This window comes from Labilithrix sp., from assembly GCA_019637155.1.
GTDB lineage: Bacteria > Myxococcota_A > Polyangia > Polyangiales > Polyangiaceae > Labilithrix.
Genome location: JAHBWE010000020.1, coordinates 115,344 through 171,879, shown reverse-complemented (window position 1 = coordinate 171,879; position 56,536 = coordinate 115,344). Strand labels below are relative to the sequence as shown.

At 71.2% G+C, this 56,536-nt stretch carries 52 protein-coding genes and 1 pseudogene (2 of these 53 only partly in view); 17 read left to right on the top strand and 36 right to left on the bottom strand.

Going from position 1 to position 56,536, the window contains the following annotated elements; translation table 11 throughout:
* Nucleotides 1–603, top strand: the 3' portion of a protein-coding gene (locus KF837_36115; GenBank protein MBX3232807.1) for a LysR family transcriptional regulator. 306 nt of this gene lie to the left of the window's left edge; the window shows 603 of its 909 coding nt (coding positions 307–909); the start codon falls outside the window, past its left edge; it ends in the stop codon at nt 601–603.
* A gap of 3 nt (nt 604–606) precedes the next feature.
* Here the strand turns inward: KF837_36115 and KF837_36110 are convergent, their stop codons facing one another.
* The 4 genes from KF837_36110 to KF837_36095 are packed head-to-tail and all read right to left on the bottom strand — an operon-like array spanning nt 607 to nt 3,612.
* On the bottom strand, nt 607–1,557 hold the full coding sequence (locus tag KF837_36110) for a hypothetical protein (protein MBX3232806.1): 951 nt from the start codon (nt 1,555–1,557) through the stop codon (nt 607–609).
* A gap of 6 nt (nt 1,558–1,563) precedes the next feature.
* Complete coding sequence (locus tag KF837_36105; protein ID MBX3232805.1) at nt 1,564–2,490, bottom strand: hypothetical protein; 927 nt, start codon at nt 2,488–2,490, stop codon at nt 1,564–1,566.
* On the bottom strand, nt 2,487–3,056 hold the full coding sequence (locus KF837_36100) for a hypothetical protein (protein ID MBX3232804.1): 570 nt from the start codon (nt 3,054–3,056) through the stop codon (nt 2,487–2,489). Before KF837_36100 ends, KF837_36105 begins: the two co-directional genes overlap by 4 nt.
* Nucleotides 3,057–3,075: 19 nt before the next feature.
* Nucleotides 3,076–3,612, bottom strand: a complete 537-nt coding sequence (locus KF837_36095; protein ID MBX3232803.1) for a hypothetical protein — start codon at nt 3,610–3,612, stop codon at nt 3,076–3,078.
* An 83-nt stretch (nt 3,613–3,695) separates the two neighbouring features.
* Here KF837_36095 and KF837_36090 point away from each other — a divergent pair, with 83 nt between their 5' ends.
* Nucleotides 3,696–4,949 (top strand): ester cyclase, encoded by a 1,254-nt coding sequence (locus KF837_36090; protein MBX3232802.1) that lies wholly within the window; start codon nt 3,696–3,698, stop codon nt 4,947–4,949.
* A 450-nt stretch (nt 4,950–5,399) separates the two neighbouring features.
* Here the strand turns inward: KF837_36090 and KF837_36085 are convergent, their stop codons facing one another.
* Nucleotides 5,400–5,975, bottom strand: a complete 576-nt coding sequence (locus KF837_36085) for a transposase (protein MBX3232801.1) — start codon at nt 5,973–5,975, stop codon at nt 5,400–5,402.
* Between the two features lie 609 nt (nt 5,976–6,584).
* On the opposite strand from KF837_36085, the gene KF837_36080 reads away from it, so the two are divergent.
* From KF837_36080 to KF837_36065, 4 genes are all read left to right on the top strand, one after another.
* Nucleotides 6,585–7,790 (top strand): hypothetical protein, encoded by a 1,206-nt coding sequence (locus tag KF837_36080; GenBank protein ID MBX3232800.1) that lies wholly within the window; start codon nt 6,585–6,587, stop codon nt 7,788–7,790.
* 9 nt (nt 7,791–7,799) lie between these two features.
* On the top strand, nt 7,800–8,432 hold the full coding sequence (locus tag KF837_36075; GenBank protein MBX3232799.1) for a CoA pyrophosphatase: 633 nt from the start codon (nt 7,800–7,802) through the stop codon (nt 8,430–8,432).
* Between the two features lie 122 nt (nt 8,433–8,554).
* Nucleotides 8,555–10,069 carry an ABC-F family ATP-binding cassette domain-containing protein gene (locus KF837_36070; protein MBX3232798.1) on the top strand — a complete coding sequence of 505 codons (1,515 nt, stop codon included), beginning with the start codon at nt 8,555–8,557 and terminating at the stop codon, nt 10,067–10,069.
* 243 nt (nt 10,070–10,312) lie between these two features.
* Nucleotides 10,313–11,179 carry an alkaline phosphatase family protein gene (locus KF837_36065; protein ID MBX3232797.1) on the top strand — a complete coding sequence of 289 codons (867 nt, stop codon included), beginning with the start codon at nt 10,313–10,315 and terminating at the stop codon, nt 11,177–11,179.
* A gap of 3 nt (nt 11,180–11,182) precedes the next feature.
* Here KF837_36065 and msrA read toward each other — a convergent pair whose 3' ends face one another.
* The 5 genes and pseudogenes from msrA to KF837_36040 all read right to left on the bottom strand — a co-directional run bounded on the left by msrA (nt 11,183) and on the right by KF837_36040 (nt 16,291).
* Nucleotides 11,183–11,743 carry a peptide-methionine (S)-S-oxide reductase MsrA gene (msrA, locus tag KF837_36060; protein ID MBX3232796.1) on the bottom strand — a complete coding sequence of 187 codons (561 nt, stop codon included), beginning with the start codon at nt 11,741–11,743 and terminating at the stop codon, nt 11,183–11,185.
* A gap of 335 nt (nt 11,744–12,078) precedes the next feature.
* Nucleotides 12,079–12,702 (bottom strand): annotated as a pseudogene (locus KF837_36055) (glutathione S-transferase family protein).
* Nucleotides 12,699–13,502 (bottom strand): hypothetical protein, encoded by an 804-nt coding sequence (locus KF837_36050; protein ID MBX3232795.1) that lies wholly within the window; start codon nt 13,500–13,502, stop codon nt 12,699–12,701. Before KF837_36050 ends, KF837_36055 begins: the two are co-directional and overlap by 4 nt.
* An 11-nt stretch (nt 13,503–13,513) precedes the next feature.
* Entirely contained in the window at nt 13,514–14,383 is an 870-nt protein-coding gene (locus KF837_36045) for a prolipoprotein diacylglyceryl transferase (GenBank protein ID MBX3232794.1), read from the bottom strand.
* Nucleotides 14,384–14,413: 30 nt separating this feature from the next.
* Entirely contained in the window at nt 14,414–16,291 is a 1,878-nt protein-coding gene (locus KF837_36040) for a serine/threonine protein kinase (GenBank protein ID MBX3232793.1), read from the bottom strand.
* Between the two features lie 209 nt (nt 16,292–16,500).
* On the opposite strand from KF837_36040, the gene KF837_36035 reads away from it, so the two are divergent.
* Nucleotides 16,501–16,995 (top strand): hypothetical protein, encoded by a 495-nt coding sequence (locus tag KF837_36035; GenBank protein ID MBX3232792.1) that lies wholly within the window; start codon nt 16,501–16,503, stop codon nt 16,993–16,995.
* 145 nt (nt 16,996–17,140) lie between these two features.
* On the opposite strand, the gene KF837_36030 is transcribed toward KF837_36035, so the two are convergent.
* From KF837_36030 to otsB, 3 genes are read right to left on the bottom strand one after another with little or no spacing between them, the layout of a single operon-like run.
* Nucleotides 17,141–17,572: a hypothetical protein gene (locus tag KF837_36030; protein ID MBX3232791.1), complete on the bottom strand. Its 432-nt coding sequence runs from the start codon at nt 17,570–17,572 to the stop codon at nt 17,141–17,143.
* A 22-nt stretch (nt 17,573–17,594) separates the two neighbouring features.
* Entirely contained in the window at nt 17,595–18,380 is a 786-nt protein-coding gene (locus KF837_36025) for a hypothetical protein (protein MBX3232790.1), read from the bottom strand.
* 38 nt (nt 18,381–18,418) lie between these two features.
* On the bottom strand, nt 18,419–20,668 hold the full coding sequence (gene otsB / locus KF837_36020) for a trehalose-phosphatase (GenBank protein MBX3232789.1): 2,250 nt from the start codon (nt 20,666–20,668) through the stop codon (nt 18,419–18,421).
* Nucleotides 20,669–20,741: 73 nt separating this feature from the next.
* Here otsB and KF837_36015 point away from each other — a divergent pair, with 73 nt between their 5' ends.
* A complete protein-coding gene (locus KF837_36015) occupies nt 20,742–21,659 on the top strand; it encodes an alpha/beta hydrolase (protein ID MBX3232788.1) in 918 nt (305 codons plus the stop codon).
* A gap of 56 nt (nt 21,660–21,715) precedes the next feature.
* Here the strand turns inward: KF837_36015 and KF837_36010 are convergent, their stop codons facing one another.
* Nucleotides 21,716–22,060, bottom strand: a complete 345-nt coding sequence (locus tag KF837_36010; GenBank protein ID MBX3232787.1) for a hypothetical protein — start codon at nt 22,058–22,060, stop codon at nt 21,716–21,718.
* Between the two features lie 150 nt (nt 22,061–22,210).
* On the opposite strand from KF837_36010, the gene KF837_36005 reads away from it, so the two are divergent.
* The 3 genes from KF837_36005 to KF837_35995 all read left to right on the top strand — a co-directional run bounded on the left by KF837_36005 (nt 22,211) and on the right by KF837_35995 (nt 24,222).
* Nucleotides 22,211–23,044: a BON domain-containing protein gene (locus tag KF837_36005; GenBank protein MBX3232786.1), complete on the top strand. Its 834-nt coding sequence runs from the start codon at nt 22,211–22,213 to the stop codon at nt 23,042–23,044.
* Nucleotides 23,045–23,084: 40 nt separating this feature from the next.
* Nucleotides 23,085–23,276, top strand: a complete 192-nt coding sequence (locus KF837_36000) for a hypothetical protein (protein ID MBX3232785.1) — start codon at nt 23,085–23,087, stop codon at nt 23,274–23,276.
* Nucleotides 23,277–23,502: 226 nt separating this feature from the next.
* The gene (locus tag KF837_35995; protein MBX3232784.1) at nt 23,503–24,222 is read left to right on the top strand and encodes a hypothetical protein; all 720 of its coding nucleotides are present in this window, start codon (nt 23,503–23,505) and stop codon (nt 24,220–24,222) included.
* A 2-nt stretch (nt 24,223–24,224) separates the two neighbouring features.
* Here KF837_35995 and KF837_35990 read toward each other — a convergent pair whose 3' ends face one another.
* From KF837_35990 to KF837_35975, 4 genes are all read right to left on the bottom strand, one after another.
* The gene (locus KF837_35990; GenBank protein ID MBX3232783.1) at nt 24,225–25,586 is read right to left on the bottom strand and encodes a hypothetical protein; all 1,362 of its coding nucleotides are present in this window, start codon (nt 25,584–25,586) and stop codon (nt 24,225–24,227) included.
* Nucleotides 25,587–25,627: 41 nt separating this feature from the next.
* A complete protein-coding gene (locus tag KF837_35985) occupies nt 25,628–25,924 on the bottom strand; it encodes a hypothetical protein (protein MBX3232782.1) in 297 nt (98 codons plus the stop codon).
* A gap of 92 nt (nt 25,925–26,016) precedes the next feature.
* Nucleotides 26,017–27,459: an insulinase family protein gene (locus tag KF837_35980; protein MBX3232781.1), complete on the bottom strand. Its 1,443-nt coding sequence runs from the start codon at nt 27,457–27,459 to the stop codon at nt 26,017–26,019.
* Between the two features lie 236 nt (nt 27,460–27,695).
* Complete coding sequence (locus KF837_35975; GenBank protein ID MBX3232780.1) at nt 27,696–29,090, bottom strand: insulinase family protein; 1,395 nt, start codon at nt 29,088–29,090, stop codon at nt 27,696–27,698.
* Between the two features lie 51 nt (nt 29,091–29,141).
* On the opposite strand from KF837_35975, the gene KF837_35970 reads away from it, so the two are divergent.
* Both KF837_35970 and KF837_35965 read left to right on the top strand, forming a co-directional pair.
* On the top strand, nt 29,142–30,491 hold the full coding sequence (locus KF837_35970) for a serine/threonine protein kinase (protein MBX3232779.1): 1,350 nt from the start codon (nt 29,142–29,144) through the stop codon (nt 30,489–30,491).
* A 32-nt stretch (nt 30,492–30,523) separates the two neighbouring features.
* Nucleotides 30,524–31,195 carry a hypothetical protein gene (locus tag KF837_35965; protein MBX3232778.1) on the top strand — a complete coding sequence of 224 codons (672 nt, stop codon included), beginning with the start codon at nt 30,524–30,526 and terminating at the stop codon, nt 31,193–31,195.
* Between the two features lie 8 nt (nt 31,196–31,203).
* Here the strand turns inward: KF837_35965 and KF837_35960 are convergent, their stop codons facing one another.
* Nucleotides 31,204–32,406, bottom strand: a complete 1,203-nt coding sequence (locus tag KF837_35960) for a hypothetical protein (GenBank protein ID MBX3232777.1) — start codon at nt 32,404–32,406, stop codon at nt 31,204–31,206.
* A gap of 89 nt (nt 32,407–32,495) precedes the next feature.
* Between KF837_35960 and KF837_35955 the strand changes: the two genes are divergently transcribed.
* The gene (locus KF837_35955; GenBank protein MBX3232776.1) at nt 32,496–35,072 is read left to right on the top strand and encodes a response regulator; all 2,577 of its coding nucleotides are present in this window, start codon (nt 32,496–32,498) and stop codon (nt 35,070–35,072) included.
* Nucleotides 35,073–35,220: 148 nt separating this feature from the next.
* Here the strand turns inward: KF837_35955 and KF837_35950 are convergent, their stop codons facing one another.
* A complete protein-coding gene (locus tag KF837_35950; protein MBX3232775.1) occupies nt 35,221–35,433 on the bottom strand; it encodes a hypothetical protein in 213 nt (70 codons plus the stop codon).
* A 434-nt stretch (nt 35,434–35,867) separates the two neighbouring features.
* Here KF837_35950 and KF837_35945 point away from each other — a divergent pair, with 434 nt between their 5' ends.
* Nucleotides 35,868–36,224 carry a response regulator gene (locus KF837_35945; protein ID MBX3232774.1) on the top strand — a complete coding sequence of 119 codons (357 nt, stop codon included), beginning with the start codon at nt 35,868–35,870 and terminating at the stop codon, nt 36,222–36,224.
* Nucleotides 36,225–36,226: 2 nt separating this feature from the next.
* Here the strand turns inward: KF837_35945 and KF837_35940 are convergent, their stop codons facing one another.
* The 10 genes from KF837_35940 to KF837_35895 form a co-directional block, all read right to left on the bottom strand.
* Nucleotides 36,227–36,556 (bottom strand): helix-turn-helix transcriptional regulator, encoded by a 330-nt coding sequence (locus KF837_35940; GenBank protein MBX3232773.1) that lies wholly within the window; start codon nt 36,554–36,556, stop codon nt 36,227–36,229.
* Nucleotides 36,557–36,711: 155 nt separating this feature from the next.
* Nucleotides 36,712–39,162, bottom strand: coding sequence for a serine/threonine protein kinase (locus KF837_35935; GenBank protein ID MBX3232772.1), 2,451 nt, complete (start codon nt 39,160–39,162; stop codon nt 36,712–36,714).
* Between the two features lie 177 nt (nt 39,163–39,339).
* Entirely contained in the window at nt 39,340–41,940 is a 2,601-nt protein-coding gene (locus KF837_35930; GenBank protein ID MBX3232771.1) for a S9 family peptidase, read from the bottom strand.
* 57 nt (nt 41,941–41,997) lie between these two features.
* Nucleotides 41,998–43,611, bottom strand: a complete 1,614-nt coding sequence (locus KF837_35925) for a hypothetical protein (protein MBX3232770.1) — start codon at nt 43,609–43,611, stop codon at nt 41,998–42,000.
* A 1-nt stretch (nt 43,612) separates the two neighbouring features.
* A complete protein-coding gene (locus KF837_35920) occupies nt 43,613–44,980 on the bottom strand; it encodes a serine/threonine protein kinase (protein ID MBX3232769.1) in 1,368 nt (455 codons plus the stop codon).
* Between the two features lie 3 nt (nt 44,981–44,983).
* Entirely contained in the window at nt 44,984–45,775 is a 792-nt protein-coding gene (locus KF837_35915; GenBank protein MBX3232768.1) for a hypothetical protein, read from the bottom strand.
* Nucleotides 45,776–45,801: 26 nt separating this feature from the next.
* The gene (locus KF837_35910) at nt 45,802–47,481 is read right to left on the bottom strand and encodes a serine/threonine protein kinase (protein MBX3232767.1); all 1,680 of its coding nucleotides are present in this window, start codon (nt 47,479–47,481) and stop codon (nt 45,802–45,804) included.
* Between the two features lie 21 nt (nt 47,482–47,502).
* The gene (locus tag KF837_35905; protein MBX3232766.1) at nt 47,503–48,669 is read right to left on the bottom strand and encodes a hypothetical protein; all 1,167 of its coding nucleotides are present in this window, start codon (nt 48,667–48,669) and stop codon (nt 47,503–47,505) included.
* 14 nt (nt 48,670–48,683) lie between these two features.
* A complete protein-coding gene (locus KF837_35900; GenBank protein ID MBX3232765.1) occupies nt 48,684–49,844 on the bottom strand; it encodes a hypothetical protein in 1,161 nt (386 codons plus the stop codon).
* An 18-nt stretch (nt 49,845–49,862) separates the two neighbouring features.
* Nucleotides 49,863–50,942 carry a serine/threonine protein kinase gene (locus KF837_35895; protein ID MBX3232764.1) on the bottom strand — a complete coding sequence of 360 codons (1,080 nt, stop codon included), beginning with the start codon at nt 50,940–50,942 and terminating at the stop codon, nt 49,863–49,865.
* Nucleotides 50,943–51,020: 78 nt separating this feature from the next.
* Here KF837_35895 and KF837_35890 point away from each other — a divergent pair, with 78 nt between their 5' ends.
* Nucleotides 51,021–51,545 (top strand): YkgJ family cysteine cluster protein, encoded by a 525-nt coding sequence (locus tag KF837_35890; GenBank protein MBX3232763.1) that lies wholly within the window; start codon nt 51,021–51,023, stop codon nt 51,543–51,545.
* A 7-nt stretch (nt 51,546–51,552) separates the two neighbouring features.
* Here the strand turns inward: KF837_35890 and KF837_35885 are convergent, their stop codons facing one another.
* A complete protein-coding gene (locus KF837_35885; protein MBX3232762.1) occupies nt 51,553–52,248 on the bottom strand; it encodes a hypothetical protein in 696 nt (231 codons plus the stop codon).
* Between the two features lie 31 nt (nt 52,249–52,279).
* Between KF837_35885 and KF837_35880 the strand changes: the two genes are divergently transcribed.
* Nucleotides 52,280–52,774 carry a hypothetical protein gene (locus KF837_35880; protein ID MBX3232761.1) on the top strand — a complete coding sequence of 165 codons (495 nt, stop codon included), beginning with the start codon at nt 52,280–52,282 and terminating at the stop codon, nt 52,772–52,774.
* 21 nt (nt 52,775–52,795) lie between these two features.
* Here KF837_35880 and KF837_35875 read toward each other — a convergent pair whose 3' ends face one another.
* The 5 genes from KF837_35875 to KF837_35855 all read right to left on the bottom strand — a co-directional run.
* On the bottom strand, nt 52,796–54,184 hold the full coding sequence (locus tag KF837_35875; GenBank protein MBX3232760.1) for an aldehyde dehydrogenase family protein: 1,389 nt from the start codon (nt 54,182–54,184) through the stop codon (nt 52,796–52,798).
* A gap of 51 nt (nt 54,185–54,235) precedes the next feature.
* Nucleotides 54,236–54,421, bottom strand: coding sequence for a hypothetical protein (locus KF837_35870; protein MBX3232759.1), 186 nt, complete (start codon nt 54,419–54,421; stop codon nt 54,236–54,238).
* The gene (locus KF837_35865) at nt 54,418–54,606 is read right to left on the bottom strand and encodes a hypothetical protein (protein ID MBX3232758.1); all 189 of its coding nucleotides are present in this window, start codon (nt 54,604–54,606) and stop codon (nt 54,418–54,420) included. The genes KF837_35870 and KF837_35865 overlap by 4 nt, the downstream gene beginning before the upstream one ends.
* A gap of 68 nt (nt 54,607–54,674) precedes the next feature.
* Nucleotides 54,675–55,355, bottom strand: a complete 681-nt coding sequence (locus KF837_35860) for a hypothetical protein (protein ID MBX3232757.1) — start codon at nt 55,353–55,355, stop codon at nt 54,675–54,677.
* A 22-nt stretch (nt 55,356–55,377) separates the two neighbouring features.
* Nucleotides 55,378–56,536 carry the 3' portion of a hypothetical protein gene (locus KF837_35855; GenBank protein ID MBX3232756.1) on the bottom strand. The gene runs 188 nt beyond the window's last position, so the window shows 1,159 of its 1,347 coding nt (coding positions 189–1,347); its start codon lies beyond the right edge, outside the window; it ends in the stop codon at nt 55,378–55,380.

Below are 56,536 nucleotides of genomic sequence, written 5' to 3'. Positions count from 1 at the left end.
TTCGGCGCGATCGTCCTCGCGGAGCTCGTCTCCCGCTTCGTCGCGCGTCATCCGGCGGTCGAGGTGGAGGTCCACGCGACCAACGCGGTGGTCGACTTGATCGAGGGCGGCTTCGACCTCGGGCTTCGTTTCTCGCCGCGGCGCCGTCTCGGCGATTCGTCGCTCGTCGCGCGGCGCGTGGGCACGCTCCATACGCTGCTCGTCGCGTCGCCGAAGTACCTCGGCCGGCGCGGCGCTCCACGATCGCCGCGCGACCTCGGCGCCCACGACTGGGTCACGTACACCGGCGCCGAGTCGATCGTCCTCGAGACGCCGCGGACGGCGCGGCGGTTGGCGGCCCACGGTCGGATCCGTTGCGACGACATGTTCTTCGCCCGAGCGGCCGCGCTCGCGGGCGCGGGGCTGGCGAGCTTGCCCTCCTTCCTCATCGAGCCCGACATCGCCGCCGGAACGCTCGTCCGCCTGCTCCCCAAGTGGCAAGTCCCGAGCGGCGTCGTGTGGCTCGTCCATCCCGCGTCGCGGAACCTCCCCCCGAAGCTGACCGCCTTTCGCGATTTCGTGATCGAGGCGCTCTCACCGACCGCCGGCGCGCTCGTTCGGTGAGCGTCACCGGATCTCGATCGCGACCGCGGCGACGTTCTCGAGGGTGTGGCCCGGGAAGGCGACCTTGCCGCGCTCGACGAGGGTGGGGGCCGCGTCGACGCCGTGGGTGAGGACCGTCTTCGTGACGTCCGCGTCTTCGAAGCTCGACATGCCGTGCGTGAGGAGGAGGAAGACGTCGCCGCGCTCGAGGTCCTTCGTCACCACGTCGAGGTGGTGCGGGTCGCCCGGCATCCCGAGGATCCGGACGACGAGGCTCGGCGGGAGCTGCGCGAGGTGCTCGGGCGTGACGTCCGGGTGATGATGGAGGACCTCGTTGTAGAGCGTGTGCGCGTGCGTCAACGCCTCGAGGCGGCCGCGGCGCACGAGGAGCGCGCGGCCGTCGCCGACATGCGCGATCGTCGCCTTGCCGGCGGCGAAGATGGCGGCGGTCACGCACGCGCCCTCGCCGTGATGGAAGCCGCCGCGCTCCTCCGCGAGGCGCTGGATGTCCTTGCCGGCGCGGCGGAGGACGGCGGCGGGGAGATCGAGGAGGCGCGCGAGCTCCGCTTCGAGCACCGCCTGATCGCCGAGCGCGTCGGGGCGGCGATCGTGGAGCAGCTTCTTCACGCGGGCGCGGAGCTCGGCGCGATCGCCGATCGGGAGGCTCGAGAAGGGGCGGACGCGCGCGCCTGCGTCGGCGCCGTGCTCGGCGCGCCACCACACCTCCGCGAGGTCGTCGAGCATCGAGCTCGTGCGCTCGCGGAACGTGCTCGCGGCGAGGTCGGCGATGCGGTCCGCGATCGGCCGGCCGGAGCGCGCGCTGCCTACGCCCCGCGCGACGAGCGCGAAGGTGGCGGCGTCGTCGCGCAGATAGAGGACGCGTTGCTCGTCGTGTGCGCGACGCGGGCCTTCGTGCTGCGCGAACGCGCCGCGCGTCACGACCGGCTCGATCGACGGGAAGCGATCGGACATCATCGGTCGTCAGAAGGTGAAGGAGAGGCTCGGCGCGGCGGCCTTCTTGTTGCCCTTCCAGCTCGTGAACCCGATCGCGATGACGCCGGTCGTGATCGCGGCGAGCGCGGTGAACGCGAGGGCGACGTTCGCGGCGGACTGGCTGCTCCGCCCCGAGTCGCTCAGGTCCGCGCACTCCGGCGTGCTCGCGCGCGCGCATCCCTTGCTCTCGAAGTCGCCGTGCGTGCTCGAGGTCTGCACCATCAAGACGGCGGTGAGGCCCGCGAGCGCGAGGGTGACGCCGCCGGCGGCATAGACGACGACGGGCGAGACGCCGCCGCTCTCCTTGCTCGTCTTCACGGGCCGCGCGTCCTCGGTCGCGGTGGAGAGAGGTCGCGTGACGAGCGGCTGGTTCGCCTTCGTAGCCGCGACCTCCACCGTTTGGTCGGCGACGACGTCGACGACCTTCGTCTGCGCCGCGCCGCCGTCGACCTGGATGCTGACCGTGCGCTGGCCGATGCCGGTCCACGTGACGCGATCGACCGGCGCGGGGCTGTCGTCGATCTTGGCGTTGCAGGTCGAGCTCTTCGGACACGCGATGCGGATCTTGCCGGCGCGCGCGTTGAACTTGATGTGCGCGGCGGTGATGCTCGAGGCGAGGCCGGGCGGCGCGGGCTCGCGCTTGCTGCGCTCGAGGAGCTCGGCGCCGAGCGCGACGTCGTCGGCGTCGATCGCCGCGTCGAGCGCGGCCTGCAGCGCGGCGGCGGAGGGGGCGTATTCGTCGGCGCGCGCGAACTCCTCCGCCGCGCGCTGCATCTCGCCGTGCTTGTATGCGTCGAGCCCGCGGTCGTAGGCCTCCTTCGCGCGCTCGCGCTCCGCCGCGTCGCCTTCGGCGGCGGCGGCGGTGCCGGTCGCGAGGAGCGCCGCGAAGAGGGCGCCGGCGGCGCTGCGCGTCACTCTTCGGCGCACTTCTGGCCCAGCGCGCATCTCATGTCGCAGTCCTTCTTGCACTTGTTCGTGCAGGTCGCGCCGAGCGCGCACGTTCCCTTGCAGTCGTTGTCGTCGGAGCAGCTCGACGTCGTGCACGTCGAGCCGCCTTCGCAGGTGAAGTTGCACTCCGCCTCGCCCTTGCACTCGATCGTGCAGTTCGATCCGAGCCCGCACGTGAGCTTGCACTTGGACTCGTCGGTGCACGTGAGCTTGCACGTTTGGCCGAAGCCGCACGAAAACTCGCACGACGCCTTGTCCTTGCAGCGGCACTCGGCGCCGCAGGTGCCGTTCGGCGTGGTCGGTCCGCCCGCGTCGGTGGTCGGCCGCGGCGCGGCGGCGTCGCCGGGGGCGGGGCCGTCGCCGGGGGCGGGGCCGTCGCCGGAGCTCGAGGTGGACGATGACGTCGTCGGCGTGCGCGGCGCGTTCGAGGTCCCGCCGTCCCCCGTCGCGGCGACGTTCCAGTCGTACGAGCATCCGAAGAGGAGCCCGACGCCGCCGGTGACGATCAGCGTCACGAACCGACCGGTGTGCACCTGCGAAGCATAGCAGCTTTCACTGCTTCTTCAGGTTGCAGGGCGTGGGTACGCCGTTGACCGCGGCGCAGTTCACGTCGCACCGCGCGCCGCAGCGATCGGTGCAGTCCGCGCCGAGCGCGCACGTGCCGGTGCACCTCGGCGCGTCGTCGCAGCGCGACGTGCACTCCGAGCCGGCCTCGCACGCGAAGTTGCAGGTCGCCTTGTCCTTGCACGTGACCTCGCACGTCGACCCGAGCGGACAGGTGAACTTGCAGACGCTGTCGTCCTCGCACGTGATCTTGCACGTTCGGCGGAACGCGCACGTGAAGTCGCAGCTCTGGCCTGCCTTGCACGTGCACTCGTTCCCGCAGTTGCCGGTCCCGCCGTCGACGGTGGGCGCCGGCGGGACCGCGCCCGACGACGTGGCGCTCGCGTCGCCGGGCGACGACGGCGCCGGCGCGCCCGGCGGAGGTGACGTCGACGTTCCTCCGTCCGCGGGCGTCGAGGCGACGTTCCAGTCGTACGAGCAAGCGACCGCGCAGAGCGTCGACATCACGGCGAAGCGGCGAGGCACGGAGGAAAGATAGCAGCGCGCGTCGCGCCTCAGGAGTGGTAGGGGTTGGGAGGTCGGGGCGGGGTCCTCGACGGGAGGCTTCCATGCGTCGGATCGGTTTTGCGTTCGCTCTCATCGCCGCTCTCACCCCCGCTGTCTATGCGTGCGGAGGTGAAGAGCCGCCGCCCGCCGCGCCGCCTCCGCCCGCGCCGCCGCCTCCGCCGCCGCCCGCCACCACGCCGCCGCCCGAGCCGCCCCCGCCGCCGAAGTCGATGGCGGAGATGCAGAAGGAGGCGATCGCGGATGCGCTCAAGGGTCTGAACGGTCAGGACCCGAAGAAGTTCGCCGCGGTCTACGCCGACAACGGCGTCATCAGCGTCGCGGGCCTCAACGAGGTGAACGGCCGCGCCGCGGTCGAGCAGAACATGACGGAGTGGTTCGAGACCTTCAAGGACGTGAAGCTCGGCTTCTCGCGCGTCTGGGTGAAGGGCGAGACGCTGGTCCTCGAGTGGGTCATCAACGGCAAGCACCACGGCGAGCTCTTCGGCGTGAAGGGCACGGAGCAGCAGATTGGCCATTACGGCCTCTCGGTCGTGACGATGAACAGCGAAGGCAAGGTCGCGAGCGAGCACCGCTACGGCGAGCTCGGCACGGTGATGACGCAGATCGGCGGCGCGGGCGCGAAGGCGAAGCCGCGTCCGATCCCGGCCATCCCGGCGGCGCCGGAGACGATCATGTCGACGTCGACGCCGGACGAGGAAAAGAACGCGGAGGTCGCGAAGAACGTCCTCGGCGCGCTCGAGGCGGGCAAGAAGGAGGCGGACTTCACGGGCCTCCTCGCGGACGACGTGGAGCAGGACGGTCTTTTCCACCTCGAGATGTCGAAGGGCAAGGACGGCGCGAAGAAGTTCCACAAGAGCTTCACGACCGCGTTCCCGGACGCGAAGTTCGAGGTACAGAAGACGATCGCGGTCGCCGATTACGCGATCGTGGAGTCGGTCCTGAAGGGCACGCACAAGGGCGCGCTCGGCACCATCCAGCCGACGAAGAGGCCGATCGCGCTCCACCTCGTCGACATCTTCAAGATCAAGGACGGCAAGGTCGCGAAGGCGTGGACGTACCAAAACAGCCTCGAGATGCAGCAGCAGCTCGGCCTCTTCAACGTCGCCACCGCCGGCACGGTCCCGGCTTCACAGAAGCCCGCCGCGACGCCGGCGTCCGCCCCGCCGAAGCCCGCCACCGGCGGCGGAGGCGGCACGGGCGGCGGCACCGGAGGGGGAGGCGGCGGCGGCAAAGACACCGGCGGCGGCGGCGGCAAGGGCACCGGCGGTGGCGGCGGCGGTGGCGGCAAGAAGTAGCGCGCGCCCGACGCTCGCTCGTCACGAGGAGCACGTCGTAGCGCCCGGCGCTGGAGCGACACCGTTGCTCGTCGCGAGCCCGCGGCCCGACGCGCGCACGTCGCAGCGCGGACGCGCACGCAGCAAAGCACGTTGCAGCGCCCGGGCGCGCACATAGCAGCGCTGGTAGCGAGCACGTTGCAGCGCGGACGTGCCGCTAGCGAGCACATCGCGCGCGGACGCGCCGGTAGCACGTCGCAGTGCGGACGTGCCGATAGCGAGCACATCGCCGTGCCGGCGCATTGTGCTTGTTGCTTGTCGCGAGGAGCACGTCGTAGAGCACCGGCGTTCGTTGCACCATGCTCGTCGCGAGGAAGCCATGGCGCTGATAGCGAGCACGCCTTACCGCACTATTGTTGGAGCGAGGCGTGGGCCGTCGTCGAGCTTCGGCTCTAGCGAATACGCGCGGGATTAGTCGGGGAGGCGCGGTAGCTCGTCGAAGCGGATGTGGCCGGGGGTGGCGCGGCGCCAGCCGTGGGCGGCGAGCCATGTCGTTGGCTCGTGGAGGGGTGGGGCGCCGGGCCAGCGGGCGCGGGAACGCTCGACGAGCCGTTGCGGCGGGGCTGCGTTCGGAGCCCAGCCGGTGAACCAGGGGGCGGAGCTCTTGTCGTCGAGAAAGGAGAAGAATGCTGCGCGGAAGTCGCGTCGGCCGATGACGTGCTTTCGCGCGTTGAACAGGATGTAGACGAGCGCGTTGCGGACCTCCGTCGGCGTCGTGAGCGGGCGACGGTGATGACGCTCGCGAAACAGGCTCCCGCAGCGACCGGAGACGCGATTCACCGCGAACGCGATGCGCGAGAACAGGAGCTTCATTCCGCGTGCGAGCTCCTGCTTGTCGGCGCCCTCCACCATCAGGTGCAGGTGATCCTCCTGGATCGAGTACTGCACGACCTTCACCCCACGCTTCACCGCGCTCGCGATCTGCTCGACGATCGCCTCCGCCACGCGCTGCGAGCGAAAGCTGGGCGCGAGACGCACACGCTTCATCGACACGTGGACGGGGAACCGCTCCCGATGCTCCGGACGCGCCACGTGCGGAAGCATCCCCACACGCTCCGGTCGCGGTCGCCGGCCCAGCCGCGGCGCGTTCGACGGCCGCGGTGGACGCCGGTTCCGTTCCCCCACGCCATCGAGCTCGAGCTGCGCAGGCACAGGCGCAAGATGCGCTGAGCGTTTCGTCATTTGAATTCAGCATAGCAATAAATACGCGTGGATCAACCGGTCCGGGTGCAGATTTCGATCGTCTTGGGTGGGGAAAAACTGTGGACTGCCTCGGAATGCGTCGAAGGGACGCCCCGGAACCGGCGGCAACAGAGAGAGGAGACAGAGCGGATGCTTCGGTGCCCGGTGCCGGTGCGTCGATGAGTGGCCGGAAGTCGTGGGGGCGGAGAGATGGAGCATGTTGTTTGGCGCTGGTGCGTTCGAGGAGCGGCCGGAGGTCGGTGCGAGGCGGTACGGGATGGAGCGTGATGCGACTGGCGGGGGGCGGCTGGTCGCGGCGGGATGGTGAATTCGGCGCGAGGTGGGCGGGAGGCGGCGGGCTGTTTTGTTGACAATCTGGCGGGGTCGGCGCACAAGCGGAGGCGGAGCTGCGTCGTGAGCGATCTCAAGACTTTCGTGTTCGCTGCGGCGGTGCTCTCTGCGCTCGGGGGCGGCGCGTTCGCGTGCGGGGACGAAGAAGCGACCGTGCGGCCGCGGCTCGACGGGGGCGGCATCGACGAGCTCGACGGCGCGCCGAACGACGAAGGCGGGCCCGGGACCGGCGCGCTCGCGTGCGGCGCGGCGTTGCCGGAGACGTTCGAGAGCGTGGGGTTCGCGACCAACGCGGCGGTCGAGCTCGCGCTCGGGCAGCGCGTGCGCGAGCTCGACGCGGCGATGGCCGCGACCGAAGGGACCAGCACCGCGGTCGAGACCGCGGCCAACCTCGGCGCCATCTTCAACGCCGGGGCGCCGAGCCTTCGCACCGTCGCGACGACCTTCACGCAGACCACCGTCGACGGGTACCTCACCGCCTTCGGCGCGGCGGGCGGCAAGACGTGGGAGCCGACCGACGCCGAGGCGGACGGCGGCGCCGCGACCGGCGGCAAGTACGGGCAGCTCTTCTACGAGTCGCCCGTCGGCGTCGACCTCCGCGCCGCGATCGGCAAGGCGCTCCTCGGCGGCGCGCTCTACAACCACGTGCTCGGGTTGGTCGCGGCGCCCGTGAGCGCCGACGCCACCGTCGACCGTCTCGTCGCCGCGTTCGGAGCGAGCCCCGCGCTCGCGAACCGGACGGACCTCGACGCCGGCGTCGACGGCGACCGGCTCCTCGCCGAGCTCGCGTCGAAGCGGGACGACAAGTCGCTCCCCGCGCCCGGCATCTACCGGCGCATGCGCACCGCGATCCTCACGATGAAGGGCGGGCTCGTCGACGCGACGAAATGCCGGGCCGACATCGACGGCGCGGTCGCGACCTTCCTCCTCGAATGGGAGCGCGCGACGTACGCGAGCGCGATCTACTCGCTCGCCGCGGCGGGCGTCGCGGCGGCGACGGCGGATCCGACGAAGGGGCCCGTCGCGCTGCATGCCTACGGCGACGCGCTCGGCCTCATCCAGAGCTTCAAGGGGCTGCCCGCCGACAAGCGGCGGATCACCGACGCGCAGATCGACGCGCTCCTCACGAAGATCGGCGCCGATACGCCGTACAGGCTCGTGACCTCGCCCGGCACCCGTGTCCTCGCGCTCGGCGAGGCGATCAACGACATCGCGCTCTACGAAGGCTTCGACGCCGCCGCGGTCGAGGCCTTCAGGAAGAGCTTCTGACCTCGCGACATGCGGCTCGACGCAGTCCTCGCCAGGCTGATCGGCGCGAGCGTCGAGCGCGGGATCGATCACGGGATCGAGACGAGCGAGGAGCCGCGCGCCGCCGTCGCCGCCATCCTCCGCGAGCTGCCGGGGCAGCAGGGCGCGGAGCTCTTCTTCATCCGTCGCGCCGAGCAGACCGGCGATCCGTGGTCCGGTCACGTCGCGTTCCCGGGCGGACGGCGCGACCCCGACGACGCGAGCCTCCTCGAGACCGCGATCCGAGAGACGCGCGAAGAGGTCGGCATCTCGCTCGATACGTCGGACGTCGTCGCGCGGCTGCCCGACGTGCCCGCCTTCACCCGATCGAAGAAGGGACGCCTCGTCGTCTCCGTCTTCGTGTTCGCCGTGCGCGCCGACGTCGCGGTCGTGCCGAACGTCGAGGTCGCCGCGACGTTGTGGGTCCCGCTCGCGACGCTCATGGCCGGGGTCGGTCAATCGACCTTCGAGCTCGAGTACGACGGCAGGAAATACGACCTCCCGTTCCTCTACCTCGAGCCAGGAAAACCGGGAAAGCCGGGACAGCCGGGAGAGCCGGGCCAACACCGGCTCTGGGGCATGACGTATGGAATGCTGATCGCCCTCCTCGACGCGGTGAAATGACGTGTTAAGGTGAACGGGCGCCGGTAATCCCGGCGTTCTCATGCGCTCCTGATCCCCGTCTCGAAGCCCTTTGCCGAGAACGCGCGCGCCGCAGAGCCGCGCCCAATCAGGAGTCCATCAACATGTCCGTGCTGGAAGCACGTGGCATCGGCGTCGCGTTCGCGGCGGCGTTGCCCGTATTCGAAGGCGCGACGTTCGTGCTCGAGCCAGGCTTCTACGGCCTCGTCGGCGCGAACGGCGCAGGGAAGACCACGCTCTTGCGCGTCCTCGGCGCGCTCGCGCCGAGCGAGGGCAGCGTGCTCCTCCGTCCACCCGACGCGACCGTCGTCGTGTGCGAGCAAGAGGTGCACGCGCCGAACGCCGACGTCGTCGCGCTCGCGTCCGAGCCGACGGGCCTCGCGGCCGAGCTGCGCGGGCGGCTCGAGCTCGATCCGGACGCGCTCGCGCGATGGGCGACGCTTTCGCCCGGCGAGCGGAAGCGATGGCAGATCGGCGCCGCGCTCGCGCGTGAGCCGGACGTGCTCTTCCTCGACGAGCCGACCAACCACCTCGACGCCGACGCGCGCCGGCGTCTCCTCGGCGCGCTGCGGCGCTTCCGCGGGATCGGCGTCGTCGTCTCGCACGATCGCGAGGTGCTCGAGCTCTTGCCGCGCGCGATCCTCCGCGTCCACGCCGGCGCCGTCACGCTCTACGAAGGCACCTACTCCGCGGCGCGCGCGCAGTGGGAGGACGCGCGCGCCGAGCGCGAAGCGGCGCACGCGCGTGCGAAGGCGGAGGTGCGTAGCGTCGAGCGCCGCCTCGACGCTGCGCGGCGCACGCAGGTGTCGGCGGAGCGCTCCACCCACGCGCGCTCGCGGATGAAGGACCCGCGCGATCACGACGCGAAGAGCATGGGGCGCAAGGTCGTCGCGGGGTGGGCGGAGGCGCGCGCCGGGCGCACGGTGATGACCACCCGCGCCGAGCTCGAGCGCGCCCGCGCCGACGTCCCCACCATCGAGCGCGACCGTACGCTCGGTGGAAAGGTGTTCGCCGCCTACGAGCGCGCGCCGAGCCCGATCCTGTTCCATCTCGAGGCGGAGGAGGTGTGCGCGCGCGAAAGCGACCATGTCGTCCTTCGCGACGTGCGCGTCGACGTCGGACGCGAAGAGCGCGTCCGCATCGCAGGCCCCAACGGCGCGGGGAAGACGACCCTCCTCGAGGCGCTCCTCGCGACGAAGTCGACGAAGTCGCCCGCTCACGCCGCGAAGATCCTCCACTTGCCGCAAGAGCTCGAGCCCGCGGCCGTCGCCGCACACCTTGCGCGTCTGCGCGAATGCAGCGCCGAGGAGCGCGGTCGCGTCCTGTCGGTGTTCGCCGCGCTCGGCAGCGATCCCGAGCGCGTCCTCGGTCGCCACGGCGCTCTTTCGCCGGGAGAAGCACGAAAGATCGCGCTCGCGCTCGCGCTCGGCCTCCACGCCTGGGCGCTCGTGCTCGATGAACCTACGAATCACCTCGACCTCCCCACCATCGAGCGGCTCGAGTCCGCGCTCACGTCGTTTCCCGGTTGTGTCGTCCTCGTGACGCACGACGACGCGTTCGCGGCTCGCGTCACGACGAGGCAGCTCGTCGTCGGTCACGGCTCTTGCATCTCTACGTAGCGTTCGCCGCGCCTTCACGATAACGCAACAAACAACATGTAGTGTGCACTCATGATTCTCGGACTGAGCAGTAGGGCGGTCCTCGGAATTCTCGCCATCCTCGCGACCGGCTGCGCCGATCGGGGGCCGACGACGCCCCGTCGCGAAACGGACACGTACCGGCCACCGGTCGCGTACGACGCCAACGCGGTTGACGGGGGCGCAAGACTCGCAGGGTCGGCCGTCATCGTGACGATCGACGGGGTGCGATGGCAGGAAGTCCATGAGGGCACGGACCCGCATCGCTGGCGGTCGGCACCCATCGACGCGCGTACGCTGACGCCGAACCTACATGCGCTCGGCGAGCGCGCGGGCGCCTTCATCGGCGCGCCCGGCTACGGCACCATCGCGGCGACGGGGCCGAACTACATCTCGCAGCCCGGCTACGAGGAGATCCTCACCGGCCGCTTCTCCGGCTGCGATAGCAACCACTGTCCGCGCACCGTCCTCCCGACGCTGCTCGACGAGGCGCGGGCGGCGGGCGCGAAGGTCGCCGTGTTCGCGTCGTGGGAGCGCATCGATCTCGCGTCGACGGCGAGCCCGGGGGCCTTCTTCGTGTCGGCGGGACGACACGGCGACGACACGATCGCGCCATGGCCCGGCGTCGGCGACTACCGGCCCGACCGCATCACGAGCGAGGTCGCGCTCGCGTACTACGCGAAGGAGCGGCCCGACGTGTTCTACCTGAGCCTCGGCGATCCCGACGAGCACGCCCACCACGGCGACTACTCCGGCTACGTGAACGCGCTCCGCCGCGCGGACGAGACGCTGGGGCGGCTCCTCGAGCTCGTCGACGAGAACACGCACGTCGTCGTCACCGCCGATCACGGGCGCGCCGACTCGTTCGCCGATCACGGCTCGATGCCGGAGGCCGCTCGCGTCTGGATGGCCGCGTCGGGCCCGCGCTTCCTCGCGCGCGGCGCCGTCACGTCTCCGCACCCGCGGCGCCTCGCCGACATCGCCCCGACCCTCCGTGTCGTGCTCGGGCTCCCGTCCGACGTCTCGACCCGCTCCGGCGCCCCGATCGAGGAGCTCTTCGGCGAGGGCTGGCTCGCGAGCCACACGCCGTAGCGATCAGCAGGCGACGCCGGTGCCGCCGAGCCCGCAGTAACCGTCCGGGTTCTTGTGGAGGTACTGCTGGTGGTAGTCCTCCGCGTAGTAGAACTCGGGCGCGTCTTCGATCTCGGTCGTGATCTTCCCGTAGCCGGCCTCGCGGAGCTTCGCCTCGTACGCCGCCTTCGAGGCCTCCGCCTGCGCGCGCTGCTCGGCGTCGTAGACGTAGACGCCGGAGCGGTACTGCGTGCCGTGGTCGTTGCCTTGCCGCATCCCCTGGGTGGGATCGTGGCTCTCCCAGAAGACCTTGAGCAGATCGCCGTAGCTCACCTTGGTCGGGTCGAACACGACGCGGACGACCTCGGCGTGGCCGGTCCGGCCGGAGCAGACCTCGCGGTAGGTGGGGTTCGGCGTGGAGCCGGCGGCATAACCCACTTGCGTGGAGACGACGCCCGGCACGGTCCAGAATTTTCGCTCCGCTCCCCAGAAGCAGCCGAGGCCGAACATGGCCGTCTTCGTGCCTTCCGGGAAAGACGTCATGCTCGTGCCGAGGACCGCGTGCGTTCCCTTCGTGGACATCATGATGACCTTTCTACGCTGCAGACCCGCAAGGAGTATCGCTCGTAAAATTCCGATTTGCCGCGGTCCTGCGCCGCGCGGTGATCGGGATTCGCCTTCCACGCCGCGATGGCCTCGAGCGACTCCCAATAAGAGACCGTAATGCCGAATCCGTCGGCGCCGCGGGCGGCCTCGACGCCGAGGAAGCCCGGCTGTTCCTTCGCGAGCTCGACCATCCGGTTCGCGACTTCGGAATATCCTTTTGCGTCCGGGCGGAGCTGGCTGCTGAACACGACCGCGAAGACGTGCTGCGCGCTCCGCGGATCCGGCGGCGCGACCGGCGCCGTGCGCGCCCGCACCTCCGCGCGCGCGGCCTCCTCCCACTCCTTCATCGCCGGGAGCGCGAGCATCGTCTCGTACCAGGCGCGCGCCGCGGGCGGCACGATCGGGACGCCCCAGCTGCGGAAGCGGAAGACGACCGGCGCGAACATCGCGTCCGCGATCGAGAAGCGGCCGAACAGGAACGGGCCCGCGGCGCCGAAGCGCGTCCGGCAGTCCTCCCAGATCGCCTGCACGCGGTCGACGTCGGCGCGCGTCTCGGCCGAGAGCGTCTCCTTCGGCGCGCGCGAGACGACGTCCATGTAGAGGTCCTTCCGCATGCTCGCGAAGCCGGCGTGCATCTCGCACGACACCGCGCGCGCGACCGCCCGCGCCGCGACGTCGTCGGGCCACAGCTTCGCCTCGGGGTGGAGCTCCGCGACGTACTCGCAGATCGCGAGCGACTCGGAGAGGACGAGATCGCCGTGGCGCAGCGCGGGGACGCGTCCCGACGGCGAGAGGTCGACGATCGCGTCGCGCCAGCCCGGCGTCGCGAAGAGCATGACGTGCTCCTCGAACGGAACGCCGGCCTGACGGAGCGCGAGCCACGGCCGCAGCGACCACGAAGAGAGGTTCTTGTCGCCGAGGACGAGGCGGAGCGTCACTCGCCGATCCGGAACTGCGCCCCGAAGCCGAACCCGATGATGTCGAGGCCGACCTCGTCGATCGCGGGCGCGAAGACCTGGAACTTGAGGTCCAACATCTGCAATGCCTGGTAGCCGAGGCCGAAGCCGGCGAGCAGGTTCACGTCGTGATCGCCGAACGGTCCGCCGGGATCGATGATGCGGATCGCCGCCATCGGTCCGAGCCAGAGCTTCTCCGACGTCTGGAACCAGAAGTAGCCCGGCATCGTCACGCCGTTGAACGCGCCGCCGCTCCGGGAGATGACCGGGATGTACGCGCCCGTGTCGATGCGGAGGAAGTCCGAGGCGTGGAAGGCGAGCGGGACGCCGAACATCATGCCGAAGCGCGTCCCGCTCTCGACCGGGAGGAACACGCGCCCGTCGAGGCCGACCTCGGCGATGCTGCCGCTGTACGCGACCCAGCGGACGCGGAGCTCGGGGTTCGCGAACGTGTCGCTGCCCGTGCCGTAGGTCTCCGTCCAGAGCGTGCGGCCGTAGCCGTCGGCGCCGGTGAAGCGGCCGTCGTCGCCGAAGCGGATGCCGGTGCGGAGCCCGAGCTCGAGGTTGTCGGTCACGCCGAGCGCACCTTCGAGGTTCAAGCCCGCGCCGGTGATGCTCGGGGTGAGGTTGGTGTCGGTGTGGCCGACGCCGAGGCCGACGTCGCCGGCGAAGACGAGGCGATGGAGCGTCATCGGACGATCGACCCAGCGCTCGGCCGCGTCGCTCGAGCGCGGGGCGAAGAGACCGGCCGCGATGACGGCAGCGAGGAGGAGGCGACGCATGGGGCCGAACCCTAGGACGTCGCCTTCGCCGGTTCAATCGCGCCCGTTCTGCGCCGGCGAACCAGGAGCACGATCGCGAGGACGACGATGCCGATCGAGAAATATTGCGCGAAGGTGAGGCCGCCCTGGCGCGCCTCCCCGCTGGGGCCCTCCGACGCACGGAGGAAATCGAGGATGAAGCGGACCGGGCCGTACACGAGCGACGCGATGATCGTGTAGTTGCCCATCGGGACCGGCTTGTTCCACATCCGCGCGAACGCCAGCGCGAGCGGGCCGAGCACGAGCACCTCGAGGAGCCCGAGGTCGTAGCGGAGGTCGGACGCGCCGGTGACGAGGTGGACGGGACCGAAGACGTGGTGGACGCCGTCGCTCGCGTCGCGCGGGAAGCCGACCGCGAAGAGCGAGCCGAGCGTGCCGGGGACCGCGGACGCGCCGACGTGATCGTGGATGAGCGCGCACCCGACGCGGCCGAACGCGAAGGGGATCGGCCACGTCGCGAGGACGACCTCGGTGAGCGGGAGGAGCGCGTGCGGCGTCTCGCGCTTCGTGAGCTTCCAGCCGCGGAGGTCGTAGCGCGTCCAGAAGAAGCCGCCCAGGAACGCGCCGGCGATCGCGCCGGTGGAGCTGAAGCCTTGCAGCGCGGAGACGCCCTGCTCGAGGTGGTCCAGCCGATAGAAGAGGACGTCGACGAGCCACGCGAAGAACCAGCCGAACACGCCGAGCAAGATGAAGCACACGCGGAAGTCCCCGCGGTCGTAGCCACGCTTCACCGCGAAGCGCATCATCGCCCACTCGCCGACGAAGAACGCGATCGCGACCATGATCCCGTAAGGATGGAACGGTGCCAGCTTGCTGTCGTCGATGCCGATGAACGGGATCACGCCCCCGCGTTTATCACATCGCGGCGCGGATCACTTCGCCGCGCGGGACTCGACCGCGCGGATGGCGTCGTCGAGCTCGTCGTCCTTGCGCAGGCACGACCAGCAGTCCTTCGCGCGGAAGAGGCCGCAGCCCGTCTTCTCGCGCAGCGGGCGGAGGAGCGGCAGGCACCGCGCGTCGCCGCTCTCGTGCGCGCGCCGGAGGAGGTCCCGCACGCGCGCGCAGTCTCGTCCGGCCGCCTTCAGCTCGAGGTAGATCGCCGCCGCCGGCGACGCGCGGCGGCGCACGTCGGCCTTCGCGAGCGCCTTCACCGCGCGGCTCCGCGGCGGCTTCATCGTCGCGAGCGTGATGAGGCCGTCGACCCCGCGCGCGCCGAGGGCGCCTTCGAGGAGCGCGTAGGCCTCCTCTACCGTCTCGGTGTTCAGCGCGGCGGCGACGACGCCCTTCTCGATCTCGTCGTCGACCGCGGCGGGATCGAGCTTCTTCACGACCGCGAGCATGTCGGCGTGCCGCCCCGCGGCGGCGAGGGCGCGCGCGAGCTCGGCCTGCACCGCCGCGTCGTCGGGGTACTCCTTCGCGAGCGTCTCCAGCGCGCCGGCGCCCGCCGCCCTCGCGTTCGTGATCTGCACCGCGGTGGCGTGCGTCGGACGCGGCGGCGGCGCTTCGACGCCGGCCTCGCGCGCGGCGGCGGTGGGCTTTCCGTCGTGCGACGCGAGCGACACGATGACGACGGCGACGAACGCGACGATGAAGAAGGGCGCGCCGAGCACCGCGTACGCGAGCGGCCGCGGCAGCTCGTCGAGCGGCCCGAGCTTGACCCCCGGGATCAGGCTCTTTCGCGGCGCCGCGTGCATCGTCTTCGCTTGCTGCGCGAGGGACGAGACGTCCGACTCGCTCGCGAGCCCGTACTCGGTCTTCGCGAGCGCGTCGGTGTTCTTCCAGCCGCTCGGAGGCGCGGGCGGCGCGGGCGGCGTGGGATCGGACGTGCGATCGACGAACCTCCCCGACGCGAGGTGCGGGAGCGTCAGGTTGGAGGCCGCCGCCGCTGCTTCGATCTCGGCGCGCACCGTCGCCGCGTCGCCGGGCCGGTCCGCCGCGACCTTCGCGAGCAGCCGCATCACGAGCGCTTCGATCGGCTCGGGGACGAAGACGTTCGGCACGCGCTCGCGCATCCGCGGGACCGGCGCGACGATGTGCATGCTCAGGATCGCCGTGCGCTCCGCGGCGTCGAACGGGATCTTCCCGGTGAGCATCTCGTAGAGCATGACGCCGAGGGAGTAGAGGTCCGCGGGCGGGCCGGCCGGATCGCCGGCCGCTTGCTCCGGTGACATGTACTCGGGCGTGCCGAGGATCGTGCCGTAGCGCGTGACGATCTGCTTGCCGTCCTTCGACGACGCCTCGAGCTTCGCGATCCCGAAGTCGAGCACCTTCACGAAGTCGGGATCGCCGTCCTTCGTGACGAGCATGATGTTGTCCGGCTTGAGGTCGCGATGGACGATGCCGGCCTCGTGCGCCTTCTCGAGGCCGAGCGTGATCTGGCGGGCGACGTGGAGCGCGCGCTCGGGCGCGAACGGACCGTCCTCCATCGCGTGGCGGAGGCTCTTGCCCTCGATGTACTCGAGGACGAGGAAGAAGGAGCCGTCGCTCGCCTGCCCGAAGTCGGTCGCGGCGGCGACGTTGGGATGGTCCACGCGCGCGGCCGCCTGCGCCTCGCGGCGGAAGCGCCCGAGGATCTCTTCGTCCTCGCTCAGGTCGTGATGCAACAGCTTCAGCGCAACGCGCTTGCGCATCATCATGTGCTCGGCGAGGAAGACCGCGCCCATGCCGCCCTCGCCGAGGAGCTTCGTGAGCCGGTAGCGGTCCGCGACCACGCTGCCGACGAGGCTGAGGCTCGCCGAGGACGCTTCCATCGCGCTCGAAGAAGGCTACGCGACCAAGCGAGCGCGAGCAATGCACGCCGGCGATCTCAACCGCTCGGAATTACGCTGAAATCAGAGTGTCTGAAAATATCCTACACGTAGGCATTGACGAGCATGCCTACACGGTGAGATATGGGCGCCAACAAACCCGACGCGTGCTCGCACAGCGTCATCGATCCCGCACTTCCGCGAGGTATCCCATGTCGATCAAGTCTGCTTCCGCCCTTGTCCTTCTCTCTCTCGGTCTCTTCGCCGGTGGCTGCGCTGCCCCGGCGACCGAGCACGCCGCCACGAGCGACGACGCGTTCGAGACCGACCTGAAGAACGACTTCCAGAGCGGCGAGTTCAAGCTCTACGCCGATCCCGAGACCGAGCCGCTCCCCGAGTGCGACGTCCACACCCGCCTCGTCCTCCGCTCGAAGGGCGGCCGGCCCGTCGCCGAGATGCGCGACCTCGTCGCCGGCTTCTGCGAGATCTACGTCGAGCCGAACGCGCGTGAGTTCGCGCTCGAGTACGAGATGGACCGCTGCGGCTCGATGACGTTGAGCGGCGAGGCGATGGTGCGCGGCCAGAAGCGCCACATCGCGATCACCGACCACCGCCAGCGCCTCTGCTACGACCACCAGCCGTCGATGCTCGTCGTCGACGAGTACGACGCGCTCGGCAACGTCACGACCCGCTTCGCGGGCCGCTGATCACGACCGTGGAGTAAGCGATCGCCACGCGCCCGTCGGCGGCGTGGCGATCGAACGCCTCCGCGCGCATGTCGGCGTTCGGCTCGACCGCGAAGACGCGCGCCGGCGCGCGCGGTGAAGCGATCGGTCGGATCGGCGGTCACGATCACGATCGCTCGAAGACGATCGGGATGTTGAGGTCCTCGTCGCGGGCGAAGGGACGCGCCGGGAAGCGCCACCGCTTCACCTCGGACTCGACGCAGCGGTTCAGGGCGGGGTATTCGCTCTTCGCGGACTGGTCGAGCACGCCGCCGCTCGCGTCGACCGTCACCGCGATCGTCACGTTCGCGATCGCGATCTCGCGGCGCTGGACGAAGCAGCGCTCGCGCAGGTCGACGCGGTGGTGCGCGACGACGGCGAGGATTTCCTCGTTCGTGATCGTGCGGGCCGGCGGGTCGTGCGCGCGGAAGAACTGGACGACGGTGCCGGCGACGAAGAGCCCGGCGAGCGTGAGGAGGATCAGCCGGTCGCGCTTCGTGTCCGGGAGGAACCAGACGCGTCGCTCCGGCGGCGCGGCGTCGCGGTACGGGTTTCCCACCCGATCAGGATCGCACGCTTCGTCAGCGGCGCAAGCGACCGCAGGCCGGGGCGTCGACGACGACGGTGATGCCCTGGTTGCTCGGCACCAGCGAGTTCAGCGTGCGCGTGCGCGCGGGCTCGCCGGTGAAGATGTCGACGTGCTCGCCCTGCACGCGCGAGCCGCGGTCCTCCACCACGAAGCAGCCGTCGCTCCCCTCGACGCCGTCGAGCTCGGGGATGTAGAGGACGGTGCCCATCGGGAGGACGTGCGTGTCGGCGGCGACGCTGCGCAGCGGCGTGATCGGCGTCCCCGCGGCGCCGCGGCCCCACGGGAACTGCGATCGGTCGAGCGCGTCGAAGCAGATCTTCTGGCTCGTGCGCGGGCACACCTCGGCGCAGGCGCAGTCGCGCTTCGCGAAGCTCACGGTGCCGCCGGCGGCGAGCGCGCCGGAGCCCTGCACGCACGCCGCCTCGTAGAAGGTGCGCGGCACCTGCGCGATCGGCTGGCACTTCGCGTTCATCAGCGAGATGGGCGGGCCGGAGAACTCCTTCTCGCTCGGGAAGTCGTAGTACGTGTTGCGGAACGTCCCGAGCACGCGCCCGCCGCCGCCGGTCTTGTCGTTCGTCGGCGCTCCGCTCTCGCCCGCGCCGGCGGGGCGGTCGCCGATCGTGCGCGACGCCGCGCGTGTGCTGGGAGCCCCGCCGCCGCTCGAGCCGAAGTTGCGCCCGCCCTCCTCCGGCGCGATCGGCTCCTTCATCCAGGCCGAGCCGCTGCCCCAGCTGCACGCGCTGGTCATGAGAAAGAGCGCAAAGAACACCCGGCGCATCGCCAACGAGCGTACCCGTTGATCGCCGCGCTAGGAAATTAGCGGCAGGAGGCGAGGGCGGCGAGGAAGCCCTCCGCCCACTGCACCGCGTTCGAGCGCTGCACGGTGGCGAGGAGCTTTCCGTGGCGGGTCTTCCGCTCGTCGAGCTGCATGCGGAGCGCGCGGTCGAGATCGCGCGCCATGCCTTCGAGGTAGTAGGGGTTCGTCAGCACCGCGTCCTGCATCTCGACCGCCGCGCCGGCGAAGCGCGAGAGCATGAGGACGCCCGGGTTCTCGGGGTCCTGCGCCGCGACGTACTCCTTCGCGACGAGGTTCATGCCGTCGCGGAGCGGCGTGACGTAGCCGACCGCGGCGGCGCGGTAGAGCTGCGCGAGCTGCGGCTTCGCGTAGGAGCGATAGAGGTAGCGGACCGGGACCCACGCCGCCTCGCCGTACTCGCCGTTGAGGCGGCCGACGATCGCCTCGATCGTCGCGCGCTGCTCCGCGTAGAGCGGGACGTCGGCGCGGGACGGGACCGACACCTGGACGAGGGAGACGTTGCCGCGCCACTCGGGGAACATCTCGAGGAGCTTCCCGAACCCGAGGAGGCGCTCGGGGATCCCCTTCGTGTAGTCGAGGCGATCGACGCCGAGCACGAGCTTCGAGTCGCCGAGCACGCGCATGAGCCCGTCGATCTCCTCGACCACGGCCGGCTCCGGCGTCTCCTGGAAGGCGTCGGGGATGATCCCGATCGGCATCGCCGCCACTTGCGTCTCGCGGTTCCGATGGCGCACCACCGCGTCGGACACCTGCGCGGAGAGGAGCCCGCTCACGCACGCCATGAAGTTCGTGACGTCCTTCGGCGTGTGGAAGCCGAGGAGGTCGAAGTCGAGGAGCGCGTCGAGGAGCTGCGCCGCCCACGGCAGCATCGACAGCATGTCGAGCGACGGAAACGGGATATGGAGGAAATGCCCCATCGGCCCGACGTGGCCGCGCTGGCGCATGACCTGCGCGAAGAGCATGAGGTGATAGTCGTGCGCCCAGATCTTCGCCGTCTTGCTCGTCAGCGGCGCGGCGACGTCGGCGAAGGCCTCGTGCACGTCGCGGTACGACTCCCAACCCGCGTCTTCGATCGCGACGCGCGAGGGGAAAGAGTGGAATAGCGGCCAGAGCGTGCCGTTGCAGAATCCCGAATAGTAATCGCGATATTGCTTCTCGGTATAATCGACCCACGCGAGCTGGACCGGGCCTTCGTTCTCGTCCGAGGTGCCGCCCGTCGTCGGCTCCGTGGTCGCGACCGTCTTACCGCTCCAGCCGAGCCACATCGCGCGCCGCTCGCGGAGGGCGGGCTCGAGCGCGGAGACGAGGCCGCCGACGTTCTTCTTCCGCGCGGCGGGGTCGTCGCCCTCGATCGGGCTGAAGTCGGGGAGGCGGTTCGACACGACGAGGAGGTCGCGCGACACGCCGCTGGCCGGCGGCGCGGGCTGCTCGATCTGGCGCGGCAGCACGAGCGGGAGCGGCGTCTCGCCCGCGCGTACGCCGCGGATCCATTGGAGCACCGCCCGCACCTCGTCGGCGTCGTCGAGCTCCCAGCGCGCGGCGGTGCGCCGGCGCTCGGCGGTGCGGACGACGACGGACTCGTCGTTCGCGTCGACCGCGCGGAACATGTGCTCGTCGGTGACGTCGTCGCCGAGGGTGAGGAGGCGCGTCCCGGCGCCCGCGATCCCGCGGATCCACGGCACGGCGGAGGACTTCTTCACCGAGGCAGGGCGGATCTCGACGACGAGCACGCCCTCGAGCCGCTCGAAGGAGGGGTGCTTCGCGACGAAGGCGTCGATGATGCCGTACGCCTCGACGAGGAGCTCGCCGCGGCGGCCGCGCGGGACCTGGCGGTAGTGGATCGCGACCGTGGTCTGCTTCCGCTCGAGCAGCGCGCCGGGGTTCTTGCGCGCGAGGGCCTCGAGGCGGAACGCGAGGTCTTCGAGCGGCGCGGGGTCGATCGAGCCGACGTTGTCCCACGCGCCCATGCCGCGGCGGGACGCGCCGTGCTCGGCGACGAGGAAGACCTCGGCGCGGGTGAAGAAGGTCTCGAGCCACGCGCGGGGGCGGCCGCTCACGATCGCCATCGTGACGCCGGGGAGGAGGGCGAGGCTGGTGACGAGATCGATCGCCGCGTCGTCGGGGCGGGCCTCGTCCGGTGTGCGCGCGAAGGGGACGAGCGTTCCGTCGAGGTCGCAGAGGATGCCGAGCGGCGTGTGACGCGCGAGCGCGAGCCAGTGCTCGGTGCGGGCGCGGCTATCGGTCGACATCCGACGATCGATAACACGGCTACGTCGCGGGACGGTGGGACAGCTCGCCGCGATCCGTGCTCGAATCGCGCGCATGCTTCCGGAGAGAGGGCCGTGGGAGCACCCGTACTACGCGATCCCCGACGCGCGCGTCGATCTGCGCTTCCGTGACGAGGAGGGGAACGAGCGAAACGTCGCGATCCGCCACAAAACGCTGGGGGAGGGGCGGCCGCTCGTGCTCGTGCACGGGCTGATGACCTCGTCGTATTCGTGGCGCTACGTGCTCGAGCCGCTCGCGAAGCGCTACCGCGTGCTCGCGCCCGACCTCGTCGGCAGCGGCGCGAGCGACAAGCCGCTCGATCTCCGCTACTCGGTCGCGAACGTCGCGCGCTTCGTCGCCGCCTACGTCCGCGCGGTCGCTCCGGACGAGCCGGTCTACCTCGTCGGCAACTCGCTCGGCGGGCTCTACTGCCTGCGCGCGCTCCTCGACGCGGAGAACGCGTCGCTCGCGCGGCGCTTCGTCATCATGCACTCGCCGGGCTACCCGCTCGTGCGCACGAAGCTGTCGTCGGTGCTCTTCCGGACGCCGGGCCTCGGCGCCGCGGCGCGCGCCGTCATCGCGGCGGTCGCCCACCGCTGGCCGGCGACCTTCGTCGCCAAGAACGTGCATTATGCACGAAGTGACATGATGAGCGTCGAGGAGACGAAGGAGTACGGCCGCATCTTCGCGACGCGGGCGGAGGCGAGCGTGTTCGCGAAGATCCTCGACGAGAGCCTCACCGCGAAGGAGCACGCCGCGATCGTGGCGCGCCTGCGGGGCTGGACGCCGCCGTGCCCGATCGAGCTCCTCTACGCGACGAACGACGTGATGGTGCCTCCGTCGTTCGGCCCGCGCTACGCCGCGGACATCCCGAGCGCCAAGCTCGTCTGGATGGCGGACGCATCGCACTTCCTGCACGTCGACGCCCCGGAGCGGACAGTGGCGGAGCTGCTCGCGTTCGACGCCGAGTGATCTCAACGTCGGGGCTTCGCCCCGACCCTCACCCCAGACACCGCTGGGGGCTCGCGTTATTTCTTCATGTCGGCGTTGCAGGTGCCGGCGCCGCAGGCGGCGGAGCCTTTGGGGGGCTTGGCGGGTGCGGGGGCTGCGTTCTTTTGATGGTCGACGGGTGTTGGCTTCGCGGTTTCGGTCGCGGCGATGGCGGGGGTGGAGCTCGCCGAAGGCGGAGGAGGCGCGGGCGCGGCGGTGGTGGGCTCTGCGGTGGTGGGCTCCGCGGTCGCGATCGCGGATGCGGTCGCGGAGGCGGGCTCTGCGGTTGCTTTGGCGGCTTCGTCTTTCTTTGCGCAGCCGGTGCCGAGCGCGAGAGCGGTGAGGGCAGCGAGGATCGCGTCGTACGAGAGCGGCTTCGGCATGAGCTCATCGTATACGCGGGTGGCGCGAGGACGATCTTTCGTGGCGAAACGGCACCCGCCGCGGAAGCCCGAGCAGGAGGTTTCCGCGCGAGCGCGCGAGGGGGAGGGGCATGTGGGTTGCAGCCGGGACGAGCAAGAGAGGAGAGCGAGATGCGATACCGGCGCGACGACGGGGGCTTTGGCAGCGGGATGGGCGGGACGTTCGGCACGTCGGGCTACGATCCGCACCGCGAGTGGGAAGGTCCGCTCGTGACGCGCGGCGTGGTCCGCGACGGCAGTCGCGTCCCGCGCGAGCACGAGGACGAGCAACCCGCGTCGTGGGGCTATCGCCAGTCCCACGGCTATCCGGGGCGCGAGCACCTCTCGGAGTGGGAGGCGCTCGGCGCTCCGAGCGCGTCCTGGACGTCGCGGCGACAGCAAGGGTTCCGCGGCTACGGCGCGAGCGCGGAGCGCTGGCACGGCGGACAGACCAACGGCCCGCCGTATCCGACCAACGAGCTGCCGTATCCGCATCACCAGCAGCACGGCTACGGGCTCAGTCAGTACGCGTATCCGGAAGAGCCGCGCTGGGGCCGCGGCATCGGCGGCACCGACATGGGCATGGGCTTCGGCGAGCACGAGCGCGAGCGTGAGCACGAGCGCGAGCGTGAACGACGCGGGCCGCACTACGGGAAGGGGCCGAAGGGCTACAAGCGATCGGACGAGCGCATCCGCGAGGAGGTGTGCGAGGTGATGTCGCGGCAGGGCTTCGTCGACGCGAGCGAGGTCGAGGTCATCGTCGAAGGCGGCGTGGTGCGGCTCGTCGGTCTCGTCGAGAGCCGGCACGACAAGCGCGCGCTCGAGCAGATGACGGAGCGCGTGCACGGCGTCGACGAAGTGCGGAACGAGATCCGGCTGCGCCGGAGCGTCGCGCGCGCGGAGCCGCCGGCGTCGGCCCGTGGTCCCGTCTCGCAGAACGGGAACGGACGGACCGCTCGGTCCTGAGTCGTGTTACGAGTCGAGAGAGACGAGTAAGGAGGGAGCCGTGAGCCGAGCAAGATGTTTCATCGTCGCCGCCGCGCTCCTCGCGCTCGGGTTCGCCTGCCGGCAAGAAGAGCCGGCCGGCGACCCGAAGACGCCGGCGAACTCGCCACTCCCGAACATCGACAAGAAGGACGACGATCCGAAGCCGGCCCCAACCCCGAGCCTCCCCCTCTTCGGCGACGATGCAGGCTAACGCCCCCGCGCCGCCACGGGATGGCGCGGCGACGCGGGGTGGCGCGGCGGTTTTCGTTGTTGCTGCGTTCGTGTTTGGTGGGGTGGGGTGCAAGGGGTGTGGTGGTGGCTCGAACGACGCGCCGGGGGGGCTTGCGCCGCTCGCGGCTGCGTCGCCGCAGGTTGTGCTTGCGGTGCCCGGGTTCGCCGAGGCTGTCGTCTCCGTGCCCGTGGGGGCGACGCGGGCGATGCCTGTCGTCGTTGCTGTCATCGGCATCGGTGACACGCCGGAAGAGCAGTGCGAAACGTGGCGCGACGTCGTGGGGGCGCGTGCGTTCGTGCTCTGTCCGCGTGGCGCGAAACACTATGTCCTCGAGAGCGACGACGCGGGCGCGCTGGCGCCGATCGCGAAGCAGTCACCGCCGGTCGCGTCGGGCGGCGACAGCGACGGAACGACCGAGCCGACCCCGACCCCGACTCCGACCCCGACGCCGCCCGCTCCGAAGCCACGGCAGCTCGGGTACTTCTTCGCCGACGAGAAGGTGCTCGAGCGCGAGGTGAACGCCGGGCTCGCGGCGCTGAAGCAGCGCTTCCCCTCGTACGTCGCGGAGCAGAGCCTCGTCTATGCGGGCTTCTCGCGCGGCGCGTTCCTCGGTCCGAAGATCGTGACGAAGCAGCCCGCCAAGTACCCGCGCGCGATCTTCATCGAAGGCGGTCAGAGCGCGTGGACGCCCGAGTCCGCGGCCGCGTTCGCGAAGGGCGGCGGCAAGCGCGTGCTCTTCGCGTGCGGCCAACCTTCGTGCGTCGAGGAGGTCGCGCCCGCCGCCGCGCTCCTCCGCGCCCAGCGCGTCGAGATCAAGGTCGTCCACGGGGCGGGAGAAGGCCACGGCTACAAACGGCAGGTGAAGCAGGAGCTGAAGAAGAGCCTCTCCTGGGTCGTCGAGGACGATCCCGCCTGGCCCGATTAGCGTCAGAGCGTGGCGTACAGGAACGCGAGGCACATCTCGTCGTCGGTGCCCTCGCCCCAGCGGAGCTCGCGCGACGGCTTGCGCTTTCCGTTCACGATCGGCTGCGCTCCGGGGGAGTTGTCCCAGCGGCAGGTGAGGGCGGCCTTGCCGACGCGCACGCCCTCGGTGAGCCAGTAGCCCTCCTGATGGTGGAAGTCCCAGCGCGGCACGTCGAGGAGGCAGGTGCTCTCCGCGCCGTCGCCCGTGGACTCGACGCGGATGGATTTGCCACGCAGATGCATGTGCGGCGCGACGCCGAGCACCTCGAGCGAGAGCGGAAGCGGGAACTCCGCGTGCGCGGTCGCGCGCGGGTCGGTCGCCGGCGCGTCCTTCGGTACCCTGAAATTCCAGTCGAGGAGCGGGATCCACACCGCTTGCTTGAGCGGCTCGCCGCGCTTCGCGAGCCACATGTCGATGCGCGTCCTGTCCGCCCTCGTCTTCTCGCGCGCGTAGTTTTCGAGACTGTAGTGCACCTGCATCACGAGGCGCGAGCCCGGCGCGAGCTGGATCGCGGTCCCCTCCGGCAGCTTCGTCGGCGCGCCGGCTTCGTCGGTCGCCCCCGCGCCGGGGGCCCAGCCGACGATCATCTGCGCGTCGAAGTCGACGAGCTCGCCCTTCGCGAGGTTCCCCGCGCGCACGGTGGGCACGACCCCGATGCCGCCGAAGCACGTGTAGCCGGGCCCCGGCTCCGCCGCGTCGAGCTTCTGGATGCGCTCCACCGCCCTCGCGCGCACCTCGTAGAGGAGGACGTGATGCACGACCGACGGCAGCCCCGGCGCGATGCGAAGGCCGACCACGCGCTCGGGCTCGACCAGCTTCGGGTCGAGCACGAAGCAGTGGTAGTCGTCGTTGCGATCGCGCTTCGGGACGTAGCCCTCCGCCGGCGTGACGACGCGATCGGGCTCCGCCGGCAGCGTCGCGTAGGTCTTGGTCACCTTCGGCGCGCGGTACTCGGCGCGGTCGCCCTCCGGCGCGCCGGCCTCGGCCCACGCGACGAGCGTCGTGACGTCCGCGTCGGCGAGCGCGCGCGAGTGGCCGAGCGGCGCGCACGCCTTCGTGTCCGGGAGCCACGGCGGCATGTGCTTCGTGCGCGTCTGGTAGGCGATGTCGCCCGCGTGCGTCTTCGCGTCGGCGAAGCTCGTCAGCGCGATCGGGCCGATGCCGCCTTCGGCGTGGCAGCTCGTGCAGTGCGACTCGAGGATCGGCGCCACCGCGCCCCAGTAGGTGAGGGGCGCCGGCGCAGGTGTGGCCGCGTCGTCGTTCGGGAGCGGCGCGCTCTCGGGCCGCGGCCGGCCGCCTTTGCAGGAGGCGGTGAACGCGAGCATGAAGAGAAACAGACGTGCGGCGTGCTTCAGGCCGCTGTGGTTTAGGTCTCGCGCGCGATCGACGCGAGCGGGGCCGTGGTGAGCGTGGTGTTCGGCTCGGGCTCGAGCAGCTCGGCGTCGCAGCGGGGGCATGTCCAGGAGGAGAGGCGTCGCGCGGAGGTCCCGATCGCCATACCGACGGCGATCGCGACCGGCGCGAGGAAGAGGCTGAGGCCGACGATGCTCCCGAACCCGACCGCCACGACGAGCGACGTGATCCAGAAGGCGACGACTCCGACCTTCCACATCGTCCGCGGCTTCACCGGTGTGACGTGGCACTTGCAAGCGTGGCAATTCATGACCGCTCCTCCTTGGCGCGAGCGAGGATCCATCGCCGATCGCATGGCTGCGCTCGCGTCCTCCCCCATCTGGAGCAGGCCCTGGGCCGCGGTTACTTCTTTTCCGGGGAAATCGGGTTTCCGTACGCGTCGCGCTCGTCGGCGGGGCCGAGCTGGAGCGGCTCGAGCTGAGGCATGACGTTCACCTTGCCGCCGACGACCACGACCGTCATCGACTCCTTCGCGAAGTACTCGTTCGCGACGCGCTTCACGTCGTCGGCCGTCACCGCCTCGATGCGCGCGGGCCGCTTCTCGTAGTCGTCGAGCGGGAGGTCGTACACGACGAGGTCCGCGACCGCGTTCGCGACCTCGTTCGTCGACTCGAACCGACCCGGCATCGCGAGGCGCAGGCTCTCCTTCGCGAGCGCGAGCTCCTCCGCGGTCGGTCCGTCCTTCTTCAGCGCGTCGAGCTCGTTCAGGACCTCCTGGATCGCAGGCCCGGTCTTCTCCGCGTGCACCGCCGCGCCGACGCCGAACGCCCCCGCGCCGTGCCGCATCGAGAAGTGCGAGCGCGCGCCGTACGTGTACGCGTTCTTCTCGCGCAGGTTCATGTTGATGCGGCTCGAGAACATGCCGCCGAGGATCGAGTTCGCGACGACGTACGCCTCGCGGTCCTTCACCGAGTGCGCGACGCCGGGGCGGACGAGCTGGATCTGCGACTGCGCGCCCGGCTTGTCGACGAAGACGAGGCGCTGCTTGGTCGCCGCCTTCGCCGGCGCCTTCGGCGACCTCCTCGCGAGCGCGGCGGCGCCGGGCTTCGCCTTCCACGCGCCGAAGGTCGGCTCGAGCTTCGGCAGCAGCGCGGCGGGCGTGACGTCGCCGACGATGACGAGCGCCGCGTTCGCCGGGACGAACATGCGGTCGTACGTCTTCACGAGGTCGGCGCGCGTGATCTTCTTCACGTCCGCTTCTTCGCCGACGATGTTGTGCCCATACGGATGCGCGCGCCCGAAGAGCGAGGCGGCGACGGTGTTGTGGAGGATCTGCTCCGGGCTGCTCTTCTCGGCCTGGATCGCGCTGAGGCGGCGCGCGCGCAGGCGCTCGACCTCGGCCTCGGGGAACGTCGGCGAGAGCGCGACGTCGGCGACGAGCTCGAGGGCCGCGTCGAGCCGCTCCGCGAGGACGCGCACGAACACGCCGCTCGAGTCCCAATCGAGCCACGCGCCGTGGTGGGCGCCGATCGCCTCGAAGTCGTCGCTGATCTTCAGCGCGTCGCGCTTCTTCGTGCCCTGCTCCAGCGACGCGCCGAGGAACGACATGAGCCCGGGCTTCGCGTCCGGCACGTCGCCCGCGCCCATCGTGACGACGAGCCGCACGCTCACGATCGGCAGCTCGTGCCGCTCCACCGTGAGCACACGAAGCCCGTTCTTCAGCCTCGCCTCCCCGACCTTCGGCGCAACGAACGCGATCTTCCCATCCGCCCCCGGCGCCTGCTGCCGAAACGGCGCATCCGGCGTCACGAGCACCGCCACACTCGGCGCCGTCGGCGCCACCACAGGTGCCAGCGGAACAGGCCGCGCAGGCGCCGGCCCCTCCCCACCACACCCAAAAAGAACCAACGAACCCAGCAAGCACAGCGCGCTCCCACCACGCGCGGTGTGCAGCGCCCCCGCGCGCGCGCGGTGCCCTGACGCCGCGTCGAAAGCGAGCGCGCGGCGGAAAAACGTTCTGACGTTTTTCTGCATCGCGCGAGCGGGGTGCAGGGGCGCAGCCCCTGCGTTGAAGCCAGGCTTCACTTCCCACCTCGCTTGATCGTCACCACGCGGCCCGGCGTGGGGGCGTCCTTCTTCGGGGTCACGACCGTCACGACGCGGTCCTTCTCCTTCAAGTGCGTGCGCGCGGCGTCGGCGACGGTCTGGGGCGTCGCGCGGTTGATGCGCTCGATGTCTTGCGTCAGGTAGTTCGGGTCGCCGAGGTAGTGGTTGTAGCTGTTCAGCTGGTTGGCGCGGGACGAGCTCCGTTCGAGGTCGAAGACGTTCTCGGAGACGATCGCCGTCTTCGCGCGCGCGAGCTCGTCGTCCTTCACGCCGCCGGCGCGGAGCTTCGCGAGCTCCTCGTCGATCGCCTTGAGGAGCTCGTCGGCGGTGTGGCCCGCCTTCGCCGTCGCGACGACGTCGAAGTAGCTCGTGAGCTCCATCGAGGCCTGGTGGGCCGAGACGCTCTGCGCGATCTGCAGGTCGTAGACGAGGCGCTTGTAGAGGCGGCTCGTCTTGCCTCCGCTGAGGACGCGCGCGACGAGGTCGAGATCGGCGTCGCCCGCGGCGTAGTTCGGGGGCGACGGCCAGTCGACGTACACGCGCGCGAGCTCGACGCCCGCCTCCATCTCGATGCGCGTCTCGCCCGGGTGCGTGACCGGCGTCTTCTTCATGCGCGGGACCTCGGCGCCGCGCGGGATCGGGCCGAAGTACTTTTCGACGAGCGCCTTCGCCTTCGCTTTGTCGAAATCGCCGGAGAGGACGAGCGTGGCGTTGTTCGGGACGTAGTTCTTGCGGAAGAACGCGTGCACGTCCTCGAGCTTCGCCGCGTCGAGGTCCTCCGGGCTCCCGATCGTGAGGAGGTGGTACGGGTGATCCTTCGGGAACAGCTCCTTCCGGATCTCCGCCGCGACGAGGCCGTACGGCGCGTTCTCGTAGCGCTGGCGCCGCTCGTTCTTCACGACCTCGCGCTGGCTCTCGAACGTCTTCTGATCCGCGTGATCGAGGAGGAACCCCATCCGGTCGCTCTCGAGCCACAGCGCGAGCTCGAGCTGGTTCGCCGGCACCGTCTCGAAGTAGTTCGTGCGATCGGTGTTCGTCGTGCCGTTCACCGACGTCGCGCCGGCCTTCTCGAGGAACTTGAAGAAGGTGTCCTCCGGGACGTGCTTCGACCCCTGGAACATCACGTGCTCGAAGAGGTGCGCGAACCCGTTGCGGTGCGCGGGCTCGTCCTTCGAGCCGACGTGGTACCAGATGTTCACCGTGACGATCGGCGTGCGGTGGTCCTCGTCGAGGATCACCTCGAGCCCGTTCGCGAGGACGGACTTCTCGGCCGTGAGCGCGGGCGGCTTCGGCGCGTCGGCGGTGGCGCGGGGCGCCGCGAGGCCGAGCGCGACGACGGCGGCGAGTGAGAGGAGACGGCGGAGCGACATCGGCGCGGGATTATGCGGCGTCTTCGCGCTTCGGTGCTAGGGTTGAGATGGATGCTCGGCGATTCATCGCTGGTGCAAGGGCTGCTCAACGTGCTCGAGCGGGAGCTCCTCCCGAGCGTCGAGATCGGCACCGATGCGCAAGCGTGGGGACGCGCGAACCGCATCGCCGACGCGGTGCTCTCGATGCTCTCGGACGAGGAGCGCGAGGCGGTCGAGCTCCCGTCCCGCGTCGGCGTGCTGCAGGCGCTCTACACCGCGGCGCGCGCCCCGCAGGGAGACGGGCGCACGCGCGACGACAAGCGCGCGCGGGCGAGCGCGCTCTACACGTTCGTGACGCGCTGTCGCGAGGCGAGCGATCCGCAGCGCCACTCGCGCCCGCCGCCGCCGCCGTCGCGCGGGCCCGCGTCGATCCGCCCACCGGCGCACAGCATCGTCCCCGCGCCGCCGCGCAACATGCCCGCCTGGGTGCCGGAGAGCGGCGTCCTCGGCGGGTTCCGCCTCGTCCGGCCGATGGCGGAGGGCGGCCTCGGGTCCTTGTTCCTCGCGCACCGGCTCGAGGACGAGGGCGATCCGCTCGCGCCGCAGGTCGTGCTGAAGGTCCCCCACGACGGCGGCGCGCTCGCGGTCCACGTCCCGGAAGAAGAGATGATGGCGGCGTTCCGGGCGGAGGCCTCCGCCCTCGCCGCGATCCCGATCCACGCGAACCTCGCGCGCATCCTCGCGTTCGACGTCGCGTCGAAGCCGAAGCCGTTCCTCGTGATGGAGCTCGTCGAAGGCCGCACCGTCTTCGAAGAGCTCGAAGAGAGGACGCTCACGATGGCGCGCGCGCTCGAGGTCCTCGACGGCGTCCTCGCCGGGCTCGACGCGATGCACTCCGTCGGCGTCGGCCACCTCGACGTGAAGCCGGACAACGTCATCCTCCGCCGCGAGACCGGCGCGGCGACGCTCGTCGACTTCGGGCTCAGCGGGCGCACCGTGCGGAAGAAGTGCGGGAACCCGATCTACGCGGCGCCGGAGGTCTGGAACGACGAGCGTCAGCCCGAGAGCGCCTTCGCCGCCGACGCCTACTCCTTCGCGTGCCTCGCGTTCGAGACCTTGACCGGCCGCGCGCTCTTCGACGACGAGGACCCCTTCGTCACCATCCGCCAGCACCTCTCCCACGACGGCCTCCCGCCCGGCATCGCCCAGCTCCGCGCGCGCCCGGAGCTGCGTAAGCTCGCGGAGATCCTCGGCCGTGCCCTCCGCGCGAGCCCCGCCCAGAGGACGCGGGTACGGATGATCCGGACGGAGCTTTCCCGTCTCGCTCCGCAAATCAAGGACCTCGAGTGGCCGCTGCGTGGAAACGAGGCCTGGCAGACCACCCCGATCTCCGATCTCGACGTGAGCGCCACGGCCAGCTGAAGCGTGATATGCAGGCGCTCAGGAGAATCCTGATGCGGAACCTGACCGTGTTCATGCTCGCTTCGATCGTCGCCGTCACCGGCTGCGACATGCTCAAGAAGAAGACCGACGAGGCCGCGACCCCCGAGGCGTCCGTCGCGGAGGAGGAGGTCCCGCTCGACGCGGCGCCGCCGGACTCGACGCCGGTCACCGCCGCGAACGCCGCCGCGGTCGCGCGCTTCGCGACCGAGACGCCGCTCGACGAGGATCGCGTCATCGCGACCCAGGCCACGCCGCGCACCTCCCCCGGCGGCGCCAACATCGTCGCGACGCTGAAGGTCGGCACGCAAGTCGAGCGCATCGCGACGAACGGCAAGGACTCGCTCATCCAGTTCCAGGACCCGAGCAACCCCACCGTGACGCTGATGGGCTGGGTCACCGACGCGGCGTTCACCTCCACCGTCGTGCCGCACAAGAAGGTCGACGCGGGCGCGGACAGCGGCGCCGTCGCGGTCGCCACCGCCGACGCCGGAGCTCCCGCCACGGTGGTGGACGCGGGCGCGGCTCCGTTCGCGTGCCCGCCGGGCAAGACCGCGATCCTCTCCGCGGCCGGCAAGAACGAGTGCCACAAGAGCTGCACCATCAACAACGAGTGCAAGAACAAGCAGTGCTCGACCGCGACCGCCCTCAAGGGTGGCCAGGCGAAGGTCTGCCTCGGCGAGTAGTCCCGCGCTCAGCGCGCGACGCGGCGGATGTCCGTGCCGGCGCCGTACCAGATGCAGGCCCCCTCGATCGCGAGGGGGCCGAGCGTCTCGGTCGTCGCGAGATCGAGGCGGCGGCCGCCGTCCTTGTCGACGCGGAAGAGCGCGCTCCGATCGCCGACGTAGAGGTGCTCGCCGGCGAGGAGGAGCGAGCGCGGCGCGTCGAGGCCGGTCACGAGCCGCTCCGGCGTGCCGCCGCCGACCTTGGCGAGGCGGGCGAGATCCTTGCTCTCCTCGTTGATCCAATAGATGTAATCTGCATCTACCGCGAGGGAGCGCCCCGACTGCCCGACCGCGAGCGTGCGGAGGCCCTCCGCCGTCTTCTCTACGCGGCGGATCATGTCGCCGGCCGCGAAGTAGACCGTCGTCGCGTCGAGCGCGATCGCGCCGGGGCGCAGCTCGTTTTCGCTCGGCGAGAGCACGGTCGGCACCGCGCAGTCCTTGCAGCGCACGAGCGCCCGCGCCTGCCCCGTCGTCTCCTCCGCCCAGTAGACGCCGGTGTCGTCGACGCCGAACGTGTCGACGCTCTTGCCCTGCGCGTAGGCCGCGATCTGCGGGCCGACGAAGCCGGCCGACGTCGCGTAGATGCCGGAGTACGCTTCGCGGCCGGGGAAGACGAAGAGGACCTGCGCGCCGTTCGCGACGAGCCACGGCGTCTTCGGGACGTCGTAGACGTGCGCGAGCGCGGCGTCGCCCCGCGCGAGCTGGTCGACGCTCGCGGCGTCCGCGATCGTCAGGAGCGTCGCGTCGACCGAGAGGAGCGTGATCGGAGCGGGCCGCGTCGCGAAGGTCTTCGCGTCGCAGGCCCCCGCCGTGCACGTCGTCCCCTCGCACGTCCGGCAATCGCGGCCGCAGGCGCCGCAGTGGTCGATCGTCTTGTCGAGGTCGGTCTCGCAGCCGTCGATCGCGCTCGCGTTGCAGTCGCCCCAGCCGCGCTCGCACGTGAGCACGCACGTCCCGCCGGCGCACGCCGCCGCACCGCGCGGCCCGCTCGGACAAACGCGGCCGCATGCTCCGCAGTTGTTCGGATCCGTCAGCGTCTCGCACGCCTCCGCGTCGGAGCTCGGCGGCGGCGCTGCGTCGCGGCGCGGGAGATCGATCGGCGGACCTTCGGGCTGGGCGTCGTCGCTGCCGCACGCGGCGGCGAGCATGAAAAGGAAGAGCCAGCGCGGCACCCGCACACCATAGCGCGCCTGGGAAAACTCGCCGCGTTGACCGATCCCCGGTCCGGGCCTTCGATTGAGCAGTGGGCGGAACGGGACAGTTGGCGACGGCCGCGACGACCCCGGTCGAGCGCCGGGCGACGATCCTCCTCGTCGACGATCACCCGCCGAACCTGATGGCGCTCGAGGCGACCCTCGAGCCGCTCGGGACGCACCTCGTCTCCGTGAGCAGCGGCGCGGAGGCGGTCCAGGTCGCGGAGGCCACCGACCTCGCGCTCGTCCTCCTCGATCTGCAGATGCCCGAGCTCGACGGGCTCGAGACCGCGGTCCTCCTCAAGAAGCACGCGCGCTCGAAGGCGCTCCCGATCATCATCGTCACCGCCAACGAACCCACGCGGGCGCAGGTCGCACGCGGCTACGAGAGCGGCGCGGTCGACTTCCTCTCGAAGCCGCTCGATCCCGACGTCCTGCTCGCGAAGGTCACCGTCTTCGTCGAGCTCTGGCAGAAGAACGCGCGCGACTCGCTCGCGCCGCGCTCGGACGAAGGGAGCGGCCGCCTCTCCGAGCGGCTCGTCGCGGCGGCGCCGCCGTCGGAGCAGGCCGCCACGGTGGAGGCGCTCCTCCGCATCCACGGCGCGCTGACGGAGGACCTCGACGTCGCGAACATCGCCGCGCGCCTCGCGGCGCAAGGCCGCGATCTCACGCGCGCGTCGGGCGCGGCGTTCCACTATCGGCAGCGCGACGGGCGCTGGGGGCTCGCGCAGGTCGGTCGTCTCCGCGCCGTGCTCGAAGAGCTCGGGCCCAACGCGCCGGTCCTCGCGCGCGTCTTCGAGCGCGGACGCATCGCGCGACACGACGACGCGCGCAAGCTCGGCGGCCGTCCGATCGGGAGCCTGCTCGCGGCGCCGGTCGTCGCGCGCGACGGCACGGTCGAGGGCGCGCTCGTCCTCGTGCACGAGGCGGCGTACGTGTTCGACCTGCGCGACGAGGAGCTCGTCGCGATCGCGGCGAGCCACGCCGCCTCCGCCTTCGAGAACGCGCGGCTCTACGACGAAGCGCGCGAGGCGCGGCACCGCGCGGAGCTCGCCGAGCTCGAGCTGCGCGCCGGCGAAGCGCGGCTCCGCATCGCGCTCGAGGCGGCGGGCCTCGGGACGTGGGACTACAACCCGCTCACCGAGCAGCTCCGCTGGGACGCGCGGTGCAAGGCGCTCGCCGGCCTCGGCCCCGACGCGGAGATCACGTGGGCCACCTTCATCGAGGGCATCCATCCCGCCGACCGCGATCGCGTCCGCGCGGAGGTGCGGCGCGTGCTCGACCCCGGCGCCGACATGAGCTTCGACGTGGAGTACCGCGCGATCGGGATCGAGGACGGCGTCGAGCGCTGGGTGTCCGCGCGCGGCGTCGCGATCGCGGAGAACGGCAAGGTCGTGCGTTTCCTCGGCGCGATGCTCGACATCACCGCGAAGAAGCGGATCGAGGTCGAGCGGATCGAGATCCTCGAACGCGAGCAACGCGCGCGCGCGGCGGCGGAGACGGCGAACCGGTCCAAGGACGAGTTCCTCGCCACCGTCTCGCACGAGCTCCGCAACCCGCTGAACGCGATCCTCGGCTGGGCGCGCGTGTTGATCGAAGAGGACGAGGAGGGCGACGAGCGCCGGCGCAAGGGCCTCGAGGTGATCCTCCGCAACGCGAAGACGCAGGTGCAGCTCGTCGAGGACATCCTCGAGGTGTCGCGCATCATCACCGGGAAGCTCCGGCTGTCGACATGCTCCGTCGACGTCGGCGCGATCGTCGACAACGCGATCGAGACGGCGCGCGCGGCGGCGGCGGCGAAGCGGGTCCTCATCGACGTGCGGGTGGAGCAACCGCTCGGGATCATCGTCGCCGACGAGGATCGCCTCCAGCAGATCCTGTGGAACCTCCTCCTCAACGCGGTGAAGTTCACGCCAGCGGAGGGCACGGTGACGCTCCACGCGCGGAGGTCGGCGACGCGCCTCGAGCTCGTCATCCAGGACACCGGCGAAGGCATCGACCCGGACTTCCTACCGTTCGTGTTCGATCGCTTCCGTCAGGCCGACGGCTCGACGACGCGGACGCACGGCGGCCTCGGCCTCGGCCTCGCGATCGTCCGCCACCTCGCGGAGCTCCACGGCGGGACGGTGCGCGCGGAGAGCGAGGGCCGCGGGCGAGGCGCGACGTTCACCGTCGTCCTCCCGGCCGATCCCGCCGCCGCGGACGAACGCGCGGCGAGCCCGGTCGCCGCCCCGCCGCCGTCACGCCGTCCGGAGGAGAAGAAGCCGCTCGCGGGCCGCGCGGTCCTCGTCCTCGACGACGACTCCGACATGCGCGAGCTCCTCGCGATGATCCTCGAAGACGCGGGCGCGAAGGTGCGGTGCTGCTCGACCGTCGGCGCCGCGCTCGCGGCGCTCGAGAGCGACAAGCCCGACGTCGCGATCTCGGACCTCGCGATGCCGGGCGAGGACGGCTACGCCTTCGTTCGCCGCGTTCGTGGCGCCGCCGAGGGCGTGCGCGCGCTCCCGCTCGTCGCGATGACCGCCTACGCCCGAGCCGAAGACCGCCGCCGCGTCCTCGACGCCGGCTTCGATAGGCACGTCGCGAAGCCCATCGAGCCCGACGAGCTGGTCGAGGCTTTGGTCGCCGTGATCGACGGTCACTGAGAGCACGCATCCCACGCGCCGCCTCCTGCCTCCCGCCCGGGGCCCCAGAAGCGGCCGCGCATGCGGGCGCGAAGCGCCCCGAGCGCGAAGCGCGAGGGCCGTGTCTGGGGTGGGGGTGTCGGGGGCGAAGCCCCCGACGTTGAGTACTCTAACGACCGTCGGTCTGGCCTTGTTGGCTGTTGGGCGGGGCGGTTTCGACGGGGGGGCGGCGGCGGACGCCGCCGCGGCGGACGTGGGGGGCGAGGCCGCCCTTCTTGCCGGCGACGCGCGCCTCGTCGGGGTTGAACTGATGGGCGGTGCCGGCGGCGTGCGCGGCGCGGCCGCCCTTGCTCGCGATCTCCTTCACGCGCTCGCGGTCCATCGCCGCGAAGCCACGGCGGCGGGGGCGCGCCTCGCCCGCTCCCGCGGTCGAGCCGTCGGCCTGCGTCGGGGCCGTGGGAGTCGCGGGCGACGGTTGGGGCGCGGGCGTGGCGGCCGGCTCTGCGCTCGTGGTGGTCTCGGGCTGCTTCTCGTCGATCGACATGACTCATCTCCTGCGGGCCTCGCTGACGCGAATGCCGCTCCATCAGTGGTGTTCTTCCGACAGGAGCGAAGCGACGGTCGTGCCAGTGACCGATCCGCGAAGAGAGCGGCTGAGCGCGAGATTTCGCGTGACACGGCGCAACAGTGGTCGCGTTCCGCCGCCACCCGGCGCTGGAGCTTCCGCGGCGCGATTCGTCACTTCTCGGCCGGCAAGCTCTTCCGCTCCCACGGTCGACCTTGGTTCTCTTGCCCGAACTCGCTAGCTTTACGCTCATGTCTTGGATTCTCCTCGTCGACGACCACGACGACGGTCGCGAGGTGCTCGCGGAGTTCTTGTCCTTCAACGGCTTCGAGGTGGAGGGCTGCGGATCGGGCGAGGACGCGCTCGCGCGCATCGAGGAGCGCGGCGCGCCCGGGGTGGTGCTGACCGACCTGACGCTCGGCGCGATGAGCGGGATCGACCTCGCGAAGAAGATCCGCGGCGCGGCCGCGACGGCGAAGGTGCCGCTCGTCGCGGTGACGGGCCACGTGAGCTTCGCCGACCCCGACGGGCTCTTCGCGGAGATCCTGCCGAAGCCGGTCCCGCTCCCGCGTCTCGTCGACACGGTGAAGCGGGCGCTCGGCGCCTGAATTTAGCTCGACTCCCGGCGGACCGTGTCGCGGAGGGAGCGGACGAGCGAGCCCGGCTTGCCGCGCAGCTCGTCGAAGAGGCGCTCGCGCTCGGTGTCGCCGGACACGAGATCGGCGATCGTCACGCCGAGCGCGGAGGCCACGCGCGCGAGCGTCCCGACGCCGGGGACGACGAGGCCGCGTTCGAGCTCCGAGACGTAGCCGCGCCCGAGGCCGGTCTCCTCGACGAAGGCGTCGAACGGGAACTCCGTCTCCGTGCGCAGCTGGCGGATGCGGGCCCCGATGCGAGCCGCGAGCGGATCAGGACGTTCACGATGTCGCGAACGTGTCACTCGTTTCGCGGCCGCAGCCTTGCCCATACCGCCTTGTAGCGCGAACCGGAGCGAGCCTGGTTCGTGCTCCCGAACCTCGAGCGTATTCCGCGTTCCAGTCCGACAAACGGCCGCAGTTCGGTCGAAACGGAGGAGAGCGCGTCCGCTCGCCTCACCTATCGACCCGCCAGGATCGCGTCGATGTGAGGCCGGACGTCCGGGCGTCCACCCGCGAAACGCTCGAGAACCACGCGGGATCCGGCCGGATCGAGGAGGAAGAGGGCGCGCGCGAGGGCGACGACGAAACGCTGATCGTCGCGCGGGCCGAGCGCGGAGCGGATGGAGCTCATGAGGCCCTTCTCGGGCGCGAGGCGCGTGACGAGGATCCCTGTCGCACGTGTCCGCGCGTCCGTTGTCGCAGCTCCGAACACGCTCGCCGCTGCGACTTTGAGTTCCTCGCCCGCGGGTTGCTGGCCGAGGACGATGCGCCCGAGCCGCTCGACGACGACGTCGTCGATGCAGCCGAGGCGATAGAGCTCCTCGATCGCGATGGCGCGGAACGCGTCGTCGTTCGAGTCGAGCACGCCGACGAGGAGCGGACGCGCGCGCACACCCCAGAGCGCGGTCGTCGCGCGGAGCGCGGTGACGCCGAGCGTGGGCTTGTCGAGCCGGACGAAGCGCACCGTGACGTCGCCCGCCGCGTCGGATCGTCCGTCGGGGAGCGAGCGGAGGAGGTCCTCCGCCATCGCTTCGTCGTGCCGGCTCGCGACCGCCGCGAGCGGCTCGAGCGCGGCGATGATGACGGGGAGCGCGGACGGGCCGATCGCGCGCAGCGTGGCGACGAAGCGCGCGCGGAGCTCGAGGCCGGGCGGACGAACGCGCCGCGAGTCGATCAACGCGCGCGCCGCGAGCGGCCCCGCCTCGCGCAGCATCGTGAGCGCCGCCTCGTCGTGATCGATCTTCCCGTCGAGGAGCTTGATCGCGTGCTGGCGCGCGACCTCGGGCTCGCGGAGGACGTGGAGCGCGCGCTGGGCGAGGTCCTTCTCCGCGTCGGGGAGGCCCGGATCGGCGAGCCGCGTGTGGAGCCACGCGACGAGGTCGCGCGCGAGCTTGGTGCGCCCCTCCATCGTCGCGAGCTTCAGCGCCTCGGAGAGCGCGCTGAACCCGGCGGCGCGATCGCGCTCCTCGATGTCGTGGAGGACGCCGAGCGCGTTGGCGGTGTCGTTGACGAAGTCGCTCGCGGTGAGCGGCGTCTGCCGGATCGAGATCTTCCGAAACGAGCCGGAGGTGCTCGCCCAGTCGTCGTCGACGAGGTGGCGCAGCGCGGCGCGGAGATCGCGCATGTCGTCGTGGCGGCGCTCGGGCTCCTTCTCGAGCGCCTTCATGATGAGGCGCTCGAGGCGCGGCGTGATCGACGGCTGGTACGTCGACGGCGGCTCCGGCGTCTCGACCATGTGGCAGGTGAGGATCTCCATCGCGTCCTCGGAGAGGAACGGGACGCGGCCGGTCGCGAGCTCGTACATCACGACGCCGAGGGCGTAGACGTCCGTGCGCGCGTCGACCGGATCGTTCTGGATCTGCTCCGGCGCCATGTAGCCGGGCGTTCCGACGATCTTGGACGCGTCCACCTTCGGGATCTGGGAGCCGCCCTCCGTCTTCGGCGGGGTCCACTGCGCGATGCCGAAGTCGCAGACCTTCGCGCAGTCGGTCTCCTTGCCCTCGTCGTCGCGCACCTTCACGACGAGGATGTTCTCCGGCTTGATGTCGCGGTGGATGACGCCCGCGTCGTGCGCGTGCGCGAGGCCGGCGCAGGCCTGCGAGACGAGATCGACGATCCGCTCCTCCGAGAGCGGACCCTCCTCGAGGAGGATGTCCATGAAGCTCTTCCCGGTGATGAGCTCCATGACGATGTAGAGGAGGCCGTCCGCCTCCTGTCCGTAGTCGATGACGCGGAGGACGTTGCGGTGATCGAGGCGGCTCGCGGCGAGGGCCTCGGCGTAGAAGCGCGTCGCGTAGTCCTCGCTCTGCTGGAGCGTGGTGTGGAGGACCTTCACCGCGACGGGGCGGCGGAGCGCGGTGTGGACCGCCTTGTAGACCTCGCCGCTCGCGCCGCCGCCGAGGAGCTTGTCGAGGATGAAGCGGCCGTCCCCGAGCGAGCGCCCCTTCAGCGATCCCGGCGTGCGCTTCGCCGCGCTGCTCGCGCCGCCCTGCGTCATGCGGTTCAGCGCGTTCGCGTGGTCCGCGCTCACGGTGGCCTCGGCCGGCGCGGAGATCCCGACCATCGAGATCTTGTGGTTCGCCTGGGGCTTCGGGGCTTCTTGTGCGGCGCCGCCGGAGAAGAGCTCGAGCCGGAGCGCGTTCTCCTGCTCCTCGTCGAGCGGACGGAGGCGGAGCGGGAAGCCCTCCGTCGTCGGCGCGCCCATCGGATCGGCGAGGACGATGAGCGGCTGGTCGTAGCTCTCGACGCGGATCTCGAGCGCGTGGGTCGACGCGTCGATCGGCGGCGACTCGAGCGGGAGCTTCGCGATCTCGTTCGCGACCGCGACCCACGCCAGGTAACCCCGCTCCCGTTTCTCGAGGAGATTCGTGGTGATGACGGGGAGTGGAGCGGTGGGGTGCTCGGTCATCGATGTTCCCCCGCGTGTACGAAATCCTATCCGGAATCATTGGGATCGCAACGATTCGGCGGTCAGCAGCGTGACCGGGTACGCGTGGAAGAGGTCGCGCGCGAGGGCACCGCCGCGGTTTGCATCGATCGCGTGCGGCCCTTATTGAAGAACGTGTGGTTGCGCGCTCGCGTGTAGCTACTTCTTCGGCAGTGTGGGGGCCGGGGGGCGGGGGCCGGAGGCGTTTTTTACGTATTTGTCGAACCAGCGGAGCATTTCGGCGAGGTATTGCTCGTTCGATTCTTGGGCCGTGTACCAGTGGGGCTCGTGGGGGAGCATCACGAGGCGGGTCGTGCCGCCGTTGCCGCGGATGGCTTCGAAGAGCTTGCGGGCTTGGAGCGGGGTCGTGCCCGGGTTCGCGTCGTCGTCACCGTGCATGATGAGGATGGGGAGCTTCAGCTTGTCGGCGTAGAAGAACGGGGACGCCTTGATGTAGACCGACTGCGCGTCCCAGACCGAGCGGCGCTCGTTCTGGAAGCCGAAGGGCGTGAGCGTCTTGTTGTAGGAGCCGCTCGTCGCCACGCCGGCGCGGAACAGGTTCGTGTGCGCGAGGAGGTTCGCCGTCATCAGCGCGCCGTGGCTGTGGCCGGTGACGCCGATGCGGTCCGGGTCGACGACGCCGAGCTCGACCGCCTTGTCGACCGCCGCCTTCGCGTCGTCGGTCAGCTGCTCGAGATACGTGTCATAGGCCTTCTTCGGATCGCCGACGATCGGGAATGCGGCGTTGTCGATAATGGCGTATCCGGCGAGGAGCAGGAGGCGGAACTGGCGGAGGCGCGTGAACGTCTGCTCCGAGCCGGTGACCTGGCCCGCCGCCTTCGCGTCGGCGTAGTCGAGCGGATAGGCGTAGAGGATGGAGGGGACCTTCGTGCCTTCTTTGTAGTCCGGCGGCGTGTAAAGCGTGAAAGAGAGGTCGACGCCGTCGCGGCGCTTGTATTTCACGAGCCGCTTTTTGATCGCGCGGACCTGGGGCGCCGGATCCGGCATTTTCGTAATCGGGGCGCTCGTCGACGTGAAGGCGGGCTCGCCCTCGGGCGGGGCGCCGGAGACGGCGGCGCCGGGCGTGCGGAGGAACGCGTTCGGGGGATCGGTCGGCGACTGGTGCCACGAGATGAACGTGCGCTCGGTCGGCTTCGGCGACGCGAACGCGACGAACGACTCGTAGGCGGTCTTGTCGGAGCGGAAGAGGCGCTCCGACTTGAAGGTGCCGAGGTCGAGGCGATCGAGGAAGGGACGATCGCCCGTCGGCGAGGCGCCCGCGCCGCGGAGGAACACGGAGGCGCCGTCCTGACGCACGACCCACGCGCCGTTCGCGAGCGGCCGCTGCACGAGCGTGCCCGGGTTCTTGTACTTCTCGTCGGTCGAGAGGTCCCACAAGAGGCGCGGCTTCGCGGTCGGCTGGTCGACGTTCACGACGAACGTGCGGCGCCAGTGGCGGTTCTCGTCGTGCTCGTGGAGGAACGCGAGGTCCGGCTTCTCGCCCCAGTGGAAGCCGGTGAAGCGGTGCTCCGTCTTCGTGACCTCCACCGGCGCCGCGGTGAAGGGCGCCTTCTGCATCATCACCTTGTCGCGGTGCGGGACCTTCTGCTTCCAGTCGCCGCCGTCGAGCGCCTCCGCCCAGATCAGCGTCGCCGGCTCGTTCGAGCGCCAGTTGAAGGCGCGCGGGCCGAGCGGGACGCCGTGGACCGGGACGCGATCGGCGAGCGGGAGCGACGCGAGCTTGTGCACGTCGCCCTTCTGCACGTCGAGGACGCCGACGTCCTTCGGGAAACGCTCGACGGTCGTGACGTAGGAGTAGGGCTTGTGGACCGTCTCGACGAGCACGTGGACGCCGTCGGGCGCCATGTCGACGTCCTTGTAGATCGCGGGCTTGCCCACCTTCTTCACCCCGCCGCCGGCGACGTCGACGAGCACGAGCTGCGACGTCGCGTAGTAGTCGAAGAGGTCCTCGTCGTGCTTGTTCTGCAGCGTGTCGCGCGTCTCGTAGGTGCTGCTCTCGCCCTTGCCGGTGGACTCCTGCACCGAGGGGCCGGGCGGCACCGGCGGGGCGGGCGGCGGCGGGCCCGCGTCCTCCACGACCGCCTTCACGAGGAGCGCCTTCTGATCGGCGCTCCACTGCATCGTGTGATCGAGCATCGGGTTCGCGCGCACGCCCTCGAGGCGACGGACCTCGCCCGTCGCCGCGTCGCCGACCCAGACCTCGACCGACTCGGTCGCGGCGTTGAGGAACGCGAACTTCGTCCCGTCCACCGACCACGAGGGCGGGCTCGCGCAGCCGCTCGGCGGGAGGGCGACCTTCTTCGTCTCGCCGGAGGGGACCGTGACGAGCGTGTAGTCGCGCGCGCATGGGCGGATGCCGTAGCCGTTCGGCGTGTCGTGCTTGCTCCGGTTCCGCGGCTCGAGGCGCACGCCCGCGAGGCGCAGGAACGGCTCCGCGACGCGCGCGATCGACGGGTACTCCACGTTCGTGACGAGCAAGATGCGCTCGCCGGTCGGGCTCGCGTACGGCGACGGCGGCGGCGGCGAGTGCATCACGTCGAGGATCGACTGCGGCGGCTTCTCGTAGCTCGAGACGACGGGGGGCGGCGACGCCTGGCGCGGCGTCGCGGTCGGCGGCGGCGTGTTCGAGACGACCGGCGGCGGGATCGCGGGCGGGCCGCTGCCCTGCGGAGAGGCCGCCGGCGTGCACGCGGCGACGAGGACGAGCGGGAAGAGGCACGTGACGGTCGTGGCTTTCACGCGGCGCAGCTTAGCCCAAGACGCGCTCGCGCTCGCGGTGTTCCGCGCGCGCTCGGCTCAGAGGCTCGCGAGCGCGAAGAGCGCCGCGCCGATGCCGGTGCAGACCATCGCCGCGACGACGGCGTAGCTGTTCGCGAAGCGCGCGTCGCGCGTGAGCAGCTCGATGAGGCCGCGCTCGTCGCCGGCGTGCACGAGGACCGGCGCGGAGCCGGCGCCGCCGAGCGTCGGCGATCCGCGGACGTCGCGGTAGCCGTGGCCCTCCGTCTTCATCTCGAGCTTGCTCACGTCGCCGAGGACGTAGAGCGGCTGGCCGTCCTTGATCACCTGCTCCTCGACGATGAAGTGGACGTGGCTCGGGTGATGGTCGACGACGATCCCGCGCTCGGCGTAGCGCGGCGAGAGCTGGGGCAGCGTCACGCGCCGGAGCTCGACGTCGAGGACGGAGCGCTCGAGGTGGAGCACGCCGTCGCCGCTCTCGTCGACGACCTCGAGCTCCGGGCTCGGCGTGAAGACGCCGCACTCGCGGACGGGCGTGTTCTTCCCGCTGCGGTAGGCCTCCTTGATCCGGATCTGCGAGAACGCGACGACGTCGTCGCCGATGAACGCGCGGAGACCTTCGCCGCGCTGGCGCGCGCGCACCGCGAGCTCGGCGGTGCCGGAGGCCGTCGCGAGCGGGCTCCGCGGCGTCGCGAGGACGGGCGCGAGCGCGTGGAGCATGCGGCGCCGCTCGAGGAGGCGGCTCAGCGCGAAGAGGAGCCACACGCAGAAGATGGAGAGCGCGAACGCGAAGCCGCCGCGGCCGGTCGACCACGAGCTCGGTGGCCGCGACGCGTGCATGAGGAGGACGGAGAAGCCGAGGAGCGGCGGCACGGCGAGGATCGCCCACGCCGCCCCGAGCCCGCGCCGGTGCGGAGCGGCGCGGTCCTCGAGCGCGGTCGCGAGCGCGCGCCGCGGGCGCAGCCACACGAGCGCGGCGACCAGGAACGCGAGCCCGGCGCCGCCGACGTAGCGCGCGAGGAGATCGGCGGCGTCGTCGATGACCGCCTGGCGATCGCCGCCGTGGCTCGTGACGCCGTAGAGCGACTCGTCCGGGCACGCGCGGATCAGGTTCGGTTTGTCCGGCGCGACGCAGCCTTGGATGTAGACCTCGGCGCCGACGGGGAGACAGTACTCGACGACGCGATCGACGCCGGTCCTGAACTGGTGCTCGTCGAAGCCGAGGTTGTTCTGGCGGGCGACGAGCTTCCACTCCGCCGTTCGGCTCGCGTCGCTCACCTCGCGCGGCGGCGTCCACGGCTCGTAGTGGAAGCCCGACGCGAGGTCCACCTCCGAGCCGACCGGCGTCGACGACCAGCTCACGTCGAGCTTCGCGTTCGACGAGGTGAACCCCTCGAAGTACTTCCAGCACGACGTCTTGCCGCACGATCCGTAGCGCTCGTGATTGACCATGCAGAGCGGCGGGGTGCCTCCCGTCGCGACCTGGCGGAGCGTGCCCTTCAGGAACACGCGCGGAGGGGCGGCCGGCTCGCGGTGGCGGCTGAAGGCGCTGCTCGACTGGCCGTACTCCTCACCGGCCATGTAGAGGAGCACGACGCCGACCACCGACGCGACCAGGAAGAAGGTCACGCGCATGAGCACGACGAAGGTGCTGTCGCGCCGGCGGTCTTGCATGTCAGCGCTTCGGCGGCGGCCCCGGCGGCGTGAGCAGCCAGCGGAACAGGATGAACGCGCCGCCGAGGAGGACGAGCGCGCCGGTAAGGAGCACCACCGCGAGCACCTTGCCCGAGAACACGCTCTGCTTCGGCGGCGGGCGGACGGAGACGTTCACCGGCGGCCCGCCGTAGGTCGGGAGCTCCGGCATCGTGATCCGCATCGCCGGCAGCGGCATCACGAGCGCGTCGGGCGCGATCGAGCCCATGCGCGAGAGGCTCGTGTTCGGATCGGTCGGCTTGAGCGCGACCTCCTCGGTCGGGACCTCGCCCTCGCCGTCGCGCTTCTGCCATGGCTCGGGCGGGGCCTTGCTCCCGCTCGCGATCAGCGCGCCGTCGCTCGGGCGCTCGTCGGAGAGGGCGAGGGCGAGGGTGCCGGGCTTCATCAGGCCCTCCGCCTCCTCCGGCACGTCGTCCGGCAGCGACGCGCGGCGCTCCCACGGCGTCACCGCGCCTTCGAGCGGCTCGCGCCAGCGCCCGAGCAGCTTCGCGAGCGCGGCCTTGCCCTGGCCGGTCTCGGTGCTCGACCGCAGCGCATCGAGGAGGCCCTGCGCGGTGACGGTGCGCTTCGCGGGATCCTTCTCGAGCGCGGTGTCGATCGCTTCGCGGAGCGCGGCGGGCATGTCGGGGCGCGTCTTCGCGAGCGGGGTGACCTCGCCCTCCGCCATCGCGAGGATGTGCTCCGCCTTCGAGGCGCGGAAGCGCGCGTACGGCGTGCGCCCGGTGAGGAGGCGCACCGCGAGGAGGCCGGCGAGGAACACGTCGCTCCGCGCGTCGAGCTTCTCGCCGCGGGTGCCCTCCGGCGCCATCAGCGTCGACGCCTCGTCCGTCGCGATCGGGCCGCCGACGATCTGGCGCATGCGCGCGAGCCCGAAGTCGGCGAGCTTCACCGTGCCGTCCCAGCCGACGATGACGCTCTCGGGCGCGACCGCGCGGTGGAGGATCGGCTCGCCCTTCGTGCCGTGGGCGGCGGCGAGCGCGGCGAGGACGCGCTCGAGGATGTAATATGCACATACGTCGGGGAGGCGGACGTCGCGGCCGGCGGCGAAGCGGAGGAGGCGCTGGAGCGAGACGCCGGGGAGGAAATCGGTGACGACCGCCACCATGTCGTCCTTCAGGATCATCGAGCGCGTCTGGACGATCGCCTCGTGATCGAGGCGCGCGCCGAGCGAGGCCTCCTTCGTCAGCGCGGTCGTCATGTCGCTCGACGGCGCGTCGGCGGAGAGGACGCGGATCATCACGACCTTCTCGCCCTTGCTCCGCGCGAGGTACACCCGGCGGCCGCGCTCGGGCTGGATCTCCTGCAGGACCTGGAAGCCTTCGAGCGCCATCGATCAGAACTCGAAGGTGAGGCCGCGCCGGAGCGCGCCGGTGGTGGGGGGCGCCGACGCGGGGCGGGTGAGGAAGATGTACGCCGCGGCGACGAGGGAGACGGCGCCGGCGGCGAAGAGGATGTCGGCGACGGCGTACTTCGTCGAGACGCCGTTCACGTCGTCGGCGGGGCAGCGGCCCTTGCACGACTCGAGGTCGCTCTCGGCGGAGGCGCCGAGGACCGCGAACGCGGCGCCGACGCCGAGCGCGACGACGCCGGCGCCGCCGAACGCGAACGCGCCGACCGGGATCGGGCGCTCGGGCGGCGCGACGGGGGCGGGGGGCTTCGGCGCGCCGCCGAGCGTGACGGATATCTTTTTCGCTTTTTCCCCGTCCTTCACGGTCACGGTCTGATCGACCGGCTTGCCCTTGCCGTCGGTCGACTCGAAGTGGAGCGTGAGCGTGCCGGGGTCGACGACGACGGGGCTCGCGTCGATCTTGTCGACGAGCGGCTGTCCGTCGAGCGTGACCTTCACGTTCGTGAGCGGCTCGCCGTTCGGGTCCTTCACCTCGAAGACGAGCGACGCGAGCTCTCGGTCGATCTCGGTGAGCCACTTCTGGCAGTCCTTCACGAGGACGGCGGGGCACGCGGCGTCGGCGCACTTCGCCGCCTCGGCGTGCGAGTCCTTCAGCTTCGACGCCTTCCGCAGCGTCTGCGTCGCCTCGTAGGATTGGATGCATGTTGCATCGTCCGCGAGCGCCGGCGACGCCGCGGAGAGCGCGGCGAGGAGCGCGGTGACCCGAAGGAGCCTCATCGAGCGCGAGTATAGGCGAGCTCGCGTCAGCGTGGGCCGAAGCACTGCAGCTTCGGACGCTTGATGCCGTTCGCGTCGACGGTGAACGGATCGGCACAGTCGGCGGCGGCGGCGGGCTTCGGCGCGGGCTTGGCGGTCTTCGCGTAGGCCGGCGCGGCCTGGGGCGCGGCGGCCTGGGGCGCGGCGGCGTCGGCGGACTCCGCGGCTTCGGGCGTCTCGGCCGTTTCGGCCGTCTCGGCCGGGAGCTCCAGCGCGGGCTCCGCCGGCTTCGGCGCGACGACGGGGGACGGGGGCACCTCCGTCGGCGTCGTGGCGACGACCGGGGGCGAGGCGGCGGCCTCGACCTCCGCGGCGGCCGCGGCCGCGGCGCGCGAGCGAGCGCTGAGCGCGACGACGCTCATGACGATGCCGATGATCGCGATCGCGGCGAAGAGACCGCCGATGACGAGCAGCTTCACGCCCTGGTCGCGGTTGGCGGCGGCGGGCGCGGGCACCAGGTGCGCGTGCGGCGTGACGTGCGAGGTCGACGAGGCGTTCGAGACGCCGGACGCGTGCGTGACGGAGGAGACGCCCGACATGCCGGGGCTGTCGATCGGCGTGCCGTTCGGGACGTGGCGCCACGACTCCGTGCCGGGCGGCGGCGTCGGCGGCGCCGCGATGCGCGCGGAGCTCGGCGGCCCGAGCTGCGCGCCGGTGAGGTCGTCGAGCGGCACCGTGACCGACTGGACCACCGACGCCGCGCCGTCGATCGCGCGCACGATGTCCGCGCGTATCTTCAGCGCGTCGGCGGCGAGCTCCTCGACCCACTTGCCGGCGTGGCGCGTCGGCGCGGGCGGGACCGCGGCTTCGAGCGCGACCGCCATCTCCTGCGCGGTGGCGAAGCGCTTCGTCACGTCGCGCTCGAGCGCCTTCAGCACCACCTCGTCGACCGCGGGTGGGACGCCGGGGACGAGCTGGCTCGGCGGCGTGATCGGCTCGTTCATCACCGCGTAGAGCGTGCTCGCCGCGTCGTCGCCGGCGAAGAGCCGCTTCGTCGTGAGCGCCTCCCACAGCACGACGCCCATCGCGAAGACGTCGCAACGGCGATCGATCTCCTTCCGCGTGAGCTGCTCCGGCGCCATGTACGCGAGCTTGCCTTTGAGCTCGCCGCCCTCGGTCTCCTGCACGCGGCCGGCCGCCTTCGCGACGCCGAAGTCGAGGACGCGGGCGACACCGTCGCGCGCGACGAGGATGTTCTGCGGGGAGACGTCGCGATGGACGATGCCGAGCGGCTCGCCGCGTTCGCTCGTCGCCTCGTGCGCGGCGTGCAGGCCCTCGAGCGCGCCGATGATGATGCTCGAGACCACCGGCGCCGGCATCATGATCCCGCGGTTCTGCGCGACGCGAACGAGCTTCGCGAGCGTCTCGCCGAGGACGAAGTCCATGACGAGGAACAGCTCGCCGCCCTCGGCCACGACGTCGAGCGTGTCGATGACGTTCGGGTGGCGGATGCGCGCGGCGAGGCGCGCCTCGTCGATGAACATCGCGCTGAAGGTCGAGTCCGCCGCGAGGTGAGGGTGGAGACGCTTCACCGCGACGGTGCGCGCGAAGCCGGCCGCGCCGCTCATGCGCGCGACGTAGACGGTCGCCATGCCACCGCGCGCGATCGCGCCGTGGAGCTCGTACCGTCCCAGCTTGCCCCCGGACGAGGGGGCGACACCCATCATCAAGGGTGGATCGTACTCCCCTCAGTAGGTGAGGGCGAAGACATTCGAGCGCGGGCCGGGGAGGGTGCGCGGCGAGGCGACCCAGGCGCCCATGGTCCCATCGGCGGCGACGGTGGCGGAGTAGATCCGATCGCTCCGGACGTTGCTCGCCCCCGCGAGGCCGCCGAGGACGTGAACGCGGCCGTTCCACACCGCGCAGCCCGCGCCCTTCAGCGTCGTCGGCAGCGGCGGGCCCGCTTTCCATGGGCCCAACGTCGCGTTCAGCTCGTCGATCGTCGCCGTGACCGTGACGTCGCTCTTGTCGCCGCCGAGGATGAAGAGGTGCCCCTCGCCGGCGCAGGCGATCGGCGTGGCCGGTGTGTGCGCCTTGCCTGCTTGTGGGTTCGTGATCGGATCGGGCAAGGGCACGATCGCGCCGAGGCCGGTCGCGGGATCGACGCGCGCGGCGAAGATGCGGCTCCGCTGGGTGGCCGCGTCGCCGTCGCCCCAGAAGAAGACGAGCCCTCCGTACGTGACGAACGTGATGTCGTGGAGGCCGGTCGGGAGCTTCGTCGATGACGCCTCGAGCGCCTTCGGATAGACGCCGGCGTCGGGGCGCGAGAGGTGGACGCCGGTGCTCTGGGTCGTCACCGTGTACGGGAAGCCTTCGGGGTCGTACTCCGTGCTCGTCGTGTAGCCGCCGGCGGCGACGAACGCGGAGCCGGCGAAGAGCTGGCCGAAGGCGGTCGGGCTCGGGTTCGCGACGACGGAGGTCTGCCACGAGAAGGAGGAGCCGCCGTCGAAGGGCGCGCGCTCGACGACGCGATCGGCGTTCGTCTTCGTCGCGACGAGGAGGTGTCCGTCCGCGATCGCGATCGCGGAGCGAGGGCCGCGGACGGGGCCGGGCGGGAGGACCGTGAGCTCGCCGAGCTCGCCGCGCTCGTCGATCGGCGCGCTCCACACGTCGCTCGTCGCGGTGTCGGCGCCGTCGCGCTCGCCGGCGACGACGAGGAGGTGCAGCGCCGGGCGCGCGGGGCCGGCCTCGATCGGCGGCGTGACGACGTCGCCGTCGGCGTCGACGCTCGGCGTCGCGTCGGCCGGCGCGCTCGCGTCGGGGGCGGCGGGCGGCGCGGCGCCGCCGTAGTCGCCGGGCGCGTAGGTCAGCGCGCAGCCGACCGCCGCCGCGGCGATCGATGCAGAGAGGATCATGGAACGTCGCTTCATCAATACGTCGCCGCCACGATGCCGGAGCGCGGTCCCGGAAGCGTACCGATCCTCTGCCACGCCGCGCCATAGGTACCGTCCGCGTGGATCGCGAGGTCGAGGACGGCGTCGCTCACCTGCTCGGTCGACGTCTCCCCCGTGAACGAGCCGCCGAAGACGAGGAGGTGACCGCTCGTGACGACGGCGGCGAAGGCGCTCATCGGCGCCGGCAAGAGCGGCAGCTCCGCCCAGTCGCCGAGGGTGCCGGTCGCGGGGTCGACGATGCTCGCGACGAACGCGCGATCGATCAGCTTGGTCGCGGGGTGCTGGGGGACACCGCCGAGGACGAAGAGGCGGCCCTCGCCCGCGACCGCGATCGGGGCGTAGACGGCGTAGAGCGTGCCGGTGCCCTTCTTCAGACCGATGTCGTTGACGAGCCGGAGGGCGCCGAGGGCCCCGTTCGCGTCGATCGTCCCGACCTCGACGCTGGACTCGGCGGTCGTGGTGGCGCCGGTGGCGGTGCGCCGTCCGCCGACGACGTAGACGAGGCCTTGCGTGCGCGCGAGCGTGACCTCGGTGCGCTCGACCGCGACCTGCGCCGCGCTCGGCGTCCAGTCGCCGAGGCCGCCGTCGTCGAGGAAGCGGAGCGAGTTGTGGACGAGCGCGGTCGTGGTCGCGCCGGACAGGAAGCCGTGCTCGGAGAGGAGCCACGGCCGGATGCCGCTCGCGCCCGCCTTGATCGCGCCCGTGCTCCACGGGCCGGCGACGCGATCGGAGAAGGGCGCGCGCGCGAACGCGCTCGTGTTGTGGACGAAGAGGTCGCCGCCGGCGATCCGCGCGTTCGTCCACTGCGCCGCGACCGGCGGCGGCGCGTCGAACTGCCAGGGACCGAGCACGCCCTCGGCGGAGAGCGTCGTGCGCATCGTCTCGGCGACGTTGGCGGCGCCGGTCTCGCCGCTCAGCGGCGGGCGATGTCCGCCGACGATGACGATGCGGGTGTCCGGCGCGGTCGCGTCGGGGACGACGTCGGGGGTCGCGTCCGGGATCGCGATCTCGTCGCGGTCGGCGCCGGCGTCGAGCGCGACGTCGCCTTCGCCTTCGCCGATGAAGTCTCCCGGCGCATAGACGAGCCCGCAAGCGAGCGGCCCCAGCGCGAGCGCGGCCCAAGCGAAGCGACGCACGAACGTCACGGTATCACTTCAGTGCGGGATCAAGCGGGTCTTCATCGCGACGACGAGCGCGATGACGGCGACGACGGTGAGCAGGAGCAGCATCACGATCAGCGCGCCGCTCCCGCTCTTCTTCGGCGCCGCCAGCGCGGTCGCGGCCGGCACGACGCCGGAGTCGGCCTCGGTCGGCGCGTCGCGCGCGTTGCGGCGGACGATGCTCATCTCGGTCTGGACCTCGCGTCGCTCGGCGCCGCGCTCGCTGCGGAGGAGGCCGCGCTGGCGGATGTCCTGGAGCGCGGCCGCGAGCTCGCCGGCGTTGGCGTAGCGATCGGTGGGGTGCTTCGAGAGGCATCGGTTGATGACGTTCTCGAGCTCGGGCGCGACGTCGGGGCGCTTCGCGCGGAGGCGGGGCGGCGCTTGCGATCGGATCTTCGTGAGCATCTCGTTCATCGAGCCGGTGAACGGGACGTCGCCGGTGAGGATCTCGTAGAGCGTGATGCCGAGCGCCCAGACGTCGGCGCGCGCGTCGATGAGGTGCTCCTCCATCGCGACCTGCTCCGGCGCCATGTACGCGGGCGTGCCCGGGAGCGTGCCGGTCGCGGTGAGGCGCTGCGCGTTCTGCGTGTCCTTCACGATGCCGAAGTCGAGCATCTTGAGGATCGGCGGCTTCCCCTTCCGCGCGGCGAGGAACATGTTCGACGGCTTGATGTCGCGATGGACGAGGCCGAGCGAGTGCGCCTCGACGACGGCGTCGAGGGCCTCGAGGAGGAGGTCGACCGCGTCGACGACGGGGAGGGGACCGCCCTGGATGAGCTGCTCGAGCGTCTGGCCTTCGAGCAGCTCCATCGCGAGGAAGAGCATGCCGTCGGGGAGCTCGCCGACCTCGAGGACGCGCGCGACGTGCTCGGTCGTCAGGCGCGTCATCACCTGCGCCTCGCGGATGAAGCGGCCGCGGAGCTGCGGATCGGCCGCGTGGTGCGGGAGGATCAGCTTCACCGCGATGCGGCGGTGGATGATGAGGTCGGTCGCCTCGACGACGACGCCCATCGCGCCGCGGCCGATCACGCGCTCGATCCGGAATTTGTTCGCGATGATCGTGCCGAGCTTCAACGCTGCCGCGGGACAGCCTACATCATCGGCGCGGCGCCTGCCTCGACAGGTGGTCGGCCGGCGCGCTACGAGAGCGCGGTGAGCGCCTGGATCGAGAAGCTCCATGCCGCGGTGGACGAGGTCGCGGCGCCGGTCCTACTCGCGAACCGCGCGCGCCTGACGTGCGGTGAGGGCTGCAGCGACTGCTGCACGGACGGGCTCACCGTGTTCGCGCTCGAGGCCGCGAACATCGCGCGCCATCACGCGGAGCTGCTCGCGAGCGAGGAGCCGCATCCCGAGGGCGCGTGCGCGTTCCTCGATCGCGCCGGCCGCTGCCGGGTCTACGCCCATCGCCCGTACGTCTGCCGCACGCAGGGCTTGCCGCTCCGATGGATCGAGGAGGACGAGGACAGCGGCGAGGTCTACGAGGCGCGCGACATCTGTCCGAAGAACGCGGCCGGCCCTCCGCTCGAGGAGCTCGCGGCGGACGACTGCTGGTCGATCGGTCCGTTCGAGGAGCGCCTCGCGCGCGCGCAGGCGAACGGCGAACGCGTGGCGCTGCGGAGCCTCTTCGCGGCCGCTTCGAGCGCGGCTTCGAAGCGCCGGCTCCCGGTCGTGGAGTAGGGCCGCGTCAGCAGGCCCAGTCGAGGAGGCCGTTCGCGAGGTCGACCTGGCAGTTGCCGGAGCCGTAGTTCGCGCGGCCGACGCCGTCTTCCATCTCCATCACGATGTCGCCGAAGCCGTCGACCTCGGCCTGGATCCAGTGGAGCGGGTGCCCGAGCTGGATGTGGGGGCTCTCCGGCTCGGCCGGCGCGAAGGTGAGCTTCTTCGGCGGGGGCACGTCGGCGTCGAGGAGCATCGTCTTCGGTTCGAGGCCCTGCGGGAGCGGCTCGCTCGGTCGCTCGCCGGGTGGGCCGTTCAGCTCGGCCTCGGTATGCCAGACGATCGCGTGCGTGTGCCCGAGGATGTCCTCGAACCACTGGACGTTGTCGGGGCGATGCCGCGCGTACTGCGCGAGCGCGCGGAAGAACGGGTCGTCGTTCTCGGCGCGCTCGAGCGGGGCTGCTCCGAGCACGGCGCGGACGCGCTCGCCCAGCGGCTCCTTCACGGAGTACGACTCGCTGTCGCCGGGGTGGAAGTAGCTGAGCCCGACGCGCTCGGCGCCGCGGACGCGGTACTCGGGGGGAAGGCGCAGCGTGAAGCCGTGCACGAGCGGCATGCCGTTGTACGTATGCCGCGGCCACGCCGCCGCGCTCACCGACGGCGGCAGCCCGTGCTCCCAGCCAGCGTCCCCCGCGTCCCCAGGCACGATCCAGTAGGTCGTCATGCGCGGAGCATACGCTCGTATGCTGGGCCGCGTGAACGCGCGGAGCGTCGTCGTCGCGTGGGGTCTCGTCGTCGCGTGGGTTTCTGTCGTCGTCGCGTGCTCGCCCGAGGCGAAGCCGCCGGTGGCGGGGGCGCTCGAGGTGCCGCCGATGCCGGCGGGGTGGGCGCCGCCGCGCGAGGTCGAGGTCGATGCCGCGCCGGCGCCGCCCGCGATCCCGGATCGGCCGCTGAGCTACGACGAGGCGCTCGCGATCGCGAAGGCGCAGCCTCCGGTCGACGCGGGGCCGAAGATGAGCGATCGTGAGCTCTCCGAGCCGTTGCGCGGCGCGAAGTTCGTCGGCGACTGCGGCGCGCCGCACGCGACGCAGGTGCGGGTCAGGCTCGTCGTCCACGACGGCCACGCGTTCGGCGTCGGCGTCGACACGCACCCGAAGTCCCCCGCCGTCACGGCGTGCATCGAGGACGCCATCCGCGCGCTGACCTGGCCGAAGACGCCACACTACGACGTGTTCACCACGCAGTATTGACGTTGCGTCGGCGCGCGCGCGTCAGAGCGCGAGGCGGAAGTGGATCGCCTTTGGGCGCGTGAGGCCGTCGAAGCCGAGGCGGCTGAGGGTGGCGCCGCGGCCGCTGTCCTTCCAGCCGGTCCACGGGAGCGCGGGGTCGAGCGCGTCGCAGCGGTTCATGTAGACGGTGCCGAACTCGAGGTCGCGCGCCATGCGCGCCGCGCGCTCCTTGTCCTTCGTCCAGACGCTCGCGGTGAGCCCGAGGCGCGAGGCGTTCATCCTCGCGAGCGCGTCTTCGTCGCTGTCGACCGGCGCGATCGCGAGGATCGGTCCGAACGACTCCTTCGTCATGAGGTCGGCGTCTTGCGGGACGCCGGTGAGCATCGTCGCTTCGAAGAAGCGGCCCTTGCCGTTCACCTGCACCGGCTTGCCGCTGCCGGCGACGAGCTTCGCGCCCTTCGCGACCGCGTTCGCCACGAACGCCTCGAGCTCCTTCGGATGCCACGGCTGCGCGACCGGACCGAGGGTGGTCTTCTCGTCGAGCGGATCGCCGATGACGTACGCGCGCACGAGCGGCTCCGCCGCGGCGACGAAGCGGTCGTAGACGTTCTTGTGCACGTAGACGCGCTCGACCGCGCAGCAGCTCTGACCCGCGTTGTAGATCGCGCCGTCGACGACGTTCTCGACCGTCTTCTCGAGGTCGCAGTCCTCCGCCGCGTACGCGGGATCATTGCCGCCGAGCTCGAGGCCGACGGGGACGAAGCGGTCCTTCGCGGCGGCTTGGATCTTGTGCCCGCCGAGGACGGAGCCGGTGAAGAGAACGCCGTCGATCCGCTCGTCGCCGACGAGGCGCTCGGTCGCCTCGTAGTCGAGGAAGATCGCGCTCACCGCGCCGGCGGGCGCGCCGGCCTCTTCGAACGCGCGCGCGAAGTGCGTCGCGCAAAGCGGCGTGCGCGGCGAGTGCTTCACGACGACGGCGTTGCCGGCGAGCACGGCGGGGACGATCGCGTTGACGGCGGTGAGGAGCGGGTAGTTCCACGCCGGCAGGTCGAGCACGACGCCGAGGGGCGCCTTGACGATGCGGCGCTCGAAGTTGTCCTTCGGCTCGAGCACGACGTCGGCGAGGCACTCTCGCGCGATCGCCTGCATGTGGCGCCAGCGCTCGGCGGTGCCGCGGATCTCGCCGCGCGCCTGGGCGAGCGGCTTGCCCATCTGCCGCGTGACGTCCGCGGCGATCTCCTCCGCCCGCGCCTCGAGCTTGGCGAGCGCCCGGTCGCACAGCGCGACCCGCTCCTCGATCGACATCGCGCCGATCGCCTTCGCCGCCACCTTCGCGCGGTCGAGCACCTGCCCGAGCGCCGCCCCGTCGGTCGTCTCGATGCGGACGGCGACGTCGCCACTGAATGGGTTGTCGATCGTATGCGCGCTCATCGGGCTCACTCTACGACGGTGGTTCGCGTATCCCCCGATCTTTCGCCTTCGCTACGGCACCGAGGCGAGCCGACGGCGCCAATAGGTGGGATGCCGGCGGAGGTGCGCGACCGCGACGACGAGGAAGCGATCTTCCAGCTCGGCGAAGACCGGCGCGCTGCTTGTCGTATCGGCCCGCGGCCCGATCGAGCTCGCGCTCGGCTTGTGGGTGCATCCGCACGGCTTCGCTGACGTCATCGACGCGGGTAGCGGGTGCGGAGCTCTGCATCCACATCGTCGACGTCGCGTGTCTCGACGCGGCCCTCGACGACATCGTCGATCCGTTGCTCGAGCTCTTTGTCGAGCGCCGTCTCGATGAGCGCTCGCTCTTCGGTCGTCAGCTCGAGGGCTTGTTCGAGGACCTGGCGTGTGCGCGCGTTCACGAGATGAAGCGTAGTCCCGAGCCGAGCGTGGAGCCACTTCGGTCGTGTCGTGCTCGTTCGGGCGCTCGTCACGCGGGGGTTGGGGCTTCGATCTCGCGCACCGCGACTTGCTCGGGGCGTTGGGTGAGCTTGCGGAGGAGGCGCTTCGTGCCGATGGAGCCGAGGGCGCCTACCGCGAAGACGACGGGGGCGGCGACGCCGCCCGTCACGGCGACGAGGCCGGCGCCGAGGAGCATGCCGGTGCCGGTCGCGATCGCGCCGGTCGTGGCCTCCTTCGCGACGTAGGTCGCCGCCTTCTTGCGGTCCATCGTGCCCGTGCGCAGCGCGGCGGCGGCTTCGACGCCCGCGACCGCGCCGTCGATGACGAAGCCGATGCCCGCCGCGCGGCCGGCGCCCTTCAAGATCTCGCGGCTCGCCGCCTTCGCCGCGACGGGGGCGATCTGCTTCGTGGCCTTCGCGCCCTCCGCGAGGAGCGTGGCCGGACGCTTCGCGAGCATCGTCGCCGGGCCGAGGAGCGGGCCCGCCGCGAGCGCGAGCGCCTTCTCCGCGCCGCGCTCCGCCGCGCTGCGGAGCGCGGTGCGCGAGCCCTCGTCGAGGACGAGCTTGCCGCCGGCCTCGAAGAGCGACACCGACGCGGCGATGACCTTCGTCGCGGCGCTGCCCGCGATGACGGCCCGGAGCGCGTTGCCGACGCTCTTCGGATCGGTCGCGGCTTCGGTGAACTGGAGCGGCTCCGGACGGGTGGTCATCCCGTGAGCGTAGGTCGCGCGATCAGTACACGCCAGGGAACAAGACCCACGGGGTCTTCTTCTTGTAGGCGAGGTAGTCGGGATCGGCGCTCAGGTGCCGCTCCTCCGTCCACGCGCGGAGCGCATAGACGCCGCACAGGAGGCTGAGGAAGAAGCCCTTCGTGATCGTCATCGTGGGGAGATGCTCCATCCACCACGCCGTGCACTTGCAGAGGTAGGCGGGGTGGCGCACGAAGCGGTACGGGCCGCCGCTGATGATGCCGCGGTTCGTGAGGTTCGAGAAACGCGGGCCGAACGCGACCGTGGCGGCGGCGTAGATCGCGAACAGGAAGACCGTGAACACACGGAGCGCGAGGAGCCAGTCGGGGTGCACGATGACGGGCGCGCCGTTCTCGAGCGGGAGGTACGTGCCGAGGACGTTGTTGAACGGCGGGTAACACGCCATGCAGACGAGCCAGCCGAACGCGGTCGGCTCGACGCTCTTCGTCTTGTTGTTGAGCCAGCGGCTCTCCATGCCGTAGCCGACGAGCGCCCAGCCGCAGTCGACCGCGAAGATGATGTCGTACGTGAGGCCGAGGCCCCACTGGAAGTCCGCGCGCGACCAGTTCCACGGCTGCACGAGCGCCGAGAGCTCGCTCAGCGTCGGCACCATCTCCGGCAGCCGCATCCCGACCTTGTGCCACCAGAGATCGAAGACCGTGAGGAAGCTCGAGCCCGGCGGGACCTTGTAGTCCATCGTCGGGAGGTGCTTGTGCGTGAGCCACGCGCGCGAGATCGAGTTCAGGTGGCCCGTCACGAAGCCGATCATCAGCGGCGTGAAGAAGCCCTTGACCACGATCGCGAGGAGCGTCGTCTTGATGCGGCGGTTCTTGACGCGGCGCCAGAACTCCTTCCGCTGGAACGCGCGCGTGAGGAGGAGGATGTGGAGCGGCGCGTCGCGCATCAGGTAGCGCATCGCGCCCCAGCGCTGCAGCGTGACCTTGAGGTACGGGACGCCGAGCGCGAGCCACAGGAAGAAGAACGGCGGGAACAGCGTGCGCCACGGCGAGAACTGCCCGTTGTTCCGGAAGTACGGGTGCTGCGTCCACATGATGAGGCCGAACGCGAAGACGGCCGTCACCGCGATCCATCGCTGAATCGCGCGGTTCCAGATGGTGCTCTTCACCGGCGGGACCCACGGG

Excerpts from the sequence above, each read along its gene's own strand:
- KF837_36075 (MBX3232799.1), top strand. The coding sequence starts at position 7,800 with ATGCGGCTCGACGCAGTCCTCGCCAGGCTGATCGGCGCGAGCGTCGAG.
- KF837_35885 (MBX3232762.1), bottom strand. The coding sequence starts at position 52,248 with ATGACGACCTACTGGATCGTGCCTGGGGACGCGGGGGACGCTGGCTGG.
- KF837_35935 (MBX3232772.1), bottom strand. The coding sequence starts at position 39,162 with ATGACCGAGCACCCCACCGCTCCACTCCCCGTCATCACCACGAATCTC.
- KF837_36005 (MBX3232786.1), top strand. The coding sequence starts at position 22,211 with ATGCGATACCGGCGCGACGACGGGGGCTTTGGCAGCGGGATGGGCGGG.
- KF837_35910 (MBX3232767.1), bottom strand. The coding sequence starts at position 47,481 with ATGATGGGTGTCGCCCCCTCGTCCGGGGGCAAGCTGGGACGGTACGAG.
- KF837_36070 (MBX3232798.1), top strand. The coding sequence starts at position 8,555 with ATGTCCGTGCTGGAAGCACGTGGCATCGGCGTCGCGTTCGCGGCGGCG.
- KF837_35875 (MBX3232760.1), bottom strand. The coding sequence starts at position 54,184 with ATGAGCGCGCATACGATCGACAACCCATTCAGTGGCGACGTCGCCGTC.
- KF837_35975 (MBX3232780.1), bottom strand. The coding sequence starts at position 29,090 with ATGTCGCTCCGCCGTCTCCTCTCACTCGCCGCCGTCGTCGCGCTCGGC.
- KF837_35990 (MBX3232783.1), bottom strand. The coding sequence starts at position 25,586 with ATGCTCGCGTTCACCGCCTCCTGCAAAGGCGGCCGGCCGCGGCCCGAG.
- KF837_36035 (MBX3232792.1), top strand. The coding sequence starts at position 16,501 with ATGTCGATCAAGTCTGCTTCCGCCCTTGTCCTTCTCTCTCTCGGTCTC.
- KF837_35905 (MBX3232766.1), bottom strand. The coding sequence starts at position 48,669 with ATGATCCTCTCTGCATCGATCGCCGCGGCGGCGGTCGGCTGCGCGCTG.
- KF837_35965 (MBX3232778.1), top strand. The coding sequence starts at position 30,524 with ATGCGGAACCTGACCGTGTTCATGCTCGCTTCGATCGTCGCCGTCACC.
- KF837_36025 (MBX3232790.1), bottom strand. The coding sequence starts at position 18,380 with ATGCGCCGGGTGTTCTTTGCGCTCTTTCTCATGACCAGCGCGTGCAGC.
- KF837_35950 (MBX3232775.1), bottom strand. The coding sequence starts at position 35,433 with ATGGACCGCGAGCGCGTGAAGGAGATCGCGAGCAAGGGCGGCCGCGCC.
- KF837_35920 (MBX3232769.1), bottom strand. The coding sequence starts at position 44,980 with ATGGCGCTCGAAGGCTTCCAGGTCCTGCAGGAGATCCAGCCCGAGCGC.
- KF837_36085 (MBX3232801.1), bottom strand. The coding sequence starts at position 5,975 with ATGAAGCGTGTGCGTCTCGCGCCCAGCTTTCGCTCGCAGCGCGTGGCG.
- KF837_35870 (MBX3232759.1), bottom strand. The coding sequence starts at position 54,421 with ATGACGTCAGCGAAGCCGTGCGGATGCACCCACAAGCCGAGCGCGAGC.
- KF837_36015 (MBX3232788.1), top strand. The coding sequence starts at position 20,742 with ATGCTTCCGGAGAGAGGGCCGTGGGAGCACCCGTACTACGCGATCCCC.
- KF837_35860 (MBX3232757.1), bottom strand. The coding sequence starts at position 55,355 with ATGACCACCCGTCCGGAGCCGCTCCAGTTCACCGAAGCCGCGACCGAT.
- KF837_36110 (MBX3232806.1), bottom strand. The coding sequence starts at position 1,557 with ATGATGTCCGATCGCTTCCCGTCGATCGAGCCGGTCGTGACGCGCGGC.
- KF837_35970 (MBX3232779.1), top strand. The coding sequence starts at position 29,142 with ATGCTCGGCGATTCATCGCTGGTGCAAGGGCTGCTCAACGTGCTCGAG.
- KF837_35945 (MBX3232774.1), top strand. The coding sequence starts at position 35,868 with ATGTCTTGGATTCTCCTCGTCGACGACCACGACGACGGTCGCGAGGTG.
- KF837_35925 (MBX3232770.1), bottom strand. The coding sequence starts at position 43,611 with ATGCAAGACCGCCGGCGCGACAGCACCTTCGTCGTGCTCATGCGCGTG.
- msrA (MBX3232796.1), bottom strand. The coding sequence starts at position 11,743 with ATGATGTCCACGAAGGGAACGCACGCGGTCCTCGGCACGAGCATGACG.
- KF837_36040 (MBX3232793.1), bottom strand. The coding sequence starts at position 16,291 with ATGGAAGCGTCCTCGGCGAGCCTCAGCCTCGTCGGCAGCGTGGTCGCG.
- KF837_36090 (MBX3232802.1), top strand. The coding sequence starts at position 3,696 with ATGCGTCGGATCGGTTTTGCGTTCGCTCTCATCGCCGCTCTCACCCCC.
- KF837_35985 (MBX3232782.1), bottom strand. The coding sequence starts at position 25,924 with ATGAATTGCCACGCTTGCAAGTGCCACGTCACACCGGTGAAGCCGCGG.
- KF837_36050 (MBX3232795.1), bottom strand. The coding sequence starts at position 13,502 with ATGCGTCGCCTCCTCCTCGCTGCCGTCATCGCGGCCGGTCTCTTCGCC.
- otsB (MBX3232789.1), bottom strand. The coding sequence starts at position 20,668 with ATGTCGACCGATAGCCGCGCCCGCACCGAGCACTGGCTCGCGCTCGCG.
- KF837_36010 (MBX3232787.1), bottom strand. The coding sequence starts at position 22,060 with ATGCCGAAGCCGCTCTCGTACGACGCGATCCTCGCTGCCCTCACCGCT.
- KF837_35915 (MBX3232768.1), bottom strand. The coding sequence starts at position 45,775 with ATGAGGCTCCTTCGGGTCACCGCGCTCCTCGCCGCGCTCTCCGCGGCG.
- KF837_35995 (MBX3232784.1), top strand. The coding sequence starts at position 23,503 with ATGCCTGTCGTCGTTGCTGTCATCGGCATCGGTGACACGCCGGAAGAG.